This window comes from Armatimonadota bacterium, assembly GCA_016223145.1.
Lineage (GTDB): Bacteria > Armatimonadota > Fimbriimonadia > Fimbriimonadales > Fimbriimonadaceae > Nitrosymbiomonas.
The window spans coordinates 55526-113196 of record JACRPN010000014.1 but is presented as its reverse complement, the minus strand read 5'-3'; the positions used below and the strand labels follow the sequence as shown (position 1 = coordinate 113196).

Here is a 57671-nt window from a genome sequence, read left to right as displayed (position 1 = left end):
CGGCGCGCTCGATGCGCGCAGCCGGCAGCTGGTCGCCGAAACTGCCGAGCTCCTCGCCGTAACCTTTTCCGCGCCGGCCAAGGTGCTCGATCCGATCTCCGACGACCTGATCCCAATGTCTGCTCGACGCAATCACGGCGGGGTGGAGCAGTTCAACGCCACGTATGTCCTGGACGAGGTGCTCGAGCCAAGGCGGCCCAAAGATGCGCTCGCCGTCCTGGCGATCACAGCGACAGACCTGTTCCCTGGCGAGGATTGGAACTTCGTGTTCGGCCTGGCGAGCCTAAGCGAGCGGATCGGCGTGTGGTCGCTGCACCGCTACGGTGACCCCGGATCGGAGGAGTTTCGCCGGCGTCTCTTCAAGGTGGCGGCGCATGAGACGGGGCATATGTTCGGGATCGAGCACTGCATCGCGTACGAATGCTTGATGAACGCCTCCAAGAGCAGGCTTGCGGTGGACCTCGCGCCTATGTGGTGCTGCCCGGAGTGCGTTCAGAAGGTCGCGTTCGCTCGAGATGTGGATCTCCCCGGTTACTTTTCCGACCTCGCGGCGTTTGCGAAGTCCCACAACCTGCCTAAAGAGGCTGATTATTGGAGCAGGTCGCACGATGCGGTGGTCCAGATGCAATCTGCCAAATAATACCGACGCGTGGCCCTCCTTCCAAGTCAAGTCCCCCTCGCAGTACGACGGCTGTCTGCTGGGGTTAGTACCATTTTCCCGTCGATCTTTCGTCGTATACTGGATCGATGGTGCGCATCGCTTATGCCGCAATTGGAATTGGAGTGTGCGTTCTGGCAGGCGCATTCGCCGTACCTGGTATCGGTTCAGCAAACGCGGTCGTGTTTTCATTCCTGCTGACATACGTCTTGGCGCTTACCGCTGGCATGATGGTCGTCCTGGCGTTCATCATGCGTCCACCATTCAGCGGATGGAAGGCGCTGATGCCCGCCGTCTTCTGCTTTCTGCCCATGTTCCTCGGTTGGTTTCCAGTGTCTGGTTGGCTCACCGAGTTGGGTCGAGAGCTTAGCTGGCAAGGACTTCCTTCATACAATTGGATTCTTGCGGCGATGGCGCTTGGAGTGCTTTGTCCTGATGGCGCGATTCTAAAGAGCAAGCGCGTTCAGCCGAACGATTCGTTGCCAGGCGGCCCCCCTTCGGGTGGGTCCTCGCGCGGTCAGTGATTTTCGGTGCCTGCACCCAAACCTACATGATTCGCAATGCCTCAGGACCCTCGGGCCGAGTCCCCCGGGCAATCCTGAGCCTTTGGTCCTGAGGCTAAGCCGAGCGCCCGGACAAAGCCTCAGGAGCAGAGCGCCCTTGAGTGCCCGTGCCCCGGCGAAAGGCTCCTGAGGCATGGGAACCTGCTATCCTTGTTTTAGGCCAATGCGGACCGTCATCGTAGCGATCGTTTCGTTAGTTGTGGGCCTTGTGATCGGGGTGAGTTGGCAGGCTAGGGCTCCCGTCCCCAACAGCGAGGCCCGCAAGCCCCAACTGGCTTTTGACCCTGTTTGGGCGCGCGATGACACGACGATCGAAAAGCAAATAGCCTCGGTTGACAAGAAGGTCAGGTTCCGCATAGTGATCCCAAAGGGAATGCTCATAGCAGAGGTCATCACGCCGCCGGTTGAGATGCACGACCCCAAGGACTCGCTCGCTGTCCTGTATCTGGACTACCGGAAAGCAAACCCCAGGGTTATGATCCCTTTGGGTTGGGAGAGGTGGGGTCCTAGCGGTGAGGCGTCCTTTCCGGCAAACCTGCACCAAAGCCCCCCCGATGGAGCAGTTAAGACCGGTTTCTCGTTCATGATGGGGCCGGAACAACCGGGAAAGTACGTACTTTGCGCGACGGTTTCTCGGGTCCGCGATGAAGGTCTTGAGCCGCCAGATCCGTTGCGGCCAAATGTGCGCCAGTACAAGCACATCATGCTCCAGTTGCTTCGATACCAATAGAGATTTCGATTGCTATGGTACTTTCTCTCACCGCCGCGATATTGGCCCTGGCCCTTCAGCAGACCCAGACCATCAAGATCTTCGTTGTGGGCTACTACCCCGTCGTCGGCGACCAGATTGATAAGACCGTCGCCACCGAGGAGGCCTACAACGCCTCGGTCCGCGCGGGCGGAGGCTACGCCGGCCTGAAGGCCAAGACCGACCGCCTGACCAAAGAAGCCTGCGCCGCGCTGGAGGAGGGCTCGCGCTTCCGGGGCTACAAGCTCCCGAGCAAGCCCGCCCTGAAGTACGAGGTCGTCGGGGAGATGGTCATCAAAGAGGGCATTCCCATCCGCGCCAAGAAGGGGCAGATAGGCGCAGCAGCAGATCTCTGGCACCCCTCCGGGGTGCAGGACTTGGGGCGCTCGCGGACCCGGGGTGTCGCTTCGCTCAACCCCGGGCTACTTTCTTTGACCCCTGCGGGGTCGTTTCTCAGGAATCCAGAGAGGAGCGAAGATGAGCCCCTGCTCGACTACAACGCCGTTATGAAGCGCATTGACGCCAAAACCTGGGTCGAAAAGAAGGGCGTAAAGCAAATCTGGATGTGGGGCTACCACGGCAAGAACGGGCTCTGGGAATCCAACATGTCCAGCCCCACCGGCGACGTCAGCAACTCGGACCGCGACGAGACCGACCTGCCCGTCTTCAGCAAGACCTACACCGTCTTCCACTTCAACTACGGCCGCGAGCTGGGCGAGATGCTCGAAAACCACATGCACCAGCTCGAGCACCTGATCAACCACATCGACGGCCGAGACACCGCCCCGCCCGAGAAGTGGCCCGAGCTGCTCTTCTGGGGCAACTTCGTCGGCAGCGACATCTCGCACAAGATCGTCACCAAGCCCGCCCACTGCGGATGGACCCACTACGCGCCCAACAGCGAGAGCGACTACGATTGGACCAACCCGCGCACCGTCGAGACCGACATCGAGGACTGGAAGCCCGACGGCGGCGGCAAGACCCAGATGATGAGCGCCGACCGCTGGGGCCGCGAGCCGATCAAGTGGCGCATCTACTGGATGCAAGCGATCCCCGGCCTGAACCACGGCCTGACCTATAAGGGCAAGAAGCTGCGCAACTGGTGGTCCTTCGTCGCCGAATGGGACCGGGCGAAAAGGGAAAAGTGGACGCTGTTGGAGCGGTAGGGGAAGAATCTCAGCAGTTCCCGGCAGTTGCCAGGCCGCGAGGGAGAGGCCGGAGGAGAAGTCCTCCAGCTACACAAGTCAACTAACACCCAAGATCAGGCTCAGAAGGAGGATGGACACCCGCCGGACGGGTCCGGGCTTACTTCGCCAGAACGTCTTCGACCCAGGCCAGGCCGCGCATCATGCTCGGAAAGCCAAGTGTCGTTACAGCCAAGAGCACGGCATGGCGCAACTCGTCGGGCGTCGCCCCGGCCTCAAGTGCCTTCCGCACTTGCGAGTGGGTGGCGCCTTCTTGAGCCGATCCGACCGCCATTCCAAGTTTGACCAAGCAGCTCGTCTTGCGATCCAACGGGCCCGCTGCCGAAACCGCGTCGCTAATGGACATGTAGGCTTGCCCGAGGTCGGGGTAGTCCTCGAGGAATTTTGAAAAGTGTTTGGGGAACTTCGTCATGGCCAACTCCGAGTCCGTTGAAAGAGGGTTGGATGCCGGGCGCGTCGCCTGGCATCCACCGACTTCCTACTTGAATGCGAAGAAGAACGTCACCCGGAAGAATACGTTGTTCTTCGGCGTGCTCGAAGTGGTCGAATCGCGATAGGTCACGTATTCGATGTTCGGAATGATCTTGACGTCCTCGGAGAGCTTGTACTCCAATCCCGCCATGTAGAACGTCGGCTTCGCGTCCTTGGAGAGCGCCAAGTAGGAGATCTTGTCCGCGCCTGGGACGGGATTGTTGACGAAATCCACGCGGAAGAACGGGCGGGCGTTATCCGAAACCTTGGTATCCACGTAGAGCGACGTGACCTGCAGTTTGGTATCTGGACCCGTCGCGTTTTGCCTGCGCTGATCTGCAAACAGGAGCCCAGCCTTGGACTGCGGCGTCACGTACATCAAGTTGAGATACGCAGTGCGCCAGTCCGTGTGGCCCGTTTTGTCCCAGCGATCAACGTAACCCTCGATGGTCAGGTCCTTGGTGAGCTTGTGCGCGAGTTGGAAGTAGATGGCGTTGCCCTTTTCGGTCTTGCCCTTGGTGCCGCTGCCGTTGCCTACCATTAGCCAGTAGGTTGTTTTCTTTTCCTTGTCGAGCGGCCCCTTAACGGAGATTCCCTGGTCGCGAGCTTCGCCCATCTTGAATAGGTCGAGCGGGGACTTCTCGATGTGCCGATAAGCGAGCGTGCTGTCAATGTTGTCCCACGTCGGCGTCGGAATCAAGCCCAAGTAGAACTTCTGATCGCCCTGCGATCGCTGCAAGTACATGTCCTTGATGAAGGGCTGCATCGTCGTAGAGCTCGTGAAATCGCCAGGGCTGTTCGCCTCGAGACGAAATCGGGCGGCGAAACCTGCGTCCATCTTCTTGTCGTATGTCAAGTAGATCCGCCTGAACCAAAAGCCGTTCATTCCCTGGATGGCGCTGTTGTGGTGTTTGTTTGCGCTGTAGATGTCACCAAACGCGTATCCGGAGATCTGCCCGGGATCTTTGCCGCCTTGGGCGGCGGCTTGGCTGTACGTCGCAACTGCTGCTGTGATCGAGAAAGCGATCACAGCCAGTCGAAGTGCTGATGAGGGTTTGTGTTTACGTGTCATTGGGTCGTTTCCTCGTTCCGTCGAGTCGTTAGGTTGCTTTGATCAGTTTGATGTTGGTGTCGTAAAAAGCCACGCTTGCACCGACCGGATCGGCGAGCGAGGTGTTCTTGAGCACCGGGTCCACGCGCATGGCGGCGTTGAGGTGCGTGCCTGCGGCACGCCTCTCCTCACCCTTGATCACCTTGCCGTCAACCGTCACGTCCGATGCGCCATAGGCCCAGTGGCCGTAACCGAGCGCAAACGAGACGGTTCCGGGCCTCATGCCCTGAACCGTCTTCACCTTGATTTTGAGGGGCCGCCTATTCCCGTGGCCGAGATCCCAGACGCCAGATGGGTTCGAGGCCGAGATCACCTTCACCAAGTCTCCGTCCTTGAAGCCGCGTTGCGTCGCATCAGCCTTATTGATCAGCAGGACGTTGGTCGGCTTCACCGCGGTGAGCCAGTAGTCGGCGATCGTGCGTGACTTCGTCATGGTGATGTCGCGGTGCGTGGTCAGCTTGAGGTCGTACTTGTCGTCCTGTACTGGGCTGCCTGCAATGTCTAGGTAGGGCGCAATGAACCGCGGTACCCCGCTAAACGCTTTGCCGCTCATGGCGTTCTTGACGCCGGCGGCCTTCTCCGAATACATGTTCAGGAGCTTGGCGTACTTGTGCTTGACCTGAGCGCCGTCGTAGCCCTTGTCGTAGTCCTCGTAGCGGCCTCCCCGGTTCAGGACGAAGACGACCTTACGCCACCAAGCGTCGCCAACCGCAGCCTTCCACCGGTCGGGATCGAACACCGACTTTGGAAGGTGCCGCCTGGAAGCAAGGAACAGCTCCATCTCGCGGTCGTCCGCATCCGGCACCGCCTCCCCTGCCTTGTCGCCTGCCGCAACGTTGGCGACCATCCTCAGGTAGAAGTCCTCCGGCTTGGCCAGGTCCATGCCCGTGCCCATGCCTTCTTTTCCAAACCCGGCCAGCCCCAGCCCTTCGCTGAAGGCCATCAGCATGGACTCCATCGAGATCGGCATCTTCTCTCCGAATACCGTAACGGTCTCTGGGATGGGTGCGATGGCGGGCTGGCGCACCGGCTGCTGCTTGTTCGTGAACGAGGGGTGGCTGCCGTGGAACTCCCAACGCTCCAGATAGGTCAGGTCCGGGAAGATGTAGTCGGCGTACATCGAGGAGTCGCCTACGATGATGTCGCTAGCGATGTAGAGGGGGAGTCTCTCTACGTCCTGCAGGGCCGCCACCAGCTTGTCTCCGGCGGGCAGGGAGTATACAGGTGACCCCATGTACAAGATCAGGCACTTAACAGGGTATGGGTACTGATCCGCGATGCTCGGGACGATCTCCTGGTACACGTCCGAGGAAAGCGGATAGAACGGCCGCTTCGCGGGGTAGCCGGAGAATAGGGTTGTTTCTTCGTATTTCGCGTCGTGCCGAATGCTGCTCAGGCCGAACGCCTTGGCTTTGTTCGGGTGCAACTTCGGAAAGAAGAACGGCTTGCCTTCAATCGGTTTGCCCTTGCTGTCACCAGTGACATTCCAGGCGGACGCCTTCACGTATCCACCCTTCCAGTCGTAGTTGCCAAGGAGCATGTTGAGGCTGTTGAACACGAAGCAGTTGTAAAAGCCGTTCGTGTGCTGGCTGACTCCTCGATGAATGTCGGCGACCGCTTTCTTACCATGGCTCGCGAACTCCAGGGCTATCTCGACGATGTCTTTCGTCTGGAGTCCGGCCATTTCAGCCCATTCCTCAATCGTCCGCTCATTCGCCGCCTCGGCCAGCAGTTGGAAGGAGGACTTGACACGGACTTCCTTGCCGTCCACGAGCTTGACCGTCGTGTTCACGTTGAGGTCGCCCTCGACCGCTAGCGTTGCATCGTTCGGGTCCACCGCGAGCGGCTTTCCGCCCGACAGCACGACGAAGCGCTCGTATGGATACTCCGTTCCGTCTTCCGCCTTGCGCGACTCGATAGGCGCGACGCCGATCTCATGAGACCGGAGGAACTTGTCTGGCTCGCCCTTCTCGTTGAGCTTCACAAGCCACGTGGCGTTGCACCAAGTGGGCTCGCCGTCCGCTTTCGCGGCGGCCTTGTTCGCGTTTTGGAGGAAACGCGCGTCGAAGCGGTTGTTCTCGATGATCCAGCGAATCATCGCCAGGCCGAGGGCAGCCTCGAAGCCGGGCTTGATCGGCAGCCATTTCCACGCCTTCGACGCCGTCTTCGAAAACCTCGGATCGGCTACGGCGATCTTCAGCTTTCCTGCTGCGAGGTTGTTCGTCAGGCGCGGCGTTCGCGCCGGCGGGCCGTAGTTGCCCTCGAAGGGCGAGGCTCCGACGAAGAGGATGAACTCGGCGTTGCCGGTATCCGCCTGCCAATAGAACTTGTCTCCCCCGGTCCATTTGACCTCTTTGGATTTCTCGTCGTAGTCCCATTGCTCGCTCATCGCCTTACCGGTGAAGTACAGGCTCCCTTGGCACACCGTCGTGTGCCCGTGCGCGTTGACCGAGCCGAAGGCGTCCGTCACGAACCTGCGAGCGAATTCTCCTCGGCCCGCTTTCATGCGGCCCCATGCAAACACCAGTTGATTGTTCTTGGGGCCGAGATCGGGATGATCCGGGTCAATCAGCGCATCCAAGTGGTCTTTGTGCTTAGCTTTGAATGCAGCGATCGCGTCCACAAGCGCGGACTCTGGGAGCTTCTTTTTGCGAACGTCTTTGATGACGTTTTTCAACTCGGCGAGCGACTTGTCCATCGCGGCGGCGACCTTTGGATCGCGGAGCCTGCAAATGTCCTTGAGGCCCTCCACGGTCCGGTTCTCCTCGCCAGGCACCTTCGAGAAAAGCGATCCTCCCTCGACGATTTCCTTCACCGCCTGGTCGAATGGGATCGAGACCCACTTGTTCTCGCCGCGCTTGCCGGCGCGTTTGAGCACCTTGCGGATGCGGTACGGGTCGTAGACGCTTTGAAGGCCCGCTTGTCCTTTTGGGCAGATGGCGCCGTCAATGCCTGCCATTACGAACGGCGACGTATTCGCCGGAAGGTGGGGAACCATCGTCGTCGGCGCGAGCGGATTGCCGTCAATCTTGACCGCGACTCCATTCACGAGCTTGACCTTGATGCCGCACCCGGTGTTGCACTGCAGGCAAACCGTGTTGATGATGTTCTCAGGCTTGGAGAGATCGTATTCGGCGGCGCCCGTCTGCGTGGTTTCGGCGAGGCGCGCCCACTTGAGGGGCAGTCCGGTCGCGCCGAGCAGGGCCGACGACTGGAGCACGTCGCGCCTGGTCATGCCGTTCCGGGATTCCTGTTCCTGAGTTCGAGTTCTCTTCGTTTCGTTGCGTGAGGGCATTGCTCTTTCCTTTGGGTCGTAGGGTGGCGGGTTCACTGAAGGTCTGGCAGGGGATTCCGGTTCACGTGATGTAATACACGCGCGGCTTGGTCCCCAGATTCTCCTTCAGGCGCATGAGATTCGGCTGCGAAACGAGCTTCGCGACGAGGCTCTCAGGGTCGTTCGCGTCGCCGAAGTAGGTCGCTCGGCCGATGCAAGTCGAAACGCACATCGGAAGCATCCCTTGGCGGTGGCGGTGCATACAGAAGGTGCACTTGCGGGCCTTAAAGACGGGCGAAGCGTCGGCAGTTCGCGGCCACTTCTTGCCGTACTCGTAGTTCGCCGCCTTCTCGTAGGCTTGGTTCTGCGGCGTGCCGTCGGTCCAGTTCGCGCCCATATCGAGGGTGCGAGCACCATACGGGCACGCCTCGACGCACTTGCCGCACCCGATGCACTTGGCGTAGTCAATGTGTACGAGGCCGTCTTTTGCTTTCCACGTCGCCTTGACCGGGCAAGGCTTGACGCACGGCGGTCTGTCGCAGTGGTTGCACAGGCGAGGAACGAAGCGCCTCTTGACGTTCGGGTAAACGCCCGCCTCTTCTTCGGATACCGGCCGATACACGACGCCGGGCGGCAACTTGTTTTCTGCGATGCATCCGACGGTGCATGCGTGACAGCCCACACACTTTCGCAGGTCAATGACCATCACCCAGCGTCTTTGCGTTTCCGGCTTCTTCAGGGCGCGCTGGAGGTCCCGCATCATGGTGATTAGCGAGTCCTCATCGTGGCGCGGCTCGGGCAGGGCGGGAATCTGGATCGCGTCGAGCGCGGGACCTGGGCCTTCCCTAGCCAGTAGGCTCGGCGCGGCAAGCCCGGCCATGGCTGCGCTCGCAAGCCGCGTGATCGCTTGGCGGCGCCCGGGGTCGAACCCGGTCTTGAGATCCATCTGCAGGACGTCGCTCCTATCGGCGCCGTCCAGCAAGGCTGTCGTATGTTTTTTCATCGGCGCGGCCTCCTTGACCGCTCGGCGGGAATCACAGGGCCGGCCGTTGCCATGAGTGACTGGACCAGACCCTCAGACGCATTGTCTTTGGCTTGCAAACGGGCCGTGCTGCAACGCTTCGCTTCGAATCGCGCGATGTCAGCCAGCGTCGTGCGCATGAGGAACTCGAAGAGGCGCTCGCGATGCTTCGCCCAGAACTCGTGGCAAGGGCAATTGCGCTGCGCAGAGCAGGGCGCCGTCCCCATCAAGCACCGCATCTGAATAACGGGATCGTCCATCAGTACGCAAACTTCGTAGAGGCTCACGGAGTGTGGATCGCAGGCAAGCCGAACGCCACCGCCAATCCCCTTCCGGGTCGCGACAACCCCCTTGCGGGAAAGCGTGAGGATGATCTTGCTCAGATACGGCAGGGCGAGGCCGGCGCAGTCGGCAACATCACGAACGAGCCGAGTCCGCCCCTCGATCCCGGCAAGGCACCCGAGCGCCGAGATTGCGTACCCGGTAGTTTGGCTCAACACCCGCTCGCGTCCCCCATCGTAAACGGATAATACTACCTTCAGGTCTTCTTGTCAAGTGCTCATGCGAAGAGCGACGAAAGTCTTCGTTACATCTCCGCAGCCCGAAGTCTATGTGACCATTCTGACCCGCGGAACTGCACGCTTCTCGGCATGGTTGGAACGATGCGCTTCGACACGGGCGACAACGGTGCGATGCTGGTGATTGCCACGCGTGCCTCACGGATTGGCCACTAGGTCAACATTGTGCAGCGACCGTCTCACCGCGTGGGCGGTGGGGTTAGGTGTCATCAGCTCGATTCAGCCTCTATAAGGGGCAAATCCCTTAAAACGGTCCTCCATGCGGGACCGTTTTTGGGGATTTGCGCCTCTTTCCGAGTCGGTGAACTACTTGCTCTGGCGACGCTTTCGGATTGCGGCGAGGGCACCGAGTCCAAGAACGGCCATCGTAGCAGGCTCCGGGACGGCGGCGATTCCCGTGACTTCGATCGGCGTACCGAGTGAGCTGGTCCCGTAAGCTCCAACACCCGAGATCGCATTGAGCGCGCCGACGGTGCTGAGCTGGGTCAGTTGGGAGAGGAACAAGCGGCTCTCGTTCGCCTTCCAGGCAAGGTCGGGTTCGCCGCCCGCCGGGTTGAACGTGTTGTTGGCGATCCCGGTGACGCTCATCGCACCGAACGGGTTGTTGATGATGTTGCGCTGCCAGCCGTTCGAGTTCGGGTTGTTCGCGTCGATGGTGTTCACCGCGCCCGTCCCGTCGTCGAAAATGATGTCTGAATCGCTGGCGCCAGGGACCGCGCCAGTGCTAATGAGGCCATAGGTGATCGGATTCAGAAGTGCGATCGAGCCAGTAAAGAACCCACCTGGACCGTGCGAGACGACGACGCCCCCCAGGGAGCTCATGTATTCCAAGCCCTCGAAATAGGCGTTGGGGATACCGTGCGAGACGGTCGTCGCGGTCTGCGCGCCTGCGTCGATCTCGACGAGCACCGAAGAGAACGCGCTGACCACGCCGACGGCCAAGAACCTGTTCGTTTGTGGGACATAGGTCAGGAAGTTGACTGCGGTAGTGTTCGGGACAGAAAAAGTGAACTGCTGCGTAGCGGCACCGTTCAAGGTGTTGATCACGCTGAAGTGGTAGGCGGCGGTGCCGTTGTTTGCAGGGCCCACTCCATAGAGCTGGGCGTTGGCGCCAACGGCGGCGGCGGCGAGTAGAGCGACGGTGAGTTTTTTCATGTTTGGGTCTCCGACAATCCTTACTGAACTGTTAAGATTGCCGGCTCACCCAATCTGTTCCCACTGGGCGCGAATAATCGACCCGATTGCTTGAATGTGGCCTCGGCTGGTCCCTCCAGAGTCCGTTGATAGGGAGGTACAACCACCTCCAGTGTCCACGCAGCAAGCACCGACCGTCGCGCGCGCCAGCCTGATCATGGCAGCGAGCCTCCTCCTTTCCCGGATTTTGGGGGTGCTGCGTGACCAGGTGATGGTCTGGAGCTTCGGGCGCAACGAGTTCACCGACGCCTACCGCTGGTCCTATTCCATTCCCGACCTGCTGTTTTTTCTGGTTGCAGGAGGTGCGCTTAGCTCGGCGTTCATACCGGTCTTCAGCGAATACCTGCACACCGACCGGAAAGATGAGGCCTGGAAGGTGTTCTCGGTCGTGACCACGCTCATGTCGGTGATCGTGATCGGGTTTGTCGTCTTCGCGTGGGTCTTCGCCTACCCGCTCACCTACGCGGTGGCACCTGGCTCGGACGCCGATCCGGTTCGTGAGCTGATCGCCACGATGAGCCGGATCGTACTGCCCGCCCAGTTCGCGTTCTTCATTGGTGGACTCATGTTTGGGGCGCTCTATTCGCATCAGCGCTTCACCGTTCCAGGGCTGGGGCCCAACGTCTACAACCTGGGAATCATCTTTGGCGCGCTGGTGATCAGCCAGTTCGTGACCCCTGGCGTGGTGGGCATGTCGTGGGGCGCGCTGATCGGAGCGACGATCGGGAGCTTTCTGGTGCCGCTGGTCGCCCTTCGCGCCGTGAACCCAGAGTTCAGACCCTCACTCGACCTCAGCCACCCAGGCGTGAAGAAGGTGATGAAGCTGATGCTTCCGGTCATCCTTGGGCTCTCGCTTCCGGGGGTTTATGGGCTGATCATGCAGGCTTTCAGCAGTTACTATGGCAAAGGCACGGCAACGGCGATGGACCTCTCGAACAAGCTGATGCAGGCACCGCTCGCAGTGTTCGGACAATCGCTGGCCATCGCGGTCTTCCCCACGCTCAGCATGCACTTTGCGCAGAAGGAGATGGACAAGTATGCGTCGCAACTCGCCTCAACGCTGCGCACCGTGATCTACATCTCGGTCCCGGTCTCGGCTCTGATGATCGTCCAGTCACCCGACATCGTCGCGGTTCTTTTTCAATACGGAAAGCGGTTCGGCGCATCGGACACCGCGGTGGTGGCCTCCTGCCTTCAGCTCTTTGGGGTCGGCGTGTTCGCCTGGTGCCTGCATCCGGTACTGATGCGCGGGTTCTTCGCGATCCAGAACACGGTGACGCCGATCGCCATCGGAACGGCCACGACCGCAGTGTTTTTGGGGCTTTGCTTTGGTCTCCGGTTGACCTCCTTGAGCTACCTCTCACTGCCCTTGGCGAGCTCCGTCAGTGCGATTCTGCTTGCTGTGATGCTTCTCGGAGTCCTTAACCGACGAATCGAGGAATTCGACCTTAAGGGGATCACGGCCACGTTCTTCAAGAGTTCGGGGGCGGGGTTGGCGATGGGCTTGGTCCTATGGATGGGCGCTCTTGTAGTGCCTCGAGGCGAAGGCCTCGGCCACAACGCGCTGTCTTTGGTGCGGCTGTTTGTGTTTGGGCTAAGTGGCGTCTGGGTGTATTACGGCATCACGCGCAGGCTGGCCATGCCCGAGACGGCGTACCTGGACCGGACCCTGGCGAAGCTCAATAGGAAGCGGGGCGCATAGGCTGGGGGGTATGGCCGAGGAGATGATGAAGTGACGGGATTAGGGGATGAAGGGTAGGACCTCATCAGCCAGGATGAAGTGGCTCGCAATGATCTGGCAGACGGTGTTTCGGTCTCATCATCCCTTCATCTCATCATCCCTTCATCGCTCAGCCTCCGGAACCTCCATCCCCAACCCTTTCCTCCTCCAGTGCAGGAGAAAGGGGCGGAGCTTTACTCGTGCTCCTTTTTGGGCTGTTCGAAGTCAGGGTCGATCATGGAGAGTGAGAGCTTTCCGTCGTCCTCGGTCCACACGCCGCATGGACCGCCTTGGGGGCTTACTTCGCGGGTGACTTCCCTGCCCTCGAAATTCAGCAGCGGCTGGTACCACGCCGAAACCTGGCGAGCTGAACTCGGGACGTAGTGAGCAATGAAGCTGCGGCGGAAGCGATCGGCGCTGGTGTTGGTCGAGCTGCCGTGCGGGGTCCAGCCGTTGAAGAAGAGGGCATCGCCGGCATTGAGTTGAAGCTCGACGGCTTTTGCATCGTCGGGCAGAGGGATGGTGATTTGGGACCAGCTTTGGGAAGGGTCCGCCTGCTTGACGCACATCAGCGGCAAGTCGCCCATGCCGGGGACCACGCGCATGCCGCCGTTGTCCTCATCCGCCGGATCGAGAGCAACCCAGCACGCGTGGCAGGTTCCTGGATCCACCCTCAGGAAGTACTGATCTTGATGCAGCGCGTGGCCCCTCGAGCCGGGCGGCTTGAAATAGAACATGGTCTGCGCGGCCAGCGCGTCCTCACCGAGAACCGATCGGAGCACTGCTCGGATTCGCGGGTCGAGGAGCAGGCTCAGGCTCTTGGGATCACGCCGGTGCGGGTGCATGAATCTTGGCCACAGGCGAAGCGGATCGTCCGAGAGCAGCCGGGTTTCGCTGTTCTCACCGGGGTCAAAGCCCGATTCCCTGAGCGCCATGAAGTGGGCCAGGTATTCCTGCACCTCCCGTTTCGAGAGAAGACCTCGGACAATCACGAAGCCCTCACGGCGATACGATTCTGCAAGCTGGCTGGCATCGGCACGCTGGGTCTCTTCGAGCATGATCCTGCATTGTACGACAGAGGTTTGGGCTTGGACGCCGGCGAAGGGCGACGTTGCGAGTGCGATGGGCCTTGTGGCACCCCTTGCGGGGTGCGGGGGTTGGGTTGCGCCTAGTCCAGAGGTGTCGCTTCGCTCAACCCCTGGCTACTGCCTTCTGACCCCGCTGAGGTCATGGAGGACTGGGGCGGGGTGGCGGCCGCCCGGATTGCGGCTTCGGGTTGCGCCTGGTCCAGGGGGTCGCTTCGCTCGACCCCCGGCTACTCTCTTCTGTCCCCGTTTTGGGGGGAAGCGGGGCAACTAAGAAAGAAGATGGGGGCGGACTGAGAGAGGGCGAGGCTGGCTCACGGATCACCAAGGACGCTTGAACCCGGTATATACTCCAGGTATGCCCACGCGGCGAATGGTTGTGAGCGGGAGAGTGCAAGGAGTGGGATTCCGCGACTACACCCTACGCTGTGCGGACCAATACGAGGTGCTTGGCGAAGTGTGGAACCGGCTCGACGAGTGGGTCGAAGTCATCGCGCAGCATCCCGATCCCGTGGTTCTGGACCTCTTCCGCGAGCAGCTCCTTTTCGGCCCAGGAAGGGTGGACTCCGTTTCGGACGAGGACTACGATCCCGCCCCGGAATACGACGGATTCCGCATCAGCTTCATCGTCTGAGCGTCGCCAGGTTTTCTCGTGCCAACGGGTTCTGGGGGTCGAGCTTTAGGAGCCTTTCGTAGTTCAGTCTCGCAAGATCGACCCGCCCGAGCTGGTGCGCCACAAGCGCGAGGTTGGTGTAAAGCGCCTCACCCAGCAGCATCGGATGAACCGTCGTGGAGCGGTCGTATTTCCCCGACGCTGCAAGGCGTTCAAGGTCCTGAAGGGTGGAAAGGGCCCCATGGAGGTTGCCACGTCGGATCTCAGTTTGAGCGGCGACGCTGAGCGCCCAGGGGCTCCTAGGGAACCAACCCTTGCACAGAAGGATGAGGACGTCGGCCCGTCTGCTTCGAAGCTCCACATCGGGCAGACCGGTGAGATAGGAGGCCAGAAACTGGTCCAAGGTATTGGAAGGCGGCTCGTCGAGATGCTGGAGGCTAACGAGTTCGTCGGCAAGCTCGTCCAGGAGGATCTGCCCCCTCGGGTCCCCCAGCTTGACAAGGGTGTTCGCCAGCTCGATGCGGTAGTAATACTGCCCGGGCCGAAGCTCAACCTCGCGCTCCAGCAAGGGCAGGTTCCGCCTTAGCTTGGCTTCGGAAACCTCCTGCCGAAAGCCGTCGTGCCAAAACGGGATGTCGGTGTTCATCAGCTTCTGGCCCGGATAGGCGGCCATCAGCGCCTCGTCCGGCAGGTGTTCGTGGATGACCCCGGCAAACCGAACCTCCGGATGGGTCCGCCATAAACGAAACAGGCTTTGCTCGCCGTGGGCTCCGTCGGGTAGAAGGTCTCGACGGATGAGTGTGAATCCAAACGCCAGGTCGTTCAGGATCGCCCGTTTGATGGCGTCCACCGCACCCTCCACAAGCCACTCGTCCGCGTCGAGCCACAGGGTCCACTCGGTCTCGACGGCATCGAGCGCGACGTTTCGGGCGGCGTCGAAGGCATTTGGCCATTCGATCTCGATGATCCGGGCGCCGTTGGCTCTGCCAATTTCTTGGGTGCCGTCGGTGGAGCCGGTATCGACGAGGACGACGTCGGTGGCAAGCCCACTCAAGGAACTCAGGCAGCGCTCAAGGCAACGCGCCTCGTTGCGGACGATGGTGGCAAGAGTGATGCCGGGCTTCAAGCTGAAGCGAAGGTACCACAGGGCATGTATCAGGATGTATCAGCTTGCATCAGGCGGTAATCTCATCGGGCCGTGGATATTCGCTTCAGTTCGGAAGACCTTGATCCGCACGAGTATGAAGGGCTGGTGTTCAATTTGCCGGCAAAGGATATCCCGATCCATATTGCGCGAGAGATCTCCCGGGTTGGAAGCATGGAGCTTTGGGAGTATCAGCACTTCGTGCACCACGACCACCCCTTCCACGACCCGGACGATGCGCTTGCGGGCGAGCCCGTGTTGGCGGAGCAGTGGGCTAATGTCCTGAACGCCAGGTTCCCGGAATTCCGGTTTGTGGTCGAGGTCAGCCCAGTGGATCGCATCACGTGGTATCAGGCGACCGATACGGCTCCCACCGAGGACGATCCGGAGTTCTCGGACTATTCGCCCCCAGTGTCATTCCAGGTGTCTGAGTTCGTCGGGATGCTCAAGGAGGCAAGGGAAGCCGAGGATTTCGTTGGCGCGCTTGGGAGACTGAACAGGGAGTCCTTCCGCGCCCAGACGTCTCGCGAAGGCTCTGCAGGCAATTGCGAGCATTGCGAAGCCTCGAGCGGCTTCACCGAGGCTGCCATCTCACCCCAACACCGTGGGATGCGGGTGATGGCTTGCCTGAGCTGTGGCAAGCAGGTCGTTCATTCGACGCGCATCATTCGGTACAAAGTAGGGTTCTAGCCGCGGGCAGCCATATTGCCATATGGTAGAATATGGCTGTACGGCATGAAGACGACCATACAAATTCCCGACCTCCTGTTTCGGGCGGCCAAGAAGAAGGCGCTCGACGAAGGCGTGACGCTGGCTCAACTTATTACGCGGGCCCTTGCCGCCGAAATCTCACCTTCGCACAAGGGGGCGTTCAAGTTCAATCCTGGCGCCTTCACCTTCAAGGGTAAGCCGGGAATTCAGCCCGGTGTGGACTTCTCCAACTGGGAGCAGATTCGGGCGCTCTGCTACGGAGACCGCGAGTAGTGATCGCTCTTGACACGAACATTCTCGTATACGCCCACCGCGGCGACATGCCGTTCCACACCGAAGCGCTGAGCACGCTCAGACGGGTCCTCGAAGGAGGCGAGCCTTGGGCGCTTCCCTACCAAGTGCTCCATGAGTTCTACTCGATCATGACGAACCCGCGCCTATTTGCAGACCCGACGGAGCCAAGCGTGGCCATCGGCGCCATCCTGGAGCTGCTAAGGTGCCCCCAGACCGTCCTCCTGTCGGAGACGGGCAACTACTTCCCGGTCCTCCAGAAGGTCTTGTGGGGAGGCGACGTTCGGGGCGGAAAGGTGCACGATGCGCGCATCGTGGCGCTATGCCTTTGCCACGGCGTGGACGAAATCTACTCGGCAGACAGGGACTTTTCACGGTTCACGGGGTTCATCCGGATCACCAATCCGTGTGCGCGTGAAACACCATCGTGAGGCCGTCGGTAGAATAGTCTGTTAATGACGACAGTTTTGTCAGGTAAGACGGACTCCCAGCGGCTCGATGCTATCGGCGGGATCGTTCAGGGCGGCGGCAGGATTTCTCCAGAAGATGCCCTCTTTCTTCTAGAAAACGCCGATCCGCTGTCCCTCTCTGCCCTGGCCACCCTGCGCCGCCAACAGCTAGCTCCCGATCCGGTCGTGACCTATGTCGTCGGCCGAATCCTGAACTACACCAACGTGTGTTGGGTGCGCTGCAAGTTCTGCGCGTTCTATAGAGTCCCCAATCACGCGGAAGGCTACACGCTCACCGAGGACGAGATCCTTGACAAGGTCAGGCACACGGTGGAAACGGCTAGGGAAATGCGTGAGAGTGGTGAGAGTGGATCCGAGCCTATCTCACAACCCTCACAACTCTCACCATCCTCACCACCTTTGCCGTCCTCATCCCCGGCCGAGTCCGTCGAAATCCTCTTCCAGGGCGGACTGAACCCCAAGCTCAAGATTGACTGGTACGAAGACATTTTTCGCAAGATCAAGGCGGCTTACCCCGAGGTCATCCTCCATGCGCTCTCTCCCGCAGAAGCCATCTACATCTCTCACATTTCAAAGCTCACCCTGAAAGACTGCCTTACTCGCTTGAAGGCTGCAGGGCTTCACTCCATACCTGGCGCCGGCGGCGAGATCCTAGTAGACCGTGTGCGGAAGATCATCGCGCCTTATAAGGACACGACCGACGAGTGGCTGGAGTGCATGCGTACCGCGACTTCCCTTGGCCTCAAGAGCACGGCAAGCATGATGTTTGGGCACGTGGAAACGCTTCAAGATCGGGTCGAGCACCTCACCAGGATACGGGACCTTCAAGACGAATGTGCCCCATTTCGGGCGTTCGTGACTTGGAGCTTCCAACCCGAAGACACGCAACTACCCATCTCCCAAAAGGCCTCATCCTGGGATTACCTTCGCACCTTAGCGGTATCGCGTATCTTTCTGGATAACTTTGTCAATATCCAGCTTTCGATTCTGACCCAAGGGCCAAAGGTCGCTCAGATAGGGCTCCGCTACGGAGCAAACGACTTCGGATCCATCATGATCGAAGAAAACGTGGTTTCGGCCAAGGGAAATAAGTTCATCATCACCGCCAGAGAGTTCGAAAAACTCATTCGTGGCGCCGGATTCGAGCCAAGACGTCGAAACACTCGTTACGAACTGATTGGGTGAGCCTAATCGGCTAACGAAAGTCGAAGTGTCGCAAAAACTGCGGTTCGATTGCTCGCTATCGCTCGTAGAATATGTAAAGCGATGAGCGTGCTCTTTCAAAACCAGATTGGTCCCGGAATGGCGAAGGTCCTCTCAATGGGCGCTCTTGGCAAGAGCGATGAGGAGATCGCCTCGACTTTGGGAATGACTGCCGCCGGCGTCGCCGAGCATTGGAGGAATCTCGACCAGGTGTTCCACCCCTCCATAAGGGAAGGCTCTTTGCGCGCCTTGGCCGGCGAGCCGATGGGGCAGGAAATCGCCTTCGAAGACTTGAAGGCTCTGGTGCTTTACGAGGCTGCTGAGAGGCACCGATATGAACGCCTATTCGAGCAGGCAAAGGCGGGCGTGGGCCTCGCGCTTCGCAGCAGCGACTCCAGCAAGCGGAATGAGTTTGGTGCGAGCCAGCAGGTGAAGGTCAGCTACCTTTCGAACCTGATGGAGACGATGCCGATGGCCGTCTACAGGGTTGAGGGACAGCCTCCGTTCCGGATCCTCTTCGCCTTCGGCTCCGCCGGCGCCAAGGGCTGGAGTGATGAGGATTTCACGTCTGGGAAGATCCAAGTGTTGGATCTGATGCATCCAGAGGATTTGCCAATCGTGATCGCCGGAATGGAGAGCCACGCGAAGGCGGGGCGCGAGTTTAGCAGCTTCCAATATCGGTTCCGAGAACCTGAAGGCGGCTATCGTTGGGAGCTGGACGCCGTGCGCACCCACTACGCCGCCGACGGAAGCGTGGAGAGCTACACGGTCGTGACCACGAACATCACCGACCTGGTCGAGTCCGGAAAATGGCCCACAAAGTCGGCCTGCACGTGGCCCCAAGCGATGCTGGTGTAGTTTTTTGTTGCGGGTGGGTTCACATTTGAGCCTTCACGTGGTGCTCGGTTCGGCTGAGCACTATCGCAGCGGGTGAAGGAGCGGCCCTGGATTGGAGTCAAGGACACCCTGTAGTTGCTGTTGTCTTCTTTCCGGCCCCGTACTCATTTGCGAACGAGAACGAGGGAGGGGTTAGCCCTTTGGGGTCCATCGCGCCATGACGGCTTTGCGAGACATCCCTAGCAGCTCCAGGTTGCGAAATCCAGCAACCGACGTCCCCCGGGGCCTCCAACCCAAACCTCTTCCTCCTCCGGATCAGCAGAAAGGGGCAGCACCATCTCTCCACTGTGGAAATGCCTGCCCTGAGCAGGTGAAGGCCCCTGTCCCTTCATCCCCTCTTCCCCTGATCTCTTCATCTCTTCCTCCGCTCGTCCCCTAGCGCCTGGGAACCTAGAGCGACTCCGGTTCAGGTATCCTACGGTGTCTTAAGACATCACGGCCAAATGCCGGAATGGCGCATGGAAGCGTGGGAACACAGCTAAGGTTGGTGCAAGCGATGTTTCAAACGACCCTCCACTCGGCGCGAGCGCGAAGCCGCGCCTTGATCCTCCTATTACTTACCGCCCTGTGCTCGGCGCTGCCGGGCTTAGCCTTTGGCTCGGGCGGCGAGGACGTCCAGCTCAAGTTCTCCAAGGGCGACTATGTGTACCTTGGGATTTCACTTGCCTTTGGATTCATCTCGCTCATCGCCGCATGGATGATCGGCAAGTGGGTGCTTTCCCAAAGCACTGGCAATGAGAAGATGCAGGAAGTGGGCGCGGCGATTCGCGATGGCGCCCTCGCCTATCTGAGACGCCAAATCAAGACGATGGTGCCCTTCATCATCGTGCTTTCGATCCTGCTCGCCATGTTCTTCTGGAACAAGGGCGCTCAGACGGCGATCTCGTTGGCAATCTGTTTTGTTGGCGGCGTTGCGGCCTCCTACATCGCTGGATTCGCAGGCATGATCATGGCCGTTGCCGCGAATATGCGCTCGGCGGCGGCGGCACTCACCAGCCCGCGACGCTCGCTTGAAGTGGCGTTCCGCGCGGGCGCTGTGGCCGGACTCCTTACGGTAGGCATGGGCCTGATCGGCGCGACCGCGATCTTCTTGATCGCAGGCAACGGCGCGATGCAGCTACTGGTCGGCTTCGGATTTGGAGGCTCGCTCGCTGCGCTCTTTATGCGTGTTGGCGGCGGCATCTATACGAAGGCGGCCGACGTCGGAGCGGACCTTGTGGGCAAGGTTGAGGCCGGCATCCCTGAAGACGACCCGCGCAACGCCGCGACCATCGCCGACAACGTCGGCGACAACGTCGGCGACTGCGCCGGTATGGCGGCAGACGTTTTTGAATCCTATGAAGTGACCCTCGTCGCGGCCATCGTGCTGGGCGCTGCCACGGCGGTGATCTTCGACCAGGCCACCTGGATGCGACTGGTCATCTTTGCGCTTATGGCTCGTGGCGTGGGCATTCTCGCGTCGATTATCGGCATCTTGATGGTCAAGGGCAGCGACGACGTGGATACCGATGCGCTCACCCCGATTCGAAGAGGGTTTGCCTGGTCCGCCGTCTTCGCGGCCATCGGGACCGCCGTGCTCGCCTTCGTGATGATGGGCGGCATGAACAACCCCATCCAGACCACCAAAGTGGTCTCGCTCGAGCAGATTCGCAAAGAGAACTTCGACAACATGCGCAAGGTCCAAACAGAGCTTGCGGCGAAGGCCTCTGACGAACAGCATAAGAAGGTCGAGCCTTGGGAAGTCAAGGTCGAAGACGTTCAGACCGAGATGAACAAGCGCGACGAGGCGCTCCTCAACGACGTCAAGGCGATGATTGCCAGAGAGACCGGAAAGGCCTCCAGCGCGATCGCCGACGACGACGTCAAGAAGGACAAGCGGTACTTCTCAAAGGCCTTTGGCATGCAGGAAACCGAGGCGATCTCCCTGCTTCGCGCGGCCCTGCAGCCTCTTCCCGACAACGCTCAGCAGCCGGTCAAACTTGACGGCTACACCAAGATCGACTTCACCGACAAGAATAACCCGGTACTCGGTTACGCGATGCGCAAGCCGGCTGATCCAACCCAGCCCGCAACTGAGCCGGAGTTCATCTCCGTCGGCGAGTTCTTCGGCAATCCGGAGAATCAGCTCAAGACGTTCAACATCCACTACAAGACCACTCCAGTGTCTCAGCCCAACCAGCCGGCCCAGCCCGCCAGGGAGGACGAGATTTGGATTGGCCCGATCAGCCAGAAGGACTACGACGAGCAGATGAAGCGCGTCAAGTCTGTCGGAGGCGTAGAGGTCAAAGAGCTTGGCAGCGAGCCCGTCACGCTCTATGCCAACGCCAATGGCGACGTGGCGGCGATCGTCTCCGGAAACGTCTCGGCGCCGGAGCGAAAGCTCATGGCTCAGGGCCTGCCCAGCTTCTACAAGAGGCCGGTCTCGGAAGTGAAGGAGATGGCCGCGAAGCAGGCCACCGACATAAACGCCCCCATGCCCCCGCAAGCCTCGGTGAGCTTGGGCATCGAGCAGCACGTGCCCGTCGGCTGGTGGCTGTTCGTCATCGCGATCATCTTCGGCATCTTCATGGCGTTCGCCATCGAGCGATTGACCGACTACTACGTGTCACTGCACGGCAGACCGGTGAAAGAAGTCGCCGGCGTGTCGTCAGCCGGTCCAGCGCCGATGATCATCCAGGGATTCGCCCTTGCGGCCGAATCCAGCGTGTTCAGCGTGTTTGCGATCGTCATCGCGCTGCTGGTGCCCCTTTATATCTTCAGTCCCGCGGTCTTTGGAAGCCCGATTCTGAGCTTCTACGGCATCGCGCTGGTCGGTCTTGGACTCTTGACCACAACCGGCTACATCCTGGCGATGGACACCTTCGGACCGATCTCGGACAACGCCCAGGGCGTGTTCGAGATGTCGGGAGCCGGCCACGACAACCCTGTTGGCGCGAAAGCCGTTCAGCGGCTCGATGCGGCCGGCAACACAACGAAGGCTCTTACGAAAGGCTTTGCGATCGCCACAGCGGTCGTCGCGGCCGTCGCGCTGTTCCACTCGTACATCGAATCGGCTCAGCTCACCACGACCGGACTAAGGCTGGAAGTCCCAGAGATCTTCCTCGGCCTCCTCATCGGTGGCGCGGCCCCGTTCCTGTTCAGCGCCTTTGCCATTAACGCTGTCGGACGCGCTTCGTTCGACCTGATCAATGAGGTTCGACGTCAGTTCAAGGCCGACCCCGGAATCATGAAGGGCACGAGTAAGCCGGACTACGGCAAGTGTGTGGCCATCGTGACCGAAGCGGCCCAGAAGGAGCTTCTCGGCCCGGGAATCCTGGCCATCGCGCTGCCACTTGCGGTCGCCTTCGGATTCTCGATCGGCAAAGAGCCTGTGATGATCAACGGCGTCGCCTACAATCTGGCGGGCGCCCAGGCCCTGGGCGGATTCCTCGCCGGCGCGATCCTCAGCGGCCAGCTCATGGCCGTGCTGCTCGCGAACTCGGGCGGCATTTGGGACAACGCCAAGAAGCTGATCGAGGACGGCATGTACGGCGGTAAGGGCTCGGAAGCCCACAAAGCCGGTGTCGTCTGCGACACCGTCGGCGATCCGTTCAAGGACACCGCCGGTCCCGCGCTGAACCCGCTGATCAAGGTCATGAACCTGGTCTCGCTGCTGCTTGCTCCGAAGCTGATCCAGCCGATGAGCAACACGGTGCTGACCATCGCTCTTGTGATCTGCTTGGCCGCGCTCTCGTTCTCGATCTGGTGGTCGAAGCGATCGTCGATGAGCACCGCGCTCAGCTCGGTTGCTGGAACGGACGCCGCCCCCTCTGCCATCGAGGCTCCAAAGCCTAGGAAGAGGCTGACGGTCGAAGAAGAGCCTGAGACCGAAAACGAAGCATAGACTGAGTCAGGCAAGTCCAGAAGAGCCCAGGCGTCTCGCCTGGGCTCTTCTGCTATAAGGCCACCTCGCACAATGTGTCCCCACCTCGCCCCGACGGGGGGAGGACGGTGAGCGGAGCGGAGAGTGTGGAAGGGTGGACGGGTGGAAGGGCGGAGGGCGAGACTCCGACCGAGCCGGCAACCTCCACCTCGCCCCGACGGGGGGAGGACGGTGAGCGGAGCGGAGAGTGTGGAGAGTGTGGAAGTGTGGAAGGGTGGAGGGGTGGAAGGGTGGAGGGCGAGACTCCGACCGAGCCGGCAACCTCCACCTCGCCCCGACGGGGAGAGGACGGTTAGCGGAGCGGAAAGTGTGGAGAGTGTGGAAGGGTGGAGGGGTGGAAGGGTGGAGGGCGAGACTCCGACAGAGCCGGCAACCTCCACCTCGCCCGGGCGGGGAGAGGACGGTGAGCGGAGCGAACCGGGTGAGGGGGTTGCACATGCCGTTGTAGCCCAGGCGTCTCGCCTTGGTTACTCAAGGTGAGCCGGCCGCAATGTCGAAGTCCTGAACGTGTGCTGTGACGAATGAGCTGGCCCACCTGACATCGCAGAGTCGTATAATGCCGGTATGAGGCAGCGAACCCGCTTCCGCAGTCTCGCCCTTGCTTCCCTTGCCCTCCTCGTGGCGACCATCGGCATTGCCAAGGCCGCTCAAGAGTACGGCTACGCTCCATCGAAGTTCATCGTGGCAGGAAGCAAAGCCTATGGCTTCTTTGGTTCTGTGAAGTTCGTCTGCGCGCCGACTGTGGTTCAAGCGCAGTGGTCGAGTGATGGCAACTATCTGCTCTTGGAACGTCACGAATCACGCACCACGAAAAACGAGATGCTGCGGGGTATCGCCGAGGGCCATCCCAACCCGCCTTCGCCTTCCATAGGCGCCCTGCTCTTCTGGAATCGGAGCCTGGATCGGATGACGGAAGTGCTCCGGTTTGATCCGCGGCCGACGCGTGTCTTCTTACTCAGGTGGGTTCCAGGCACTACAGTGGCGCTGGTTTCCATCGTAGAGACGGTGCAAGTTCCCGGTACGAGGACATTTCGCCCGAGGCAATCCATCTTGGAGCTCGATGCCAAGACTAGCACGAAGCGGGTGTTGGCTTCTGCGGATGGCGAAGGATCGATGAACTTCTGGGTATCTCCCGCGCAAGCATATGCGCTCTTGATGGGGATGGACGGTACGGGAGCGGACGCCACGGAAGTCTATCGCCTTTACCAGCCAGGCAAACCGCTTGTTCCAATTGTTCCTCCCAAAGACCGAATCGCGATCGGATGGTCCCCAAATGGGGCAAGTCTGGTGCTGGCCCGGGCGGTCAAGGACGCACTAGGCAAGCGAACCACTGAGTACAGCGTCCTTGAAGTTATGACCGGGGTCATTTCTCCCTATCCAAACCCGGGAGACCTTTTGAACGGCCGGCTGAAACGCGAAGCGTTCGTGGATTTCGATAGAGACCTTGAGCCAGGGCAATTGACCAAGGACCTGTGCTTTAGACCATCGTTTGGCCGCGCAGACCCGGGGCAGCAACGCGAAGCCGTACTGGTACCCGCCAAGCTAGGACCAATTACCAAGGACACCAAAGGCAAGACCCCTGCGCTTCTGGTGACGAGGGAAGCCGAATACGCCGCCATCAGCCCCAACCAAGACGCCGTGGTCTACATCACTCGCGGCATGGCCATGATGCGCGAGCTGATCGACATTGACGGCGCGGAGTACGAGAAGGTGGAACGTGCCGACGCCATGGACCGCGCCAAGCAGGTAGCGCTCGGCATGATCATGTACGCCACCGACTATGACGACCGAGCCGTCCCCAACGACGAGAACTGGCAGGATTGCATTGACCCCTACCTGAAGAACCGCAGCGTCTATGAGGGCTTCAACTACACCTTTGGCGGCGGACTGCTGACCGACGTCCAAGACCCTGCAAAGACCGAGCTGGGCTACGTTGCCGTCACCGGTGGCCGGGTGGTGGCGTTCGTGGACGGGCACGTCGAGTTTCAACCCAATAAGGGCGAAGCGGAGGCTGCTCTTCTGCGACGTTGGGCAAGCCGAAGGTGACCCATCTTCCCAAGGTCTATGGACGAAAGGCCACCCTTTGACGGCAATCCTCCTGAGCGCCACGGCTGGCCTGCAAAGAAAGCGCGTTTATCGAGCCGTGGCGGGCTCAAGCGGCCTTGATGGCAACGTTCCCGATTCCCGTTGGGCATCCAGATAGGCCAGCACAGCCTCCATGGCAGGATCACGGTTGTCCTTGAACAGCGCGAACGTTGGCGGCGCATACAGCTCCGGAGCGATCCAGATTCGGTAGTCCATCGGCCAGCCGCGGCCCCAGTACAGATCGCTGATGCTCACAGCCATCCTCGAGTAAGGCAGAGTCAACATCACCGTTTCGCCGATGAAGTTGGGTTTGGAGCCCGTCGGTTCGCCAACGAAGATCGCGTCTGTGCGCATGTCGAGATCTGTCGCGAAGTTCTGGCACGCTGAGAAGGTCTCACGGCCAGTGATCACAAAGAGGTGCCCCGGCTTGTTGATTTTGGCCATTCGGAGAATCGATGCTTCCAGTGGAATGTTCAGAAAGGTGTTGCCGCCACCGTTCCAGCGGATGTCGATGACCAAGGTCTCGACCTCATGCTCAGCCACGAAAGCCTCCAACCGCCTGCCGAACTGCTGGGTCGTTTCTCCAGAACTGTTTCGCACGGCGTTGTATTGAAAGAACACCAGTTTTCTCTCAGGCAGATACTCGAACCAAAACGGTTTCGAGCGGTTCTTCATCGTGAGCGGCTCGGGGTTCGAGGATTCGGAGCGAGCCATCGTCCACTCCTTCATGGATGGCATGGGTTCGGCCTTTACAACGGCCGTCTTGCGGCTGCCATCTTTCAGCTCAAGCCCATATTCCACTTGATCGGCGGAAGGCGTAACCCCAATTCCGTGTAGAAATCCCGGATACGAGAGAAGACGCGGGAGCATCGATCGGACGCCCATGGCATTATCACGGCTGATGTAGGGTTCGGACCGCTCAACGACGGTCTTCCAGTCCTTTCCTGCAACGGTGACGAGCTTGGCACCGGCAAACTCTGCGAGACCCTTCCCCGCTGCCGTCACCACCATGCCGTCCTCAAACCAGTAGAACTGCAACGGGGTCATCGAAAGCTGGTCGTGGGGAGGCCGTGCGTTCGTATGCCCGTCGCCGCACATCGCGGCAAGCTTCATAAACGAGGCCAGAATCTGGTCGCGGTTCAGCTTTGGGATGTCGGCGTGCAGCCGTTTGACGTAAGCCTCAAACTCGGCAGACAAGTGAAGCCGATAGGGAGAGTAGTGTTTCCGCCGAAGTTCGCGATCGAGAAGCCATAGATCGTATCGAAACGCCTCGTCACGCGACATTTTCGAAACGTCCTTTGCTGCGGCCCACGCGATGAAGCTCGGCTCCTTTCGCAGCGAGGCAAGGTCGGTGTCGGAGGATAGGTGAGAAAGGTCTCTCCAACCCAATCGCATTGCCTTATCCAGCCACTTGAGCGCCTCGCCCTTCTTGCCCCATAGCGCGTAGCAGCAACAGATGTCATAGGCCGACGACCAGGCATACCCTTGCCCCAAGTCAATCGCTTGCCTGTATGCGGCAATGGAACGCTCCCATTGCTTGAGGTCGTAGCGGTTCCGGCCCAACAGCACCCACGCTTCGCCATTCACAGGATTGATGGCGACCGCCGTTTCCAAGAGTTTTTCCGCTTCCTGGAACTGCTTGCCTGAAGAGAGCGATCGCGCTTCGCGCAGTAGTCTCAGATACCCTGCTGGCGCGTCCGGATCAACGGACGGTGCGAGCCTGGGTGATATTGCCAACGTTTGGCAAACGCACAGGGGTGCGGCGATGGCCGCGATACGACGCCAATTCATGCTTTCTCCAGGCCAACACGGGCCGCTGAGAGGATATACGCAGACCTCTGAGCGTCACTGGCCAAAGGTCCTGCTGTCAGCCATCCTCCCGATGAGGCGCTCAACCGCTCCGCCCGCGACCCCAAAACCCACCGCTACGACGAAACCCCGCGAGGCTGGAACAGCTTTCTCGAAGCGGCGGCGGGCTGGTACAAACGCGAATTCGGCGTCGATGTGGACGCTAAGACCGAGATCTTGCAGCTCATCGGAAGCAAGGAGGGTCTAGCGCATCTGGCATGGACCTACATCGAGCCCGGCGACCTGAGCATCGTCCCCAACCCCGGCTACACCGTCTACAAGGTGAACACGCTCATGGCAGGCGGCGAGGTCCACGAGACCCCGCTCCGCGCCGAGAACGGCTTCCTGCCGGTGCTCGAGGACATCCCGACGGACGTGGCGCGAAAGGCGAAGCTCTTCTACGTCTGCTACCCGCACAACCCCACCGGCGCCACCGCCCCGCTGAGCTTTTATGAGGACTGCGTGCGCTTCTGCCGCGAGCACGACATCCTGCTGGTCAACGACATGGCCTATGCCGCGGTGACCTACGACGGCTACCGCTGCCCGACGGTGCTGCAAGTGCCCGGCGCGAAAGACGTGTCCATCGAGTTCCATTCGCTGAGCAAGACCTTCAACATGACCGGCTGGCGCCTCGGCTTCGCGCTCGGCAATAAGGACGCCATCGCGAACCTTTCCGCGCTGAAATCGAACCTGGACAGCAAGGCGTTTCCGGCGATCGCCGAAGCGGGCGCCTACGGTCTGAACAACTTGAAGATCGACGAGACGCTGCGCATCTTCGAGCGCCGACGCGACCTGCTTTGCGACGGCCTGAACGCGCTGGGCTGGAAGGTCACGAAGCCCAAGGCGACGTTCTACGTCTGGGCGCGGATTCCCCGCGATGACATGACTTCGGCCGAGTTCGCCGCCGAGCTCCTCAAGCGAGCGCACATCGTGGCGATCCCAGGCACGGGCTACGGCAGCGAAGGCGAGGGCTACATCCGCATGTCGCTAACGCTCCTCGGCGACAAAGACGGCGAGCGCTTCGCCGAAGCGGTGCGGCGGATCAAGGAGTCGGGTCTGGTGCCTGTGGGGGTGTAGACCAGAATCTGCTGTAGAATAGTCTTGTGACTTGGCGCGAGCTCGAAGACCGCCTTGTGAAGGATGGCTGGAAGCTTGACCGTCAGTCGGGCAGCCATCGAATCTTCGTCCACGGCAAGAAGCACGGCATTATCGTCCTTTCGGGCCACCAAGGCAGCGAGCAAGTTGGGAAGGGAATGCTGAGCAAGCTCCTCAAACAGGCAGGACTAAAGTGAAGGAAAAGTATGTTGTTATAATCGAACCGGACGATTCAGGCTGGATGGCTTCCGTACCCGACCTTCCGGGCTGTTTCAGCGATGCGCCTACAGTTGAGGAGGCCGAAGTGCGAATCCGGGAGGCGATTACGCTTTGGATAGAGACAGCAGTCGCCAATGGTTGGCAAGTGCCGCCACCTCGCGCCCAAGCTCTGAGGATCGCAGTATAACTCTCAATAGTGCGCTAAACTCCGCGTCATTGGGCCAACCGAGCATTGTCCAAGCAGAGCCGCCAAGAAGCCATGGGTGCCGACGCTGAGTCGAAACAGAGCGTGAGATCGATAGTCGTTATGGGGCGCCCATTGGAGTATTGCGGCCTTTCCGACGAGGAGGCGGACGAAGTTGCAGCAGCGCTGGTTCGCGCGGCAAAACGGGCTGCAGAGGACACACGAAAGACTGGTACCAAACTCGCCGTCTGGCAAGATGGCAAGGTGGTTCTCCTAACGCCGGACGAGTTTGAGGAGAAGGTCTCTGTGGTGCAGGAGGATTCGAAGGCAGGCTACGTGAAAGAAGAGGTGTAGGATGATGCCTCCAAGCGAGACGGCAATACGAACGGCAGGAGACGAGGGCAGCGTGAGGCCCGCTTCGCGCTTTGTTATCGCAATCTCAGTGGCGCAAGTTCTCGCCCTGACTGTGGCTGCGCTGGCTGGGGCGACGAGCGCCATCATGTTGCTGTTCGCTCTCGTCTTCACTCAACAAGCAGCCTTGCGTGAACCTCCGTTGAAAGTCTTCCGCCGACACTTCGGCGACAGGGCATTCCAAATCGTCTGTGTGATGATCACTATCGGTATGTCGATCAGCGCGTTCCGAGAAGCTCTTGACCTCTGGGAACACAAACAAGCGGTCGACCGGTCGGCAACTGTATTCGTGGTGCTCTATTGCTTCTTGGGTGTAGCAGTACTTTTTCCCAACTACTTCCTGCTGCGGGGCATGAAACCTCTCGATCCGCTGGAACTTCCTTGCGCTGATATCCCAAAGTCAACAGGTCAATCCCGCTAGGCATTTGCCCCATGCGCACAGGCCCCCAAAAGTCAATCAGCGACGCTCCTCTCCCGCCCAGCAGTCGGTCACACCTCTGCACTAATTCGGACGATCCGGCTCGGTCCATTGTCATCTGCATTCAAGATGCCATCGAGCGCCGTCTCTTGGCCGGGGCCTTCGAGGCGCTGAAATGGGTCGTTTCAGCCCATGCGAGCTTGTGGGCCTCTTCCCAAGATGCGAGAGGGCTGCAAGACCCAACGATCACCCTCCTCGACAGGGCCGACCTCGTTTCTGAGGCGCGGGAGCAATATTCGCGGTCCGACATCGTGGTTCTGTGCGACGGCACGGAGGAGGCGGTCGCGATGGCATGGGAATCTGTCCCGGATGGGCTCATCACCCGGCCCATAGATCCCTTGGACCCACTCGGGTTGCGGGACCTTGGTGATGCGCCGTGAGCAGGCTCTCCCGCCGCCCATGACGGAGTGCCGACGTGTCAACATAATCCAGCGATGACCTACCCTGAAGCCGTGGCTTACGTCCTCTCACTGCAGGCCAAAGGCTGGCGCATGGGGTTGGACCGGATTGAGGAGCTGGTACGAAGAGCGGGATTGGGGGAGGCCATAGGTCCGAGGTCCGAGGTCCGAGGTCCGAGGAGTGCTCCGGAAAGCTCAGGGCAGGGTCCAGTGGCCGACAGGGGCGAGAGCGGACCAGCCTTCCTCGAACACGATTCACGGGGCCCTCAGACCTCAGACCTCGGACCTCAGACTTCATTTCCCCGCTTCTTCCACGTCGCCGGCACCAACGGCAAGGGCTCGGTCACGCAGTACATCCAGAGCATCCTCCACGAAGCCGGGTACCGCGTCGGAGGCTACTACAGCCCCTACGTCTATGAACCCCGCGAGCGCATCCAGTTCGGCCGTGATCTGATCTCGGAAGAAGACTACGCTTCGGCCGTCGAAACCCTCATGCCTATCGCCGAGAGCATGGCCACCCCGGAATATGACGGCGGGGTGTCCAAATTCGAGTTCGAAACGGCGATGGGCTTCCTCTACTGGCAGCGGCAAGCCTGCGACTTCGTCGCGCTCGAGGTCGGCATGGGCGGGCGGCTCGATGCCACGAACGTCGTCACTCCCGCGGCCAGCATCATCGTCAGCATCGGCCTCGACCACACGCAATACCTCGGCACCACCCACGTGGAGGTCGCTCGCGAGAAGGCGGGAATCGTCAAGCAAGGCGTCCCGGTGATTTGCGGCGCGATTCCGGAGCCGGGGCTGGTCGAGATCGAGAAGATCGCGGCCGAAAGGTCGGCCCCGATCTGGTGCTTCGGGCAGGAGATCCGCCCGATGCCCGGCCCCGATGGATCTTGGTCCATCGAGACGTCCGTGGGCAAGCGGGAAGGCTTGACCCCCGGCATGGCGGGCATTTCACAACCGCACAACCTCGCCCTGGCCGTGGCCGCCATCGAGGCCGCAGCCATCGAGGTCAGCGACGAAGCGATGCGTCTCGGCGCGCAGCGCGCCAAGCTGCCTGGCAGGTTCGAAAGGCGCCTGATCAACGGTGTGGAGGTGGTCCTGGACGGCGCGCACAACACCGAAGCGGCCAAAGTGCTCGTGCGCAACATGCAGCGCGCCTTCCCGCAGCAAAGCGCCGTGCTCCTGACCGGGATGGTCGACGGCCACGACCCACTTCCCTTCTATCGGGCGCTCCAACCCGTGGTGGAGTCGGCCCACGTCTCTCCGATCGACTTCCACCGCGCCCAGGAACCGGATAAAGTCGCAGCCGCCTTGGACAAAGTAGGGGTCCCGACGACAACGCACCAGACTGTAAAGGAAGCCCTTCATGCCGCGCTCGAGCATGCAAAGGATAACGGTGCTCCCCTCTTAATAGCAGGAAGCTTCTATCTCCTGGGAGAAGTTGGGTCGTTGCTCGCTGAATAACGGGCACTCACTTATAGAGTGCGTCGAGAACCACGTCCCGGATTCCCGGCTTTTGCTTGAGGATTCTCGCAACCCGCTCTGCCTCGATCTTCAGATCGCTGTACGGGGCGCCACCATAGGCCTTGAGCACTCCCCGAACGTAAACCACACCATGACTGGACCGAATATCGCATTGGGTCACGTCAATATGGTGCCGAACGAACTGCTTTCGGGCTATCCTGGTTGCTTCAAGATCGTGTGGATCGGCCAAGGTTGGCTCCCTTCGAATCGTAGGCTGAACTCATGTTAGCTCATTGCAGGGGTGGCATTCTCAACTTCTGCTCCAATGAACCACGACCGACAGCTTCCTGGCAAGCCGCAAGGGTCAATGCTGGTGCTTGTGGTGCTCCGCCGTCGCGTAATGGTGCTCCAGTTCATCCGGCCCGAAGTCGCCATTGAAATCGCGCCAAACCGAGTGGATGTGGTTCGCGCTGTTTTGCGTGTCGTCGCACTCGATGAGGAACGTAGACCCCTGGACTCGGTAGTACCAGCCTTGGCCCTTGACGGTGCTCCCTAGCCAGGCAAACTTGACTTTGCCCCAGCCCGCCTTGTCTATAGCAGCCAATCGACGCTTGGATCCCTCTTCGATCTGCACTTCGGCATAGGTCGAGACCAATGCCTTGAGTTTGGCGCGCTGATCAGGCGTCATGTCGGCATAGGCGAGACCCAGGTCCTCCTGGATTGCTGCCTTACGGGTGTTGGAAGTGGCAATTTCGGCGGGCGCCTTGGCGGCGAGGACTGCGAGCTTCTTCTGGGGCTCCGAGAGCGATCGGAGGAGGTCCCAAGCCAGGTCTTCTTCTGCCGCCAGCGCACGCATGCCCTTGTGCGCTCCAGACTGGACCTCTGCCGGGTTGGCGCCAAAGAACTGCGGCGTCGTGCTAACGACCTTGCCGTCCTTGTAGGCGAAGTGAAGGGACATGTGGTGTCCTTCATAGCGCCAAGCCCACACACCCCTCTCGGAAGGTGTTCCGAAAATCGCGAAGAGGTAGTACGCGGGGTCGCGGTGCGGGCCCTCCAGGGAGCGCAGCACGCCTTCGAGGGTCCTCACGGCTGCTTCCCTCTTCAGCCCGCTGGCGGAAAGAGCGATGCGGAGCAAACCCCGTGCAAACTCCTTTTGGCGGTCGCTCAAGTCCTTCCAGGAGATGCCTTGCCGCTCGCCAGGCGTGTACTGCCAGGTTGTCCTGGCCGCCGAATCATAGGTGAATAGGGCCTTGGCCCTTAAGGGTTCATCGAGGCTCGATAGAAATCGCTTGGCCGCCGTAGACGGGGTGGCGGCGTCTGGCCCGAGGCCCTGCTGAGCGATCAGGAGTGCGGCGCTAAGGAGCGCGGCCTTGAGGAGGAGGGTTCCTTGCAGGATCATTCGCCCATCCTACCCGCGGGGCCCAATCCTCTCCGCAATTCCCTCCCCTCATCCCGTCATCCCATCACTCTTCATCGCTTCATCTCTTCATCTCTTCACTTCCCAAAACACCCTTCACCCCTCGACCTCTTCACGCGGCCCAATGGCTACTTGTCAGGGATGTACCTGACGTGCCCGTCGCAATAGGCCACGGCGCGGCCCCCAGGAACGGTGATGTAACCAAGCTCTGTCTCCGCCGGTCTGTCGATCTTGGTCACGTCGCCGCCCTGGAAGGTGTAGTTGAAGCCGCTGAAGAGGCTGTCGTTCTTCAAGTAAGGCGCGACGTCGCCCTGCCAATTTCCGGCGTTGCTGGGGAGCGTGTCGTCGTGGTCGGCCGAGTACATGATGAGTCCAAGCGCCACTTGCTTGGCTTGGCTCATCGCCTGCGCGCGCTCGGCAGCGGCCTTAGCCTGAAGGTACATTTCCTTCGGCACTTCCAAGATCGGTCGGAACAGCGCCACGCCGCGCGTGATATAGAGCACCCCGTCCTTGGTCGGGCAGAGCTCGGCATACTCGGCCTCTGCGGTGATCAGTGCGCCTGGAGCCGGCTTGGCAGCTGACTTGGCGTTCTTGTCCGCTGGCGTAGGAGGGTCACCTTCCTCCAATGGACTGCGATCGTCCTTGCCAAGGAGGAAGACCGGTCGCAAGGCTCGCTGTGCTCCCATCCTCGGCCAGAACACGGGAACAATCTTCAAATCATCCACAGCGTAGTTTCTCGGAAGTTGGATGTCGTTTCCTGGTGCCGCCTGTATTTCCCGCGTTTGCCCGGTACGCAAATCGACGACGTAGTGTTTGGGGGCAATGCGCTCACTATCACTCGATTGCCGAGGCTGCATCTGCGCATACCGGACCCCAAATCCGTCATCCGACCATCCGTAATAAAAAGCGTTGGGTGGCAACTCGATCGGCGTTGGAAGGGGCAACCCGGGCCGGTAGGGTTGTAGGCTCATTTGGTTTTGAGGCTTCCCGGCGATAGTCTGTATCTTGTGCCTCACGATAACAGCCATTCCAGCCCTTGGCGAGACTGAAAGATCCAAACCTGGATCGGGTCCGGTCTCGGTTGCCAAGACCCGAGATGTACCAACTCGGGCATCCAATTCGATAACAGCCATCACAGAAGTGACGGGTTCTGGGCTACCGGACGGCATGACCTGTGTCTCCGAGATCCAGGCAAGGGCAACGCTGGTGCCCTGAACCCATGAAGCGCTTCGAACCTCCACGGGACCTGTACGACGGAACAGGTCCACGCTCTTCCCTGTCTTCCGATTCCAGGCCGTCAGGGTCGTTTCCATCGGAGGCGGACCTTTGACGCCGCCGGAAGCAGCCTCCAAGAGCATACGCTTGATCTGATCAGGGCCGGCCGAGAGTTCTTGTCGCTCAAGCAACACATAGGTCCCATCGGGAGACCATGAGGCCGAAGATACGCCTGCGCCGCAGACCTTGACGGGCAGAATCATCCCATACGCCTTTTCGCCCACGAGGATGAAGTCCTTGGCAGGGTCTCCGCCAAGACTCTGGAAAGGCGCCAACGCAAGCGCCACTATGCTCAGCCAGTTCAAGACATTCCCCCTGACGCGCCGCAGCGCGTCCTAAACTGATAGACCCTGAAACGATGCCATTCATTCGGTCCAATTCACTTCTGTGGCTCAAAAGTGAACCGCAGCCTCAATCCACCACTTCAACGCCGACCGCCGGAATCAACCCCGCCTTACCGCCCTCTTCCAACAGCAGCTTGATCGCGCGCACGCCTTCGTCACCCATATCTCGGGTACGGTCGTTCACGTACATTCCCACAAACGTGTCGCTCGTTTGGGTGTCCATCCCTCTGGCGAATTGGAGCGCATAGTCCAGGGCCTGGCTCCTTCCCTTCAAGCCGGCATCGATGCTCTCGCGCATGCAGCGGCTGACTTCGACAACCGCGTCCTTGCCAAGGTCCTTTCGGACCACGTTGACTCCCAGTGGCAGCGGCAAACCCGTCTTTGCGTTCCACCACTTGCCCATGTCGGCGACGAGGTGTAAACCCTCCTTGGCGTAGGTGAGCTGGCCCTCGTGGATGATCAATCCCGCTTTGAAATCGCCCCGCTGAATGCTCGGGATGATCTCGTCGAACGGCACGACCGCGTACCTCAGCCCGCCCGTGCAGACCCCTTCCAGATCCTCCTTGGGCATCTCAATGGACTTGCAGGTCGGCGCACCGATCTCGAAGTGGTCCCGGTAGAAGAGGTTAAGCTCCAGAAATGCGCTGGTCAGAGTTCCGGGAACAGCGATCACAAGGTCTTTGAGGTCTGCAGGGGCCAGCGGCTCGCTGGAAACCACCATCGGCCCATATTGCTCGCCGAACGACCCGCCATGCCTCAAGAGCGCGTATTTGTCGGCCACATAAGCGAACGCATGGACGCTCACCGCGCTCGATTCGAGCCTGCCCTCCATCGCCCACTCGTTCAGGGTCTGGATGTCCCTCAAAATGTGCTCGAACTGATACTCAGACTGCACCTGGCCATTTGCCAGGCCCCAGAACATGAAGGCGTCGTCAGAGTCGGGCGAATGCCCCAAACGGATCGTCATAAGGGATAAAGGGTACCTGGAGGGTTGTGGATCGTGGGTTCGCCGACGCCGTCTCCCTTGGTTAGGTTCCTTCATAATGAAGCGAGGAACGAGTTCGATGGTCTCTATGCGCAATGTGTTCGTCTTGGGTGGCTTGGTGGCCCTGCCCGTGCTCTTGGTGGGTTGCGGAGGCAGCGCTCCAAGCTCGTTCGAGGTTCTCCACGGCCGCATCGCCTTTGCCTCCGATCGGAGCGGGAACATGGAGATCTACCACATGACCACCTATGGGCTGGACGTGCTGAAGGTTACCAGCGACCCCGGAATCGACACGGAGCCGCGATGGTCCAAAGACGGCAAGAAGCTGGCATTCGCGAGCAACCGGACCGGCGATTGGGAGATCTTTCTCGTTAACAAGGACGGCACGGGCCTAATGAACCTGACCAACGACCCTGCCTCCGACGACAGGTGCCCGGCTTGGTCGGACGACGGGCTCAAAATCGCCTACCAGCGCACCGCGGCCGGCAACTCCGATATCTACACGGTCACGGTCGCCGATCTCGCCAAGTCGGCGCTGACCTCCGGCGCTGCACAGGACACCGAGCCGAATTGGTCACGGTTTTCGCACAAGATCACGTTCGCTAGCGATCGTTCGGGCGGAAAGCAGGTCTTCCTGATGAACGATGACGGGTCGAATATCCACCAACTCGTCGGCACCGGCTCTGCCTGCGACTATCCGGTGTTTGCGCCCAACGAGTCGCTGATCGCATTCATCATGGGCAAGCAACTTTGGACCGTCAAACCGGACGGCACCGGCCTCACCCAGATCACCGATCTGCCTGGAGACAACACTTATCCCATTTGGGACCCGACAAGCCGCTACCTGCTCTACGACACGGACCGGGACGGCAACTGGAACATCTACATCGTCGGTCTCACGGGGAGCTACTTGGTGCCTGTGAGCATCGACCCTTCAAACGACATCCGCGGCGACTGGACCCTGTAGGCTTGGCTTGCCATGGGCAGAAAGGAGCCATCGGAGAGAAAACCCTCCCTCAGCCCCACCAAGCTCACGACCTACCTGACGTGCCCGCTCAAGTATCGCTGGACCTATCTTGACCCGCGAGGCAGGCCCTTCCTGCGGGCAAAGCACTACTACAGCTTTGGGACGACCCTACACAAGGTCCTCGAGAGATTTCACGACTCTGGCGACCAGGGCGTTCAGAGCGTTTCGGATGCGGTGGTGGCGGTGGAGCGGGAGTGGGTCAGCGCGGGCTTCGCGACCAAGGAGCAAGAAGCTCAGGCGCTCGCCGCCGGCAAGGAGATCGTCGAGAAGCACGTCGCGGAAGCGCTGAGCACCCCATCCGAGGCCAAGACCCTGCATTTGGAGTGGATGGTCCGCGCCGATCTGGGCCCGTTCGTGTTGATTGGGCGTATCGACCGGGTCGACGAGCTTTCAGACGGGACGCTGGAGATCATCGACTACAAGTCCGGGAGAACGGAGGTGACAGAGGCCGAGGTGGCCGAGGACCTAGCGCTCGGGTGCTATCAGCTTCTGGTACGTTCGAGGTACCCGGATCGCGCCGTCGTGGCCAGCATCCTTGCGCTCCGGACCGCTCAAAAGGCCACCGCCGCCCTGTCTCCTGAGGAGCTTGACGGCTTCCGCGAGGACCTGATTGGTCTGGGCGCCTCACTGCTCTCGACTGACTGGACAGAGGTCTTCCCTACCTTGAAGCCCGCCTGCACCGGGTGCGACTTCATCAGGCTCTGCATGGAGCACCCCCCATTTGCCGAGGAATGGAAGGAGGCGTCGGCCGCAGATTGAAACCTCAGAGGCCCTCGATGAGCTCTTTGGCAACCCGGCAGGGGTCAGAAGAAGGGGTCGCGATCAAGTTTAGCTTTGGCGACCCCGATAGGGATCAACACCAATCCATCTGCGGGGCGCATTGTTTGAAGGGCTCAACGTGAGGGCGGCTGGGACTCACGCGCCGACACATCGGCTGGCTCAGAGCGGCCACAAATCGCCGCAGTCCATACACCGCGCCGTTGGTCTGCAGCAATGGCAAGGTGCCCTAATGCCTCAATGCCCCAATGCCTGCTCCCTAGTTGTTCTTCGCGCCGTCGGCGACCCAATCGCGGATCGTCTTGAGGTCGGCATCGGAGAGTTTCGGACGGCCCTGAGGCATTCTTCCCGACTCGACGGCTTTCACTAAGCGGCTGCCGTCAGGGTTTCCTGGACTCACCGACCGGAGCGTCCCATCGAAACTCGAGAGATCCACGCCGCCGGAGCGCATCCCCGCGCCGTGGCAGGGCATGCAGCTCTTATCCATGATCGGCTTGACCTTGGCGTAAGTTGCATCCGAGGCCTTTGGCGGCTCAGCCTTCTTGGCGCCTTCCGGCGCAGCGAACGCAAACGCTCCCGCCGCAGGAGCCTCGGCGCCTATCTTCAGTTCGCTCGCCATAACCAAGAGGTCTTTCTCTTTGTTCTTGGCCATGAATCCGCGCACCAGCCCGAGCTTCGAATCGACAAAGATCGTCGCCTCGCCGCCCGCCCCGAACGTCGCCGCAACCACGTCCACCTCGTTGTCCTTGATTTTGCGGTGGCCCGCAGCCTGGGCGCGAACGTCTTTGAACGGTTCCTTGGAGAAGAACGCCGCCCAGCCCCAAAACTCCAGCGCACCGGAAGCCGCGCGAACCGCGGAATCGCTTAGCGGAACGACCGTGAATTCGTTGGTGGCCTTCTTGTAGTCATAAAGGTCCTTTCCGTCCGACAGCACGAAGCCTTCGGGACTCTCGATCTTGAAGAGATTGGGTTTGGCGTAGGCGAGTTTGTAGGCCCTGTTGGCCCCGCCCGAGGGGGTTACAGTGAACGTCGCATTGAACGTCGCGGCGTCCTGAAGGGCCTTGGCGCTAGCCGCCAGGTTTTGGGGAACCGAAGCCTGCCAGATGGCGCCCGCCCCGATGAGCGCCAAAGTGGTCGTCAAGTAGGTCCTAAGCATGACTGCTCATTGTACGCGCAATCTCTTCCAGGATTACACTGATCTGCCTTGGACCCTCCACAATCGAAGCATGGTTCTGCCCCAGAACGGCCCCGCTGAGTACAATGTGACTGCCCCATGCTCTCCCGCGCCGTTGTCCTCAAGATCGCCTCGTGGAAGTTCGTCGAGCGGCTTGTGAGGCATTCCAGGCTGTGCCGAAAGGTCGTCAAACGGTTCATCGCCGGCGACACCCTCGACGAGGCGATGGCGGCGGCCGAGGACCTTTGCAGCCGGGGCTATTTCGTCACCCTTGACCTCCTAGGCGAAGCGGTGACCTCCGCAGAAGAAGCCGCCAAAGCCAAAGACGCCTATATCGGGATGTTCGACCGCATCGCGGCGAGCCGATGCCTCAAGAGCCCTGTACCCACTTCAAACGGGCGCACTCGGCACCCGAGCCCCTTCGAGTTCGGCTCGCGCGAGCTTCCCGTCGAGACAGCCAACGTCTCGATCAAGCTCACCCAGTGCGGGCTGGGCCTCGACGACGGCCTCGCCGAGAAGCACTACCGCGAAGTCGCCCAGGTGGCCCTGGAGTACGGGAGCTTTCTGCGCATCGACATGGAGGATTCCTCATTCACCCAGCGGACGGTCGACATGGTGGACCGGGTCCACAAGGACATCGAGCGGACCGGCACGGTGCTCCAGTCCTACCTTCACCGGACAAGCGAAGACGTCGAGTGGGTGATCCGAAACAACATGCGCGTTCGCCTGGTAAAGGGAGCGTATCTGGAGCCGCCACAAGTCGCGATCCAGAAGATGCCCGAAATCGACGCGGCGCTGCTGGCCCAGGGCAAACGGCTGCTCGACGCAGGCAACTATCCGGCGATGGGAACGCACAACGAGGGGCTGCTCAGCCAACTGGCTGCCTACGCGGCGGAAAAGGGCATTCCGAAGGACCGCTGGGAGATCCAAATGATCTACGGGATCCGGCGCGATCTGCAGGAAAAGTATCTGTCCGAAGGCTACAACGTCCGAATCTACATCCCCTTTGGCGACAGTTGGTACCCCTACTTTTCGCGCAGGCTTGCCGAGCGCCCAGCGAATATGTTCTTCATCTTCAAGGCGCTGTTGAGGCGGTAGGGGTCTCCACCCCCAACCCCCTCCTCAGTTTCGCTCCGCAAAACCAAGGAGGGGGCTCTCTTCGCCTTTCGTTACTCGCGCCTCGCCTTTTTGTTACTCGCGCTTCGCCTCATGCCGCCGTCGCCGCTTCGGCCACGCCGGGTTTGACCGCGGTCACCATGTAGGTCGGCAGCAGGAAGATGAAGCTTGGGCTTCCCCTCTTTACGTTCTGCATGCCGAGCTTCCTCAGCTCCTCGACATATTGGGTGGTGTCCTCGATATCGAGGATGCCGATGTGGCCGCCCGGCTTCAGCACGCGCACCATCTCCGCAATGGCCTTGGCGCGCCCGGTCGAAACCGTAATGTTATGGATCGCCCAGCTTGAAAGCACGACGTCGAACGACTCATTTGCGCAAGGAAGCTCCCTGGCGTCCCCCTCCCGGAACTTGACGTGGTCGGCCACGCGCTCGATCCTGGCGTTGTCCATCGCTTTGTCGGCTGAGTTGTTCGCAAGGTCCACGTTGCGCCAAAGGTCGATGCCGATGCCTTGCCCATGAGGAGCACGCTTTGCCGCGCCGATTAGCAGTAAGCCCCGCCCGCAACCCACGTCGAGCACGGCCTCGTCTCCCTTCCAGGGAATGGCGTTCAGGAGCTTGTCCCGGAGCTTCATCTTCCCCGACTTGCTCCCCCAATACATCAGGACCACGGTGAGAATGAAGGCGACCCCGGGCCAAATCGTGTACGCGCCAACCTTCGGGATGGCAACTAGAGCGCAGCAGATGACTCCCAGAATCAGCAGATTGCGCTGAGTGATAGGCGCGTCGATACCGTAATCCGCTTTTCGCAAGGCAGGTCCTCCCTTCCGGTGAACCCAGTTTAGGCAATAATGCCGGCTATTAGCAAGCATTGAATTCGCGCGAACCTATTCAAGGCGGGGTCCAAACTGAAAACTCCCTCCGACCTGCGCGGGTCGAAGGGAGTTTTCTTGGCAGCTCAGATCAAGTTGCGGGCGTTGGGTGCCCCTGGCGCCCTTTCTTCGAGAGCACCCAGAACAGCGCCACCGGGGGCGCCCAAATTGGAATGTAGACGAAGAAAAAGATTCCGATCATGCCAAGGAACCGGCCGACCGACTTTAGCCCGTTCACGGCTCCCACCCAGGCGTCGCCGCTCCAATCCTCAGGCACAGCCGCGGCCTCGATCTTGGGCTTTTCGCTGAAGTGCACCGTTACCGTCGAGAGCTCCGATTGGTCCCTCACCGCGATGCGCTGCTCCTCAAGACTCTGGATCTCCTGGCGCACCGTCGAGAGTCGGTCCTTGATCTCCAGAATCTCGCCGATCTTCTTCGCGCCGCGAAGCATCGTCACGTAGCTTTCCTCCTCGGCGTGCAGGACCTTCAGCCTTCCAGAGAGGTCGGCGTATTGACGCGTCACGTCCTGGCTGCTGATCGCGGGCGGGCCGATTCGCTCACCATAGTCAGTCAGCCTCTTGAGGGCGATGTCGAACTGATAACTGGGCACGCGGATAACCAGGGTGGCCTCTGGGTTCTTCTCATCGCCGGCGTTCGTCGAGTTCTCGATGAAGCCGCCGAGGCTCTTGGCCAACGAGGTTGCGTCGAGCACGGCCTTCTCCACGCTCTTGACCCGCACGTTCACGTCGGCGCTCTGAATGACCATACGGAGGGGGGCCGAATATGCGCCACCGGTCGGTGCGGCCTTGGAGGCTGCCAGGCCTCCGCCACGGTTGGCTTGGGGCGGCGCACCCGGAGCCTTGTCCGCGGTAACGGCCGCTTCGCCCTTAGCCGTGGACCCAGAGTCGCGACCCAGCTTCTCCGCGTTTCCTTCACCCGCAACTCCAGCGCCGCCACCGCCGCCAAAGCCTCCGGCGGCTCCGCTGAGTCCATAGGGATCGGCTTTCGCCTTGCCGGCGCCCTCTGGGCCAGGGATCGTGGCTGGAGCTTCAAAGGCCGGAGATCGCTTTTCGGGTGTCCGGTAGGCGAAGCGCTCATTGAGCGACATATCCCTGGAAGGCGTCGGAGAATTTGGCATGTCGGCGGGCGTCCGTCCGCGTGCGTAATTCGAGCCTGCCGACTCTTCCTGAGGCGAAGCCGTCGCTGCGTCGGCGCCCGCCATCACCGATTTCATGCTGCTGTCCGACGCAGGCATCATCACGTCTTGTTCGGGTTGTGCAAAGACCGGGAAAAGGACCACGATCAGCAGACCCGCCAGCGCTCCGGAATAAGCCAGTCGGCCGACCCTGCTATAGGGATTCCACCACGGCAACGCGTTGCCCCTAACGGCCTTCAGGGCCGCTTCCCTACCCGCGATCGCGGGCTCGGCCGCCATCCTCTTGATTTCAAATCCTAGCGCTCTCATGAACTCAACCTCCTGGCGAAGTCCCGGATCGGAGGCAACCGCCGCCTCGATTTCGGCGTGGCGCTCTGCGGGCAGCTCGCCATCGACATAGGCTTTCAGATCTTCTTGTAAACTCATGCCGTCACCTCTTCCCGCAAGCAGAGGGCTTCTCGAAGCTTGAGAAACGCATGGTGCAGGCGGCTCTTCACGGTTCCTACCGGTATCCCGATCACTTCTGCTGCCTCTTCATAGGTCAGCCCTTCGACTTCGTGAAGCACAACCACCTCGCGGTGGTCCGCACTCAGACTCGATAGGGCGACCCGAAGCGCCTCACGATCGATGAGCTGAGACTCCAATTGAGGTCTCGCACCCCCACGATCCATCGCCCCGTTCAGGCTGGGATCGATGGCGGCTTCAGACCTTTCGATTGAGACCCAAGCGCCTAACATTTCCGTTTTCCTCTTGCGGGCAAGATTCCGGCAATGGTTGTGGGCGATTCCGAATAGCCACGTGCTCAGAGAGCTCGCGCCCTGGAAGCTTCTCAGCCTCCTCTGCGCCGAAATGAAGGTCTCTTGAGCGGCATCCTCGGCCAGGTCGGCACCGATTCGACGCGCGCAGAATCGGAACACAGCATCGTAATGCCGGTCCACTATTCGCGCCATCGCCTCTCGGTCGCCGCGCCGGGCCTGGTTCAGATCACCGTCCATCACCGGGACTTCCGAAACGTGGGTGTTCCGGTGGTGCCAAATCGTTCAAACGGTCATTCGGACTTGCGGCGGCGGGTCTTGATCTCCGCGCCCATCTTCTCCATTCCGCGAACCTCGCCCTGTACGGGCGCCCAGAACCAGCCTCGGGATGTGCCAAAGAACTTCGGCGCGGTTGACTGAGGCTGCTCGACGTACTTCGAGTGGAGATTTCGCCCCACCTTCTCGGTCTCAAAGATCAAGGGCGTCTCGAACGGGTTGACGATTTCCGCCAGCTTTTTGCCCGAAAGGTCATCGTTGAAGCTGATTCCCGTCTTCTTTTCGGCGGAAATGGTGCAGCACCACTCGCCGTCTTTGGTCACGGCCTGGAAGTCAAAGGGGGAATTCTCGAGGTCCTTGAAGTCCGGATCGAGCTTCAAGTAGCCCTTCACATCGTCTTGCCAGGTTTCGGCCTTCGGCAGCACGCCGTTGTGGTCCTGGGCGTAGGCGATCACTGCCTTTTGCACGGCATCAAAGGAAGCGACGCAGGCGATCATCTTGCCCGTGTCTTTGATGGCGGTGCGCCCGAAGAAGAACAGGGCAAACGCCCCGCCGCCACAGACCAGCAACAGCACGCCGAACACAATGCCCAAGATCAGCGGCGTCGAGTTCTTCGGCTTCGGGGGCGGCATCGGCGAAAACGGAGGAGGAACGCTTTCCACGTCTCGATTCTATACCCAAACGCCCCACCAGCCAAATGGCATGGGCCTGATGGCCTTCTGGGAAATCCCGGCACGCGAATCTCTGATCCCTGGGGAGGGTCCGCTACGTCCCTATTCCAATGGCAACGGGCACTTCGGCGGATTCTCAAGGCATCGTCCACAACGTTCGGCACTATAAGTACTACGACCTCGTGATGGTCGGCTTTGTGACGATGCTCCTTTGTTCAAACATGATCGGCCCAGGAAAGACGAGCTTCTTCACCTTGCCCTTTGCCCTGCCGTTTGTCGGGGACCGCATCAGCTTCGGAGCGGGCAACATCTTCTTCCCCATCGGCTACATCTTCGGCGACGTGCTGACCGAGGTCTACGGCTATGCTCGGGCGCGCAAGGTGATCTGGGCGGGGTTCGGCGCGATGGCGTTCGCCGTGATCATGCAGCAGGCGGTCATCCACCTCCCGCCAGACCCCAACGAGGGCTACAACAAGATCATCGATCCGGCGGTGAAGACCGTCTTCGACAACGGGTGGCGCATCGCGGCGGGCTCCATGCTGGCGTTCTGGGTCGGCGACTTCGTGAACTCCTTCATCCTCGCCAAAATGAAAATCTGGACCTCGGGCAAGCACCTCTGGTCGCGCACCATCGGTTCGACAATCGCGGGACAGTTCGTCGACAGTCTGCTGTTCTATCCGATCGCGTTTTACGGGCTCTGGTCCACCCAGCAACTCCTCGCCGTTTCCCTGTTCAACTGGGTGTTCAAGGTGTGTGTGGAGATCGTGTCAACACCGGTGACCTATGCCGTCGTGAACTCGCTGAAGCGCGCCGAGAACGAAGACTATTACGACCGGTCCACCAACTTTACGCCGTTCTCGCTTCAGGACTGACGATCACTTCTTGCGCCCCTTCGCCAACAATTCGAAACTCGCGCACCGCTCCGACTGCTTGCTGAGAACGCGAACCTGCAAGTCACCGTACCCATGAATTCCCGCGGGCACAGGCGCCTGGACCAAGAACCACGCCTTCTCGTATTCGCCGAGCGGCGCCAGCGGCTCGGCCCAACCGGACCCGGCCCTCGGCTCCAACCAAGGGGCGAGCAGCGTCTGGGCGACCCACGCCAACCCTCCCAGGCGGATCGGCTCGCGCGCCTTCATCGAGGCAAACCGGGTGATGTCCGGCACGATGCGGAGCGCCCGATGTGTCCATGGAGTCGCTTCGCCACCGCGAGGCGCTCTGCTAAGGCCCAGAAGGCCGCTCGGCCCGGGAGCCATCGGCAACCGCGACCCGTTTGCGGTGAGCAGGAACTCCAAGCCCTCCCAGGTCGAATCCGGCTGAAAGGCCGCCTCCAAGCTCCTCGACCCCTTGTCCCTGGGGTAGCTCGCCAGTTCAACAACAAACGTCAGCCGTCCGTCGAGGCTCCCTTGAAGGTCCTTCCACCGACGCTCCAGCTCTCCATCCGGCCACTTTTCCTGCGCCCACAGATAGCCGAGCCACCTGGAAACGAGCGATGGAGACAGCCAAACGACCCTTTCGAGCTCCTCGGTGCTCAAGCGAACCAGGCGCGTCCTTACCACGGCCTTATCGTCCTGCAGAACCCTGTCGAGCCCCTTTCCGGCCCTGTAGACCTCAATGCCCTTGCGCACTTCGGCGTCGATCGGCTGGTCCAAGAACGCCACCGGGCGAAACGGCAGCATCGCGAGAAAGAGGGTTCCCACCATCCTGGCCCTCATTATCGGCGGCTATCTGGATAGAATCAGGCTGTGACGTTCGATCTGATCCTGGAGCGGGGCATGGTTTTGAATCGCCAGGGCCACTTTGCGGCGGACGTCGGCGTCCATTCCGGAAAGATCGCATCCATTGGAGACCTCTCTTCGGCAAAGGCTGCCGAACGCGTCAGCGTCGCGGGCTTGACGGCCATGCCGGGCGTCATCGACTCCCACGTCCACTTTCGCGAGCCTGGTGCCGAGTACAAGGAAGACCTCGAGTCGGGAACCCGGGCAGCCATCGCCGGCGGCGTCACCAGCGTCTTCGAGATGCCGAACACATCTCCCACGACCACCAACGCAGCGGCTCTCGCGGACAAGCTGCAGCGCGCAAAGGGCAGGGCCTGGTGCCACCACGCCTTTTGGGTGGGAGCGACGCCAGAGAACGCTGAACACCTAGGCGAGCTTGAGGCGCTTCCTGGAACGCCCGGCGTCAAGCTCTTCATGGGCGCCTCCACAGGCTCCTTGCTCGTCCCGGACGACCCAACCATCCGAACGGTGCTGCAGCACGGCTCGCGCCGCGTCGCAGTCCATTCCGAGGATCACGCCAGGCTCACAGAGCGAAAGGCCCTGATGAGCAAAGAGCCCACGGCCGCCGAGCATCCTTTCCTGCGCGACTCGGAATGCGCTCGGATCGCGACGAACCGCCTTCTCAAGCTGTCGGCGGAAACGGGAAGGCCGGTGCACATCCTGCACACCAGCACCCTCGACGAGCTGCCATTGATCGACGAGGCGCGGGCGCAGGGCCTCAAGACCACGTGCGAGATCACCCCGCATCACCTTTGGTTCGCGGCGCCGGAGGTCTATGAGCGTTTGGGGTCTTTGGTCCAGATGAACCCGCCGGTGCGCGGCGAAGATCACCGCGCGGCACTTCGCGCGGCGCTCAAGCGCGGCTTCTTCGATACCGCCGGCTCGGACCATGCCCCCCACCTGCTCGAGGAAAAGGCGCTTCCCTATCCTCAGAGCCCAAGCGGAATGCCGGGAGTCCAGACCCTCCTCCCCATCCTTCTGACCTTGGCTCTCGACCACGGTTGCCTTGACCTGTCCGAGGTCCTAAAGCTGCTATGCCACGGCCCAGCCCAGACCTTCAGAATCCAGGGCAAAGGTGAACTCAAGGAGGGCTCCGACGCGGACATCGCGGTCGTGGACCTTTCGCAGCGCCGGGTCGTCGACAAAGCATGGCTGAAGAGCAAGTGCGGCTGGAGCCCCTACGAAGGCGAGCGGCTGCGCGGCTTCCCTGTGCACACGCTGGTCGCCGGCGAGTTCGCCATGAGGGAGGGCGATATCATAGGGCAGCCAAGGGGAGTGCCGATTCGGTTTGAACCCGGAAATGGGTAGCAGAGGCGGAAAATGGAGTTTCGTGAATCGCTGATCGAGGGCTTCGACTATGACCTTTGGGCCAATAGGAAGTGGCTGTTTGCCCTGGAGGGCTTCGGCGAACAAATGCTTGAGGCTTCTCAGGTCCTGGAGCACATCCTGTTCGCGCAGCGCATCTGGCTCGAACGGTGCGGGGTGCAGGTCCTGGAACCCTCGGAAAACGTGCCCTTGGGCGGTTTGTTGGAGCTCTATTGCAGGGCGTGGCAAGCCCAACTCATGGAGCGGCCGCTGCGGGAGATGATCGCTTACCAGAACCTTGCCGGCGTTCCCTATGTGTCCTCCTTGGAGCAGATCGCAAGGCACGTCATCAACCACGGCACATACCACCGAGGACACCTGCGGGGCCTCGCAGCAAAGAACCCCGAACAGCCGTTTCCCGAGACCGACCTCATCGGGTTCTTCCGTGAGCGGGTCTGATTGCCCGACTCTTGGGCTCAATGGCTCGCTGACGCGCGGGCACCATTGCACGAGGGCAGACTGAGAGTCTGCCCCACGGGTTTCTCACCCTCATTCACTCCCCCCATCCCCGTCACCGCTCAACTCCCCGACGCGGTACGCTGAGAGTCATGCCATACCTCTGTCTCATCCGCCACGGCCAGTCGCTCTGGAACATGGAGAATCGATTTACCGGGTGGGTGGACGTTCCCCTAACGGCCGAAGGCGAGGCAGAGGCCCGGCGCGCGGCGGAGCACATCAAGGGCATCGCGTTCGACGTCTGCTACACCAGCGCCTTGACCCGCGCCCAGCGCACGCTCGCCATCATCCAAGAGGCGAACGGCTGGAGCCAGCCCGTCATCCGGGACCAGGCGCTCAACGAGCGCCACTATGGCGACCTTCAGGGCCTGAACAAAGACGAAACTCGCGCGCGGTATGGGGCAGACCAAGTCCAGCTTTGGCGCCGCAGCTACGACGTGCCACCACCCAACGGCGAGGCCCTTAAGAACACCGCCGAGCGCACACTGCCCTTCTTCGACCGGTGCATTCTCGGGGACCTCAAGCAGGGCAAGAACGTGCTTGTGGTCGCCCACGGAAACTCGAATCGCTCGATCGTGATGAAGCTGGACGACCTGACCGGAGAGGAAGTGGTCAAGCTGGAGCTGGCCACGGGCCTGCCGCTGCTCTACGAAGTCGACCAGACGGGGTCCGTGCTTTCAAAGAGGGTCCTGGAGTAGGCCCTATTTTCCCGTTTGGCGTTCTGATCTTGCCCTTTTCGAAGTCCACCGGGTTCTCGCCGGAATCGCCACGACAAACGTCATGGCCAAGTACCAGACCCAGTCTCCGAGGACCTGGTAGGCCGTGCTCTTGCGTTCCAAGCTCAGATTGCCAACGATCGCGCCCTGGTATCCGGGCTCGGCATAAGCCAAGATTCGGCCATTCTCATCAGTGATCATCGCCGCCGCGCTCGTCTCCCCGCGAACGAATGCGACGCCGTTCTCAGCCGAGCGAAACGGCGTAAACGCGCCGTGCATCGCCTGAACGACGCCGCTGGGCGATTCTGGGCCCATGCTCGGAAGCAGAATCACGGCCGGCCTCGGCGACCCTGTGGAGGCCGTTTCCCGAATCAGCCCCGGGAAGCACGAATCAAAGCACACGTTTAGCCCCAATGCGAGGCCCTCCACTTTGGCTACCGCCGGCTCCGCGCCGGGCTGGTGGCTTTGAGCCTCGCCTCCAAAGAGCTTCCGCTTCCAATACCTGCGCGATTCGCCCGCCGGTCCCAAGACGGACATCGTGTTGTGTCGTTTGGGGGTCGCGTCGTCCTCGAAACTCGTGGAGACACGGATATTGCGTCGGCGGAGTTCGGCTATGAGCCTGCCGGTTTGGCCCCCTGGCGCTTCGGCGATCGCGCTGAGCTCGGGCCAAACCGTCAGCCACGCCCCCGAACTCTGGCTCAGGTCCATCAGTTCGCTGCCCTCAAACGACCTTGTCTGAAGCGCGGCAAAGGTCCTCCCCGACGTCCCGAGGGCCCTTGGGCCCGGCAACGGGTAGGTCGTGAACAAGGCCAAGAGTGCCAGGACAAGCGGGGCCACCCAAGCCCGCTCGGTTTGGCGGGTACGAACCCCTGAGAGCCTGGCTGAAATGCCCCAAGCGAGAAGGAGGTTCGCTACCCACACGAGGAGAGACACACCGAAGAGCCCTGCGACTGACGCCACCCCCATCATGGCCATTGAGCGATATTGTGTGAGGCCAAGCGTGGCCGGCAGTTGAAGTGCGGCCAGCGACTCCAGCCCTAGGCCCAGGCACGCCAACCAGACAGCCCTCCCGAGCGTCACCTGCTTTGTCTCTGCCCAGATGCCAACGATGATTCCATACACCGCGGCCATCATGAGGAACCCCATGTAGTGCCATGCGGCTTCGCCGGCCATCTGCTCGGCTTGACTCTTCCATTGAGCCGCCGGATAGAGCCAGCCCTGCACGCTAAGCCAAGCGGCGATCATGCAGGCGGCCAACGAGGCGAGAAACCCCCTGCCAAAACTGGAGCCCCTGAAGGCGACGAGCAAAGGAACCAGGGCGCACCACCCCAGGATGCCGAAATCGCCTGGAGGAAGGCAAACAACCAGGATCACTGCGGAAACGAGGATGCCTGCGGCCGCCGTAAGCGCCCTTCTCACACTTTCAGAGACGCGAGTGCGGGTTCAGGCGTTCGAAATCCCATCCACGGCCCCAGACACCACATCCACCACGCCGGAGATCCGGTCCTCAAGGTCTTTGACGCTATCCGAGAGCCGGCCGCGAATCTTCTCGACGTCCTTATCAAAGTCGCCGTCTTGCAAGCGACGATAGAGACTGGCGCCCAGGAAGCCTGTCGCCACGCCCATCAAAAAGAATCCCAACCGGCTGTTCACCTGTTGAGTTTATCTTGCCCGTGCCGCGATCCGCCGCAATTGGGCCCAGCCCGCAAAAAAACAAAGCCGCCATCCCAATGTTGGGATGGCGGCTTTTGCAGAGTCCTTGCCTGCTCGCTACCGGGTCACGGTGAGCACGGCAAACACAATCTCGTCACCGTAAGCGGCCTGAACTTGCGTTGCCAGGGTTCTGGAGACGCGGTTCGTGATCACCGTCTTCGCGGCCGAGGTCAGGCCCGCCGGAACCGTGATGGTTGCCGGCACGTTGGCAATGATCGGGTTCGACGAGGTCAGCGGAATCACCGCTCCGCCAGCAGGCGCCGGGGCATCGAGCGTCACGATGAGCTGAACCGATCGGCCACCCTTCTGGCGGCTCGGCACGAACCTGAGTGAAGCCACCGAGATCGCGCGGACGACCAGCACTCCCTGGGCGGTGATGCCGCCCGATGTGCCTGTCACCGTCACCGCCACGGTGCCCGAGACCAAGGTCGTCGTAGCGCCGAACGTGGCCGAGTTGGCGCCCTCCGGCACGGTAACCGTTGCCGGGACCGTCACCGCGGCGTTGCCGCTGCTCAGGTTGAACACGATTCCGCCGCTCGGGGCATTTGCCGTCAGGGACAGCGTGCCCGTGCTGGGGTTGCCGCCAATGACCGTCGCCGGATTGAACGTGATGGTCGCGTTGGCCTTCTTGACCACCAGGTCGCGAATGATGACCACCGGTCCACGCTGCGCCGTGATGTGCACGGTCGTGTCGTTCGTCAGAGCCTGGCCCGCAACCGTTAGCGGGAATGTCGTGGACGTAGCGCCCTGCGGCACGACGGCCGGGGTGGCCACCGTGACAAGCGCACTGTCGCTCGACATGTTCACCGGCGTTCCACCGGGATTCGCCGGGACACTGACCGTGACGGTTCCGTTGACGTCTTCGCCAGGATCGACAGAGGTCTTGTCTAGCGTAAACGAAACCAGTGAGGAACCATCCACAAAGAGAGTGCCGCTCACCGAGCCTGCCTTGTAGCCACCCTGGGCCGTACGCGTCGCCGTAACGATGCGCTGCGTGTTGATGGGCTCAAAGGCCGTGGTCAGCGTGAAGTCCTTCGACTTCTCACCTTTGGCAAAGGAGAGGGTCGTCGGGTTTAACACATATCCCGCCGTTCCGGCGTTGATCGACAGATCCACAGTGAACGCAGAACCTGCCTCGCCATCCAAGAACACCGTTCCTGTCGACGCAGCGCCGCTGGTCACCTTCGTCGGGTTGAACGTCATCCGAAGCAGGTTCGCCGACAGGAGCCGCACGAAATTGGTTTTGCCAACGCCGAGCAGCGTCGCCGTGACAGGAACATCGGTCTGGAACTCCACACCATGGGTTCCGACCGTAAAGGTGATGGAATCGAGGCCTGCAGGAACCGTCACCGTGTTGCCGCCTGGAAAGTCCACGAGGCCGCTGGCGTCGGTCGAGAGGTCGATCGTGATGTCTGTGATCGCGTTCTGGAAGAGCGTGACCCGGCCCGTAAGGCCATTGCCGCCGACCACCTGGTTCGGGGTGACCGTCAGGTCTTGGAGCCACGGCAGCACGTTGAGCACGCGGATCATGAAGTTCCCGATGAGGGTTGCGCGCACATTGACGCCCGTCGGGAAGTCCACCGGGTTCGAGTAGACCGTAAAGGTCGCCGTTGTCGCGCCGCCCGGCAGCGAGATCGTCAACACCTTCTGAGACACGTTCGGATCGAACGATGCCGCGTCGTTGTCGAGTTCAACGGTCATGTCCAGGCCGCCTGCAGGAACAGGCGCACTCAACGTGACCGTGCCGGTCGTGGATGCTCCCAAGCCGCCCGCGATCGAGGACGGCGCCAAAGTCATTGTGGTAATCGTGGGCAGCGCAAGTCTCTGCTTCACGACGAAGCCATCACGCTGATAGGCGAGAACCGTAATGGTCGACGGACCCGTGAACGGGCTTTCCTTCAAGCCATACCAAACGCCGCCGACGCCCCACGGGTCGCCAACGCCCTGGTCGCCAACCGTCTTGAAGGCGAACTCGGAGAGGAGCGATGCAGGAAGCAGTGTGTAGGGAGGCCCACTGGTGGGATAGATCCTATTGAAGATCACACCACCGGAGGAAACTCGGCGATAGAACCGCAGGCTATCGGAGGACCCAACGGTCCATACGTCTCCAAATCGGTCGACGTAGGGAGCGAAGACCTCTTCATCAAGGTCCCCACCCAGATAGGTCCCATAGAAAAGGGTCGAAGCCGTTGGAGAGAGCCCGAGCAGAAATCCTTCGGTCGTGCCGAGCATCGGGGTCGCTGGGAAGGCGTAAGTGGGATCGAGCGGGTTGCCCGTGATAGGCACATTACCTGTCGAGGTCCCGTTGGGCTCGTTAGGATCTGCCGGCGGGAACGGGAACGAGTGCGTGTAGTCCACGATCCCGGATATGTACGCGTTGCCGCTGCCATCCACCGCGATGCCGCGAGGATAAACCGGCGCGTTGGTGCCCAAGTGCGTGGAATACAGGATCGTCGCGCCGTCGGCCGAAATCTTGGTTGCGAAGACCAGTTCCTTGGCCGTGAAGTTCTCCCCATACACGCCGCGAGTGCGCGGGAAGTTGAACGAGCGGCTGAGGCCGGTGATGTAAATGTTGTCTGCGCCGTCGCAGGCTACGCCAGTGGCCTCATCGTTGTCGTTACCACCAAGAAGGGTAGAAAAGACCAGCGTTCCATCGGGCGTGTACTTCTTGACGAAGCCATCTCGATAGCGAAGAAGCCGCCCGTTTGCAAACACACCGGCCGTGGTCTCGAACACCGTGGAGTCGAGAGCCGTATCAATGTTCTCGCCTTCATTACCGACCCAGCCGACGACAATCACGTTGCCAGTCGAGTCGCTTGCGATCGCTCTGTTGTGGGAATCGTAGGGATTCACCTGAGACGTGATGCGCATCAGGGTCGGGCCATCGCCACCCAGATAGTAACCCCACTTGACACCGGTGATTCCCGTGCTGTCCACGGTGAATCGAGTCAAGAACGCATTCGCAGCGCCCGCCATGGCGTTGTTCATGTTGGGCAGGCCGCCGTCGGTCTCACCGCAGATCGACACTTCACCGTTTAGCGGGTCAACCGTCAGACCGCGGAGCGTCTCGATGTTAGCCGTGCCGTAATAAGTTGAATAATCCGGAATCAAGAGCTCCGTAGCATCGATCTTGAAGCGCATCAGCGTAATGTCTTCGGTGCCCGCCATCGTGTTGAAGAGCGAATCGCCGTCAATTCCGGGGAAGTTGGTCGACGTCGTGGTCCCGGCGAGCCAGATGTACTGGCCATCGGGCGATACGCTCACGAACCAGCCCTCGTCTTCGCCATCGCCCGTCACCAGACACGAGTAGTCGTGGCTGTAGGCGTCGCCCTGGAACTTCGACACGAACATGGCGCGCGCACCAAGGATGTTGTAGCCGAACGGTCCGGCGATCGCGGGATAGTCGGGTGCCTGGGTCCAGCCAGTCATGACCACCGACTTGTCGGTGTCCGCTACGACCGAACGGACTTCGTCCGGGCCGCTGTCGCCGCCGTAGTAGCTGCCATAGACGAGCGGGTCGATGACCAGCGGACGGCTCGTGTCGTACTTGCCAAGCACAAACCCAACCGTGTTGTCGTCCACGAATCGGAAGGTCGCAGGAATCTGCTTGGTCTCGCCGTTGACCACCTGATAGGCCTTGAGGTCGGTCTGATAGAGGGTGCCGATCGAGGTCTTGACCTCGAGTTGGCCGGCAAAATTGGTGTCGACGCCGTTCGCGCCGGTGAAGCGCATCTGGATCTGGTTCGGGTTGGCGCCAGGCGCGACGATGAAGTCGAACCGAGGCATGCCGTTGTCGTCGTGCCACTTTAGATCGATACCGTCATAGAGGGAAACGTAATCGATCGAGCCGTACTTACGAGCCCCACGAATCGACTTCTTACCGCCGATCATGAAGTCGTTTCGAGAGTTGCGTGGTTGGCTCGAAACGGCCTTGACGCCGCGCCTTGCGCCGACGAAACTCATGTCGACGGCATGGCCCGCGCCCTTCTTCGGGTTCTTCGCAGCGGGGCCCCGAAGGTCGAATCGGATGGCACTGTCGCCAAACCACACATTGACGCCCTTGGACTGCGCGAGGAACCGCGCTTCCTTCTTCCACTGGCCCTTGTTCTCCAGGAAGCCGGAGCGGCGGGCCGCTCTGAGCTTCTCTGCTTGGGCATCGTTAGGCTGGATCGCCGACTTTTCGCCAAACGACACGGCAGCGACAAGGAACGCAGTTAGTACGAATGTAAGATAGATTGCGCCCCGAAAACCACGCTTAATCAGGTTCAACACGACTGACACACCTCTATTCAAGAGTTCACACCCTGAATCGTCCGATGACAGGGTTCGACCTATGTTTGACGTTGCCCAAAACAGGCAGGTTCAAACGCAGCCGAACGACTGCCCACACACCGACTTAGACGTTAGTATAGCCCCAAAAGGTTTGGCTGCTGCGCAGGTTCCAATGAATTTGAATATCATCCCGCTCTTTGGCGTCCCCGGCCTCTGCGAGGCGATGGGCAACGAGCGAAGGGCGATGCTCTCCGGAACCACGCACCACAAACATGCGACGGGCGAAGAGCGCCGAGCGAGGCGATCCGGGACCCCGCAACACGCTCCGCGCACCTCGAACCTCAGATCTCAGACCTCAGACCTCAGACCTCGGACCTCAGACCTCGGACCTCTTCCCCTAACCGCCGCCGCCCGCCGGTGGAGGCGGGCCGTCGCCCGAACCCACGCCCGGCTGGCCGCCCGCGTCTTTCAAAAGCTGCTCGATCTCCTGCCCCTCTTTCGCGCCGCCCATTCGTTTGCGCGAGAGGTTGATCGCCGTGTCGCCACGGTCGTTGCGAACATTCGGGTCCGCTTTCTTTTCAAGCAGAAAGACCACCGCTTCACGATTGAGGAAGGCCGCGCCGACCATCAGGGGCGTATTCTTGTGATAGTCCTGCACGTTGATCTCAGCCTTTTTTTCGACCAGAAGCTTCACCATGTCCAAGTTGTGCTTTTGGACGGCGAAGTGGAGGGCCGTGTAGCCTTCGTAGGCCTGATCGATCTTGCCCATCATTTGGTTGAACTTGCTGCTCTCCATCTTGGCGTTGACGTTGGCCCCTTCCGTTAGCGCCTCTTGCACCGTGGCCAGATCATTGTTCTGAGCGGCCAGAAGGAGCTTCTGATCCGCCGCCGAGTTTGGAGACTTCATCGACGTGAACAGAAAGATCCCCACGCCCAGGACCACAACAGCGATGATCGCACCGACAACTTTTCCCATAGCCAGGTCACCCTCAAGCCTCTGCGCCCACAGCCGAACCCCTTCGGGCCGTTGCAGGTAAGGCGCATGTGGCTCATTATACGTCGCCTCGGACATTTCGCATGGCAAAACGCATCCTCGGGCACACCCAGACTCGTTAGCCGCGCAAGAAAACACAAAAGGCCGCGCCTATTCGTAAAGGCGCGGCCTCAAAAACCGTGAATTTGAAACAACTAGTGGGTAAGGAGTCCGCTTAGTCCGGACCGCCGCCACCGGCAGCCGGGCCCTTGCCCTTCATCGCCTTCGGATCGTCGGCCATGTTCATGTCGGCCTTGTCCGGGGTTGCCACCTCGGGGTTGTTGCTGGCCTCGGGCGTCTTCAGCTTCTCGACCTCAGCAGTGTTGTCTTCGCCTCCGCAGCCAACGACACCGAAACCGACGATGCCAAAAGCCGCGATCGCACACATCAGCGTTGCGTATTTCTTCATGTTGTTGAGTGACCTCCTGTCAAGTGAAAGAGACGTGGGCGCCCCGAAAAGAGACGCCCACATCTTGATCTTTCTGGAAGCTGAACCTTAGAGGTCCGGCACCCAGTTCGGATAGTAGTACGTGTGCTGGATCGAACCAGTCGTACCACGGTTCCACGTCTGGCCGGCGGGCGTCGGAACGCACTTTTCAGCCTGCGTGAACTTCATTGCCTTGGCGTGGCCATCGCACATTGCGAACACGGCCATGCCTTGCATGTTGGGGTTGTTGGTCGCGCGGTCCACCGAATACTCGGGGTAGGCGCCGCTCTTGCCATTGTGCGGGTATCGGGTCCAGCCCTCAACCGTGTACGAATAGCAGTTGCTGTTCAGGGGCCAGCTGGGCCACACCGAACCGTTTCCGAGGTTGGTGCTGACGCCGTAGTGCCAGTCCCATGAGGATTCCGCGACGAGCATGATCACGTCTGCGGGTCGCGCCACGAGCGTCAGGTTGCCCTTCGGCGCCGTGGGGCGGTTGTTGGTCGACGAAGCCGTGGGGCCGTAGTCGATGACCAACAGGTTGATGGCCATCTGGCCCATCGTGTTGTAGTAGTAGGGTTCGTCAACCGTCACGTAGCCGGCGGTCGGAGGGGTGATACCCAACGAACCGGAACCGGCGGGCGAGAACACGGTCGCCCAGTCGGTGTTGCCGAGCTTGGGGCAGATCGAAATCTGAGTGTTCTTGTGATAGGGCTCGATCGCGCCGAAGTACATCACGCCTCGGCCGGCAGTCGACGTGTTACCCACGACCGGGAAGCGGAAATCGCCCCAGTCGGGATAGTCGCAGATACCGCCACCAGCAGCCTGGCCCGTGTAAAGGCAGGAGCCGTTGTTGTCGTGGCGGGGGAGCGTGTCGTCGTAATCGCCGGCATACATGATTGCCGCTAGACCGACCTGCTTCGTGTTGCTAATACAGGCAGCCTTTTTAGCGGCGTCCTTGGCTTGAGCGAAGACGGGGAACAGGATGGCAGCGAGAATCGCGATGATCGCAATGACGACCAAGAGCTCGATGAGCGTAAATGCTCGTCTCGTCATGTTCAATACCTCCAAAAGTAAAACCGGTCCATTGTCCGGTGAACGCTATGATAACACAACATTCACCCTGATCCAAGGGGTTTTTCACGAATATTGACCGCAATTGCGCCGGTATCTCCCCCTTGCGCGGGCCGGCTCCTCGGCTCAGTATCGCAGAAGGGCCGAGATCGGACCTTCAAAAATCCCCGGGGCAGGGCGCACCGAGTGAACCCGCCCCTTGTGGCGGATCACCTCGCTCGCTGCTTCATTCATCCCCCGAACAAGCGCCTCGTCGGCGCTTCCATTGGGCCAAGCCCCAGGATCCACCAGGAGTTCCTCAACCTTGCCGGCCCGCGCGTACATCAGGGCTGGCTCCAAAGAATCGGCGGTTCTGTGCTTGGCACGCATGGCTCCGCACAGCTCGAGCAACCGGGCCTGGTCGGAATCGAACCGAACCTGCATCACCCGCCAGGCCTCCGCGCGGATCTCATCCACGGAGCGCCGATCGAAATTCCCGTGCACCTCTTCCGAGCAGACACCCGGAGCAGACAGCGCCTGGCGGAGAATGGGAAGCTCGTAGGCAACCCCGAACAGAATGACCGGCAGCGGCGAATGTTTGATGAAGGGAGTGACCGCGGCGTCGAGAACGTCGAAGTAGCGCTTCAGGTCCGTTTTGCGCCGCTCCATGTCCGTTCCTGGCCCCGTAGAGTGAACAAAGCTGTGGCTGCCCGAGGTTCTGCCGCCCAAGGAGCCCGCGCCGTGCCGCTGAAGCTCCTTTTCGTGGGTGTCGGCCCAAAGCGCCGACTCCATGTTTCGAGGCATGTTCGGGACGTCCACTGGGGTCAGTGCGTACCGGTCTCCCCGGTAGAGCCGAGGGTGGTTGTCGCTGACGGCCAAGGCGTAATATCCGGCGTTCTCGGCAGCAAGGCCGCAAAGAGGGCCCACATAGAACCGGTCCCAGACATGGACCGACTCGGGGAGCGCCGTGGGAAGCTCGAAGGAAGCCGCTAACCCCTCAGCGCTGAAGAGAGCTACTGTTTTGGGCCTGAGCTTCCCGTTCTTCTCGGGCCCGAGAGGGTCTCGGAAGGGCCTTAGCAGGTCCTCGATCGAATTCCAGCGCTGTCCCTGGGCTTTGAGTGCCGCCTCCGCGCGCGCCAGCATGTTCTTCAGTCGAAGAGGGATTTGCTGGCGCTGCGGCCCGGTGTCGTCACACGGGAGGTAGAGGGAAACGCAAGGAACGTTACGAATGGCGATCAGCTCGGCGAGATCCGCTTGGGAAAGCCGATCATGATGACGCATCGCAAGCCTCCATGGGAGCGTGGCTCCTACTACATAGTACGCGCGCGTGAGCCATGAGAATCCTTACAACGCCGGATCGAATGCATTTGTGGGGAAATGATGGGTGGGCCCGTGGGGCAGACTCTCAGTGTGCCGAACCGCGGGGATCGTGAAGTGATGAGATGAGGGGGACAAAGGGTTGAAGGGACAAAGGGGATAATGCGCCGCGTCGAATCAGGGTTTGGCGCGTCCTTTGGCTATGCGCGCTCCATTCCTGCTTCCTTTGGCCGCCCTTTCGACCCTCGGCGCAGCCCAAGTCTTGCCCGCAGAATTCGGGATCGGCTACGCAAGCTCCGCTCGATTCGCCAGAGATAGCGGCGGCTACGGACGCCTGACGGGCCCGGAACTCACGATTCAGCAGAAGCTCCTGAATGTTCCCCTGCTCGGTGAGGCTTCGATCGGCGTCAGCGCCTTTTTGGGCGGGGTGCTCCAAAACGGCGGCGACACCGACGGCAACGTGTTCCGAGTCTTCGCCCGAGGCAAGTCTCCTGGCGCAGGGCCTAACGGCATGTATTTCATCGGCGGGCCGTACATGGCCTTTGGCTCGGGCCGAGGCGGGTCGTTTGGCGAGGTCAACGGTGTCGGGCTGGACATCGGCGTGGGAATCCCTCTTGCGCTGAACCTGGGCCTGCCCTCGATGCC

The 57671-nt window shown here is 60.8% G+C and carries 53 protein-coding genes and 1 pseudogene (2 of these 54 running past the window's edge); 28 read left to right on the top strand and 26 right to left on the bottom strand.

Annotated elements, in window-relative coordinates; translation table 11 throughout:
* The 4 genes from HZC36_13055 to HZC36_13040 all read left to right on the top strand — a co-directional run.
* Positions 1–640 carry the 3' portion of a hypothetical protein gene (locus tag HZC36_13055; GenBank protein ID MBI5707906.1) on the top strand. The gene continues 203 nt to the left of window position 1, outside the view, so the window shows 640 of its 843 coding nt (coding positions 204–843); its start codon lies beyond the left edge, outside the window; it ends in the stop codon at positions 638–640.
* Between the two features lie 107 nt (positions 641–747).
* Positions 748–1182, top strand: coding sequence for a hypothetical protein (locus HZC36_13050; GenBank protein ID MBI5707905.1), 435 nt, complete (start codon positions 748–750; stop codon positions 1180–1182).
* A 202-nt stretch (positions 1183–1384) separates the two neighbouring features.
* The gene (locus HZC36_13045) at positions 1385–1951 is read left to right on the top strand and encodes a hypothetical protein (GenBank protein MBI5707904.1); all 567 of its coding nucleotides are present in this window, start codon (positions 1385–1387) and stop codon (positions 1949–1951) included.
* Between the two features lie 14 nt (positions 1952–1965).
* On the top strand, positions 1966–3135 hold the full coding sequence (locus HZC36_13040) for a hypothetical protein (protein ID MBI5707903.1): 1170 nt from the start codon (positions 1966–1968) through the stop codon (positions 3133–3135).
* Between the two features lie 139 nt (positions 3136–3274).
* On the opposite strand, the gene HZC36_13035 is transcribed toward HZC36_13040, so the two are convergent.
* The 6 genes from HZC36_13035 to HZC36_13010 form a co-directional block, all read right to left on the bottom strand.
* The gene (locus tag HZC36_13035) at positions 3275–3586 is read right to left on the bottom strand and encodes a carboxymuconolactone decarboxylase family protein (GenBank protein MBI5707902.1); all 312 of its coding nucleotides are present in this window, start codon (positions 3584–3586) and stop codon (positions 3275–3277) included.
* A 66-nt stretch (positions 3587–3652) separates the two neighbouring features.
* Complete coding sequence (locus HZC36_13030) at positions 3653–4717, bottom strand: hypothetical protein (protein ID MBI5707901.1); 1065 nt, start codon at positions 4715–4717, stop codon at positions 3653–3655.
* A gap of 28 nt (positions 4718–4745) precedes the next feature.
* Positions 4746–8051 carry a molybdopterin-dependent oxidoreductase gene (locus tag HZC36_13025; protein MBI5707900.1) on the bottom strand — a complete coding sequence of 1102 codons (3306 nt, stop codon included), beginning with the start codon at positions 8049–8051 and terminating at the stop codon, positions 4746–4748.
* A 61-nt stretch (positions 8052–8112) separates the two neighbouring features.
* Positions 8113–8976: a 4Fe-4S dicluster domain-containing protein gene (locus HZC36_13020; GenBank protein MBI5707899.1), complete on the bottom strand. Its 864-nt coding sequence runs from the start codon at positions 8974–8976 to the stop codon at positions 8113–8115.
* 53 nt (positions 8977–9029) lie between these two features.
* Positions 9030–9548, bottom strand: a complete 519-nt coding sequence (locus HZC36_13015) for an Rrf2 family transcriptional regulator (GenBank protein MBI5707898.1) — start codon at positions 9546–9548, stop codon at positions 9030–9032.
* Between the two features lie 387 nt (positions 9549–9935).
* On the bottom strand, positions 9936–10784 hold the full coding sequence (locus HZC36_13010) for a PEP-CTERM sorting domain-containing protein (protein ID MBI5707897.1): 849 nt from the start codon (positions 10782–10784) through the stop codon (positions 9936–9938).
* Positions 10785–10935: 151 nt separating this feature from the next.
* On the opposite strand from HZC36_13010, the gene murJ reads away from it, so the two are divergent.
* The gene (gene murJ, locus HZC36_13005; protein ID MBI5707896.1) at positions 10936–12525 is read left to right on the top strand and encodes a murein biosynthesis integral membrane protein MurJ; all 1590 of its coding nucleotides are present in this window, start codon (positions 10936–10938) and stop codon (positions 12523–12525) included.
* Between the two features lie 212 nt (positions 12526–12737).
* Here murJ and HZC36_13000 read toward each other — a convergent pair whose 3' ends face one another.
* Positions 12738–13601, bottom strand: coding sequence for a phytanoyl-CoA dioxygenase family protein (locus HZC36_13000; protein MBI5707895.1), 864 nt, complete (start codon positions 13599–13601; stop codon positions 12738–12740).
* 385 nt (positions 13602–13986) lie between these two features.
* On the opposite strand from HZC36_13000, the gene HZC36_12995 reads away from it, so the two are divergent.
* Positions 13987–14262, top strand: a complete 276-nt coding sequence (locus tag HZC36_12995) for an acylphosphatase (protein ID MBI5707894.1) — start codon at positions 13987–13989, stop codon at positions 14260–14262.
* On the opposite strand, the gene HZC36_12990 is transcribed toward HZC36_12995, so the two are convergent.
* The gene (locus HZC36_12990) at positions 14252–15367 is read right to left on the bottom strand and encodes a glycosyltransferase (protein ID MBI5707893.1); all 1116 of its coding nucleotides are present in this window, start codon (positions 15365–15367) and stop codon (positions 14252–14254) included. The genes HZC36_12995 and HZC36_12990 overlap by 11 nt on opposite strands.
* 72 nt (positions 15368–15439) lie before the next feature.
* On the opposite strand from HZC36_12990, the gene HZC36_12985 reads away from it, so the two are divergent.
* The 8 genes and pseudogenes from HZC36_12985 to HZC36_12950 all read left to right on the top strand — a co-directional run bounded on the left by HZC36_12985 (position 15440) and on the right by HZC36_12950 (position 24925).
* Positions 15440–16075 carry a hypothetical protein gene (locus tag HZC36_12985; protein ID MBI5707892.1) on the top strand — a complete coding sequence of 212 codons (636 nt, stop codon included), beginning with the start codon at positions 15440–15442 and terminating at the stop codon, positions 16073–16075.
* 45 nt (positions 16076–16120) lie between these two features.
* Positions 16121–16369 carry a hypothetical protein gene (locus HZC36_12980; protein ID MBI5707891.1) on the top strand — a complete coding sequence of 83 codons (249 nt, stop codon included), beginning with the start codon at positions 16121–16123 and terminating at the stop codon, positions 16367–16369.
* Complete coding sequence (locus HZC36_12975; protein ID MBI5707890.1) at positions 16369–16818, top strand: PIN domain-containing protein; 450 nt, start codon at positions 16369–16371, stop codon at positions 16816–16818. The genes HZC36_12980 and HZC36_12975 overlap by 1 nt, the downstream gene beginning before the upstream one ends.
* Before the next feature lie 24 nt (positions 16819–16842).
* Complete coding sequence (locus tag HZC36_12970; protein MBI5707889.1) at positions 16843–18042, top strand: CofH family radical SAM protein; 1200 nt, start codon at positions 16843–16845, stop codon at positions 18040–18042.
* An 81-nt stretch (positions 18043–18123) separates the two neighbouring features.
* Positions 18124–18918, top strand: coding sequence for a PAS domain-containing protein (locus HZC36_12965; protein ID MBI5707888.1), 795 nt, complete (start codon positions 18124–18126; stop codon positions 18916–18918).
* Between the two features lie 535 nt (positions 18919–19453).
* Positions 19454–20518 (top strand): annotated as a pseudogene (locus HZC36_12960) (sodium/proton-translocating pyrophosphatase).
* Positions 20519–20545: 27 nt separating this feature from the next.
* Positions 20546–22840: a sodium/proton-translocating pyrophosphatase gene (locus HZC36_12955; GenBank protein ID MBI5707887.1), complete on the top strand. Its 2295-nt coding sequence runs from the start codon at positions 20546–20548 to the stop codon at positions 22838–22840.
* Positions 22841–23443: 603 nt separating this feature from the next.
* Positions 23444–24925, top strand: coding sequence for a hypothetical protein (locus HZC36_12950; GenBank protein ID MBI5707886.1), 1482 nt, complete (start codon positions 23444–23446; stop codon positions 24923–24925).
* 87 nt (positions 24926–25012) lie between these two features.
* On the opposite strand, the gene HZC36_12945 is transcribed toward HZC36_12950, so the two are convergent.
* On the bottom strand, positions 25013–26755 hold the full coding sequence (locus HZC36_12945; GenBank protein MBI5707885.1) for a tetratricopeptide repeat protein: 1743 nt from the start codon (positions 26753–26755) through the stop codon (positions 25013–25015).
* A gap of 57 nt (positions 26756–26812) precedes the next feature.
* Here HZC36_12945 and HZC36_12940 point away from each other — a divergent pair, with 57 nt between their 5' ends.
* The 6 genes from HZC36_12940 to HZC36_12915 all read left to right on the top strand — a co-directional run bounded on the left by HZC36_12940 (position 26813) and on the right by HZC36_12915 (position 31061).
* On the top strand, positions 26813–27889 hold the full coding sequence (locus tag HZC36_12940) for an aminotransferase class I/II-fold pyridoxal phosphate-dependent enzyme (GenBank protein ID MBI5707884.1): 1077 nt from the start codon (positions 26813–26815) through the stop codon (positions 27887–27889).
* 26 nt (positions 27890–27915) lie between these two features.
* Positions 27916–28104: a type II toxin-antitoxin system HicA family toxin gene (locus tag HZC36_12935; protein MBI5707883.1), complete on the top strand. Its 189-nt coding sequence runs from the start codon at positions 27916–27918 to the stop codon at positions 28102–28104.
* 44 nt (positions 28105–28148) lie between these two features.
* On the top strand, positions 28149–28313 hold the full coding sequence (locus HZC36_12930; GenBank protein MBI5707882.1) for a type II toxin-antitoxin system HicB family antitoxin: 165 nt from the start codon (positions 28149–28151) through the stop codon (positions 28311–28313).
* A 120-nt stretch (positions 28314–28433) separates the two neighbouring features.
* A complete protein-coding gene (locus HZC36_12925; protein ID MBI5707881.1) occupies positions 28434–28664 on the top strand; it encodes a hypothetical protein in 231 nt (76 codons plus the stop codon).
* 52 nt (positions 28665–28716) lie between these two features.
* Complete coding sequence (locus HZC36_12920; protein ID MBI5707880.1) at positions 28717–29142, top strand: hypothetical protein; 426 nt, start codon at positions 28717–28719, stop codon at positions 29140–29142.
* Between the two features lie 491 nt (positions 29143–29633).
* The gene (locus HZC36_12915; GenBank protein MBI5707879.1) at positions 29634–31061 is read left to right on the top strand and encodes a hypothetical protein; all 1428 of its coding nucleotides are present in this window, start codon (positions 29634–29636) and stop codon (positions 31059–31061) included.
* A 7-nt stretch (positions 31062–31068) separates the two neighbouring features.
* Here the strand turns inward: HZC36_12915 and HZC36_12910 are convergent, their stop codons facing one another.
* From HZC36_12910 to HZC36_12895, 4 genes are all read right to left on the bottom strand, one after another.
* Positions 31069–31311, bottom strand: a complete 243-nt coding sequence (locus tag HZC36_12910; protein ID MBI5707878.1) for a hypothetical protein — start codon at positions 31309–31311, stop codon at positions 31069–31071.
* Positions 31312–31425: 114 nt separating this feature from the next.
* Complete coding sequence (locus HZC36_12905) at positions 31426–32460, bottom strand: DUF3500 domain-containing protein (GenBank protein MBI5707877.1); 1035 nt, start codon at positions 32458–32460, stop codon at positions 31426–31428.
* Positions 32461–32606: 146 nt separating this feature from the next.
* On the bottom strand, positions 32607–34058 hold the full coding sequence (locus HZC36_12900) for a hypothetical protein (protein MBI5707876.1): 1452 nt from the start codon (positions 34056–34058) through the stop codon (positions 32607–32609).
* Positions 34059–34164: 106 nt separating this feature from the next.
* Complete coding sequence (locus HZC36_12895; protein ID MBI5707875.1) at positions 34165–35064, bottom strand: ABC transporter substrate-binding protein; 900 nt, start codon at positions 35062–35064, stop codon at positions 34165–34167.
* 97 nt (positions 35065–35161) lie between these two features.
* Between HZC36_12895 and HZC36_12890 the strand changes: the two genes are divergently transcribed.
* A complete protein-coding gene (locus HZC36_12890) occupies positions 35162–36046 on the top strand; it encodes a PD40 domain-containing protein (protein MBI5707874.1) in 885 nt (294 codons plus the stop codon).
* A 12-nt stretch (positions 36047–36058) separates the two neighbouring features.
* The gene (locus HZC36_12885) at positions 36059–36865 is read left to right on the top strand and encodes a PD-(D/E)XK nuclease family protein (protein MBI5707873.1); all 807 of its coding nucleotides are present in this window, start codon (positions 36059–36061) and stop codon (positions 36863–36865) included.
* 277 nt (positions 36866–37142) lie between these two features.
* Here HZC36_12885 and HZC36_12880 read toward each other — a convergent pair whose 3' ends face one another.
* Complete coding sequence (locus tag HZC36_12880) at positions 37143–38039, bottom strand: c-type cytochrome (protein ID MBI5707872.1); 897 nt, start codon at positions 38037–38039, stop codon at positions 37143–37145.
* Between the two features lie 117 nt (positions 38040–38156).
* On the opposite strand from HZC36_12880, the gene HZC36_12875 reads away from it, so the two are divergent.
* Positions 38157–39155 (top strand): proline dehydrogenase family protein, encoded by a 999-nt coding sequence (locus HZC36_12875; protein MBI5707871.1) that lies wholly within the window; start codon positions 38157–38159, stop codon positions 39153–39155.
* 109 nt (positions 39156–39264) lie between these two features.
* On the opposite strand, the gene HZC36_12870 is transcribed toward HZC36_12875, so the two are convergent.
* From HZC36_12870 to HZC36_12855, 4 genes are all read right to left on the bottom strand, one after another.
* Positions 39265–39981: a class I SAM-dependent methyltransferase gene (locus HZC36_12870; GenBank protein ID MBI5707870.1), complete on the bottom strand. Its 717-nt coding sequence runs from the start codon at positions 39979–39981 to the stop codon at positions 39265–39267.
* Positions 39982–40132: 151 nt separating this feature from the next.
* Positions 40133–41623 carry a DUF4349 domain-containing protein gene (locus HZC36_12865; protein MBI5707869.1) on the bottom strand — a complete coding sequence of 497 codons (1491 nt, stop codon included), beginning with the start codon at positions 41621–41623 and terminating at the stop codon, positions 40133–40135.
* Positions 41620–42192, bottom strand: coding sequence for an RNA polymerase sigma factor (locus tag HZC36_12860; GenBank protein MBI5707868.1), 573 nt, complete (start codon positions 42190–42192; stop codon positions 41620–41622). The genes HZC36_12865 and HZC36_12860 overlap by 4 nt, the downstream gene beginning before the upstream one ends.
* 53 nt (positions 42193–42245) lie before the next feature.
* Positions 42246–42890, bottom strand: a complete 645-nt coding sequence (locus HZC36_12855; protein MBI5707867.1) for a hypothetical protein — start codon at positions 42888–42890, stop codon at positions 42246–42248.
* A 119-nt stretch (positions 42891–43009) separates the two neighbouring features.
* Here HZC36_12855 and HZC36_12850 point away from each other — a divergent pair, with 119 nt between their 5' ends.
* Positions 43010–43771, top strand: a complete 762-nt coding sequence (locus HZC36_12850; GenBank protein MBI5707866.1) for a queuosine precursor transporter — start codon at positions 43010–43012, stop codon at positions 43769–43771.
* A gap of 3 nt (positions 43772–43774) precedes the next feature.
* Here HZC36_12850 and HZC36_12845 read toward each other — a convergent pair whose 3' ends face one another.
* Complete coding sequence (locus HZC36_12845) at positions 43775–44602, bottom strand: hypothetical protein (GenBank protein MBI5707865.1); 828 nt, start codon at positions 44600–44602, stop codon at positions 43775–43777.
* 72 nt (positions 44603–44674) lie between these two features.
* Between HZC36_12845 and HZC36_12840 the strand changes: the two genes are divergently transcribed.
* From HZC36_12840 to HZC36_12830, 3 genes are all read left to right on the top strand, one after another.
* A complete protein-coding gene (locus HZC36_12840; GenBank protein ID MBI5707864.1) occupies positions 44675–45985 on the top strand; it encodes a dihydroorotase in 1311 nt (436 codons plus the stop codon).
* Between the two features lie 12 nt (positions 45986–45997).
* Positions 45998–46441 carry a hypothetical protein gene (locus HZC36_12835; protein MBI5707863.1) on the top strand — a complete coding sequence of 148 codons (444 nt, stop codon included), beginning with the start codon at positions 45998–46000 and terminating at the stop codon, positions 46439–46441.
* Positions 46442–46590: 149 nt separating this feature from the next.
* Positions 46591–47196: a 2,3-diphosphoglycerate-dependent phosphoglycerate mutase gene (locus HZC36_12830; GenBank protein ID MBI5707862.1), complete on the top strand. Its 606-nt coding sequence runs from the start codon at positions 46591–46593 to the stop codon at positions 47194–47196.
* A 3-nt stretch (positions 47197–47199) separates the two neighbouring features.
* Here the strand turns inward: HZC36_12830 and HZC36_12825 are convergent, their stop codons facing one another.
* The 7 genes from HZC36_12825 to HZC36_12795 all read right to left on the bottom strand — a co-directional run bounded on the left by HZC36_12825 (position 47200) and on the right by HZC36_12795 (position 56990).
* Positions 47200–48633 carry a hypothetical protein gene (locus HZC36_12825; protein MBI5707861.1) on the bottom strand — a complete coding sequence of 478 codons (1434 nt, stop codon included), beginning with the start codon at positions 48631–48633 and terminating at the stop codon, positions 47200–47202.
* A gap of 24 nt (positions 48634–48657) precedes the next feature.
* Positions 48658–48867 (bottom strand): hypothetical protein, encoded by a 210-nt coding sequence (locus tag HZC36_12820; protein ID MBI5707860.1) that lies wholly within the window; start codon positions 48865–48867, stop codon positions 48658–48660.
* 117 nt (positions 48868–48984) lie between these two features.
* Positions 48985–53199 (bottom strand): SBBP repeat-containing protein, encoded by a 4215-nt coding sequence (locus HZC36_12815; GenBank protein MBI5707859.1) that lies wholly within the window; start codon positions 53197–53199, stop codon positions 48985–48987.
* Between the two features lie 397 nt (positions 53200–53596).
* Entirely contained in the window at positions 53597–54175 is a 579-nt protein-coding gene (locus HZC36_12810) for an ankyrin repeat domain-containing protein (protein ID MBI5707858.1), read from the bottom strand.
* Between the two features lie 232 nt (positions 54176–54407).
* Positions 54408–54641 carry a hypothetical protein gene (locus HZC36_12805; GenBank protein MBI5707857.1) on the bottom strand — a complete coding sequence of 78 codons (234 nt, stop codon included), beginning with the start codon at positions 54639–54641 and terminating at the stop codon, positions 54408–54410.
* An 87-nt stretch (positions 54642–54728) separates the two neighbouring features.
* A complete protein-coding gene (locus HZC36_12800) occupies positions 54729–55712 on the bottom strand; it encodes a prepilin-type N-terminal cleavage/methylation domain-containing protein (protein ID MBI5707856.1) in 984 nt (327 codons plus the stop codon).
* 144 nt (positions 55713–55856) lie between these two features.
* The gene (locus HZC36_12795) at positions 55857–56990 is read right to left on the bottom strand and encodes a hypothetical protein (protein MBI5707855.1); all 1134 of its coding nucleotides are present in this window, start codon (positions 56988–56990) and stop codon (positions 55857–55859) included.
* 238 nt (positions 56991–57228) lie between these two features.
* On the opposite strand from HZC36_12795, the gene HZC36_12790 reads away from it, so the two are divergent.
* Positions 57229–57671, top strand: partial view of a hypothetical protein gene (locus HZC36_12790; GenBank protein MBI5707854.1) — the 5' portion only. Its footprint extends 85 nt past the window's final position; 443 of the gene's 528 nt are visible here — the first part of the coding sequence; its start codon is at positions 57229–57231; its stop codon lies beyond the right edge, outside the window.

Bases quoted from the DNA above. Each gene is read 5' to 3' on its own strand.
- HZC36_12970 (MBI5707889.1), top strand. From the start codon at position 16,843: ATGACGACAGTTTTGTCAGGTAAGACGGACTCCCAGCGGCTCGATGCT.
- HZC36_12800 (MBI5707856.1), bottom strand. From the start codon at position 55,712: ATGACGAGACGAGCATTTACGCTCATCGAGCTCTTGGTCGTCATTGCG.
- HZC36_12810 (MBI5707858.1), bottom strand. From the start codon at position 54,175: ATGGGAAAAGTTGTCGGTGCGATCATCGCTGTTGTGGTCCTGGGCGTG.
- HZC36_13045 (MBI5707904.1), top strand. From the start codon at position 1,385: ATGCGGACCGTCATCGTAGCGATCGTTTCGTTAGTTGTGGGCCTTGTG.
- HZC36_13040 (MBI5707903.1), top strand. From the start codon at position 1,966: ATGGTACTTTCTCTCACCGCCGCGATATTGGCCCTGGCCCTTCAGCAG.
- HZC36_13030 (MBI5707901.1), bottom strand. From the start codon at position 4,717: ATGACACGTAAACACAAACCCTCATCAGCACTTCGACTGGCTGTGATC.
- HZC36_12950 (MBI5707886.1), top strand. From the start codon at position 23,444: ATGAGGCAGCGAACCCGCTTCCGCAGTCTCGCCCTTGCTTCCCTTGCC.
- HZC36_12965 (MBI5707888.1), top strand. From the start codon at position 18,124: ATGAGCGTGCTCTTTCAAAACCAGATTGGTCCCGGAATGGCGAAGGTC.
- HZC36_13050 (MBI5707905.1), top strand. From the start codon at position 748: ATGGTGCGCATCGCTTATGCCGCAATTGGAATTGGAGTGTGCGTTCTG.
- HZC36_12860 (MBI5707868.1), bottom strand. From the start codon at position 42,192: ATGGACGGTGATCTGAACCAGGCCCGGCGCGGCGACCGAGAGGCGATG.
- HZC36_12880 (MBI5707872.1), bottom strand. From the start codon at position 38,039: ATGCTTAGGACCTACTTGACGACCACTTTGGCGCTCATCGGGGCGGGC.
- HZC36_12840 (MBI5707864.1), top strand. From the start codon at position 44,675: ATGGTTTTGAATCGCCAGGGCCACTTTGCGGCGGACGTCGGCGTCCAT.
- HZC36_12890 (MBI5707874.1), top strand. From the start codon at position 35,162: ATGGTCTCTATGCGCAATGTGTTCGTCTTGGGTGGCTTGGTGGCCCTG.
- HZC36_12865 (MBI5707869.1), bottom strand. From the start codon at position 41,623: ATGAGTTTACAAGAAGATCTGAAAGCCTATGTCGATGGCGAGCTGCCC.
- HZC36_13000 (MBI5707895.1), bottom strand. From the start codon at position 13,601: ATGCTCGAAGAGACCCAGCGTGCCGATGCCAGCCAGCTTGCAGAATCG.
- HZC36_12945 (MBI5707885.1), bottom strand. From the start codon at position 26,755: ATGAATTGGCGTCGTATCGCGGCCATCGCCGCACCCCTGTGCGTTTGC.
- HZC36_13010 (MBI5707897.1), bottom strand. From the start codon at position 10,784: ATGAAAAAACTCACCGTCGCTCTACTCGCCGCCGCCGCCGTTGGCGCC.
- HZC36_12795 (MBI5707855.1), bottom strand. From the start codon at position 56,990: ATGCGTCATCATGATCGGCTTTCCCAAGCGGATCTCGCCGAGCTGATC.
- HZC36_13035 (MBI5707902.1), bottom strand. From the start codon at position 3,586: ATGACGAAGTTCCCCAAACACTTTTCAAAATTCCTCGAGGACTACCCC.
- HZC36_12925 (MBI5707881.1), top strand. From the start codon at position 28,434: ATGGGGCGCCCATTGGAGTATTGCGGCCTTTCCGACGAGGAGGCGGAC.
- HZC36_13020 (MBI5707899.1), bottom strand. From the start codon at position 8,976: ATGGATCTCAAGACCGGGTTCGACCCCGGGCGCCGCCAAGCGATCACG.
- HZC36_12905 (MBI5707877.1), bottom strand. From the start codon at position 32,460: ATGATCCTGCAAGGAACCCTCCTCCTCAAGGCCGCGCTCCTTAGCGCC.
- HZC36_12830 (MBI5707862.1), top strand. From the start codon at position 46,591: ATGCCATACCTCTGTCTCATCCGCCACGGCCAGTCGCTCTGGAACATG.
- HZC36_12850 (MBI5707866.1), top strand. From the start codon at position 43,010: ATGGCAACGGGCACTTCGGCGGATTCTCAAGGCATCGTCCACAACGTT.
- HZC36_12805 (MBI5707857.1), bottom strand. From the start codon at position 54,641: ATGAAGAAATACGCAACGCTGATGTGTGCGATCGCGGCTTTTGGCATC.
- HZC36_12885 (MBI5707873.1), top strand. From the start codon at position 36,059: ATGGGCAGAAAGGAGCCATCGGAGAGAAAACCCTCCCTCAGCCCCACC.
- HZC36_12835 (MBI5707863.1), top strand. From the start codon at position 45,998: ATGGAGTTTCGTGAATCGCTGATCGAGGGCTTCGACTATGACCTTTGG.
- HZC36_12845 (MBI5707865.1), bottom strand. From the start codon at position 44,602: ATGGTGGGAACCCTCTTTCTCGCGATGCTGCCGTTTCGCCCGGTGGCG.
- HZC36_12915 (MBI5707879.1), top strand. From the start codon at position 29,634: ATGACCTACCCTGAAGCCGTGGCTTACGTCCTCTCACTGCAGGCCAAA.
- HZC36_12875 (MBI5707871.1), top strand. From the start codon at position 38,157: ATGCTCTCCCGCGCCGTTGTCCTCAAGATCGCCTCGTGGAAGTTCGTC.
- HZC36_12895 (MBI5707875.1), bottom strand. From the start codon at position 35,064: ATGACGATCCGTTTGGGGCATTCGCCCGACTCTGACGACGCCTTCATG.
- HZC36_13025 (MBI5707900.1), bottom strand. From the start codon at position 8,051: ATGCCCTCACGCAACGAAACGAAGAGAACTCGAACTCAGGAACAGGAA.
- HZC36_12980 (MBI5707891.1), top strand. From the start codon at position 16,121: ATGAAGACGACCATACAAATTCCCGACCTCCTGTTTCGGGCGGCCAAG.
- HZC36_12995 (MBI5707894.1), top strand. From the start codon at position 13,987: ATGCCCACGCGGCGAATGGTTGTGAGCGGGAGAGTGCAAGGAGTGGGA.
- HZC36_12930 (MBI5707882.1), top strand. From the start codon at position 28,149: ATGGCTTCCGTACCCGACCTTCCGGGCTGTTTCAGCGATGCGCCTACA.
- HZC36_12955 (MBI5707887.1), top strand. From the start codon at position 20,546: ATGATGGGCGGCATGAACAACCCCATCCAGACCACCAAAGTGGTCTCG.